Origin of the sequence: Streptomyces sp. ISL-100 (assembly GCF_018614615.1) — a bacterium.
Taxonomy (GTDB): Bacteria; Actinomycetota; Actinomycetes; order Streptomycetales; family Streptomycetaceae; genus Streptomyces.
Genome location: NZ_JAGGOK010000062.1, coordinates 1 through 51,054 on the forward strand (window position 1 = coordinate 1; position 51,054 = coordinate 51,054).

Here is a 51,054-nt window from a genome sequence, read left to right on the forward strand (position 1 = left end):
GCCGGCGTGCTCTTGGGCGTGTGGAAACCCGCCCCCGCATTCCCGGACCACGGACACGATCCGTGCCGCCCGGACGCGGAGCGAACGCGGGAGACCAGAACGCCCAAAACCGTTCGGGGCGTTCGGCTGAGCACGAGGCCTGGCAACAGGACTCACTCCCGCTCAGTCCTTAGGAACGGTTAGCGTCCGGCACTGGCTGCGCTCGGTTTCCCTGCGGGGCTTTTCCCCTACCCGCCCCTTCCCGCTGTGACATTTTGCGGCTCCGCCGCGTGAGGGGCTCCGCCCCAGAGGAGTACGACCGACTGCTCGGCGCGTACACCCCCTGACATCAACCTCCGTCCTCGCCACCGAAGTTCTTGCGCCAGAAGCATTGACGAAACATGGGCACGGACTTAGCTTCATCGCGTCGTACTTCATACGTCATATATGAGACGCCATACGCGAGATATGTGAGTCCCCATGGCTTTCGCTCCTCCGAGTCCGATCCCCTCCCGCACGCAGTACGTGCTGGAGGGGATCAAACACGCCATCCTCACCGGCGGCCTCAGCCCGGGCCAGGCCCTGGTCGAGACCGAACTTGCCGCCCAGTTCGGCGTGTCGAAGACTCCGGTGCGCGAGGCGCTCAAGACCCTGGCGGGGACCGGCCTCGTCGTGATGAACCAGTACAAGGGCGTCACGGTACGGACGGTCGACGCCGCCATGGCCCGTGAGGTGTACGACGTACGGCTGCTCCTCGAACCGGAGGCTCTGCGCCGCACCATCACCTCCCGGGCCTCCCTGGAAGCCGCCCGTGAGGCGCTCGTCCGGGCCGAGGAAGCGACCGACCAGGCCGAACGCTCGCTGGCCAACCGGGAGTTCCACCGCGCGCTCTATATGCCCTGCGGCAATCCGCTGCTCGCCAGGATGCTGGACGAGGTACGCGACCAGGCGGCCCTCGTCTCGACCGTCGCCTGGGCCGCCGTCCCGTCCTGGAAGCACGAAGCGGGTGAGCACCTGGAGATTCTGCGGCTCGCGCTCGACGGTGACGCGGAGGGCGCCGCGCGCGCCCTGCACACGCACATCGCCGACTTCGTACAGCGCGCCTTCCCGGAGGGGGACCCCGTATGACCAGCACCGGCGCCGACTTCTCCGCTCTGCGCAGCGCGCTCGCCGATGTCGTGGCGATCCCGGTGACTCCGTTCACCGCCGACGGCTCCATCGACATCGCCGCCCACCGGTCCCTGCTGGGCCGGCTGCTGGACGGCGGCGTGGGAACGCTGACGCCGAACGGGAACACCGGCGAGTTCTACGCCCTCACCCCCGAGGAGCGCCGTGACGTCACCGAGCTGACCATCGAAGAGGCTGACGGCCGCGCCACCGTCGTCGTCGGCGTCGGGCACGACGTGCCGACCGCCGTCGCCGCCGCCGAGCACGCCCGGGACGCCGGCGCGCAGATGCTGATGGTGCATCAGCCCGTTCATCCGTACGTGTCGCAGGACGGCTGGGCCGATTACCACCGTGCCATCGCCGAGGCGGTACCGGAGCTCGGAGTCGTCCCGTACATCCGCAACCCGCTGCTGAGTGCGGAGAGTCTCGCCGCGCTGGGCGACGCCTGCCCCAATGTCATCGGTGTGAAGTACGCCGTGCCGGACGCGGCGCGCTTCGCCGCCTTCGCGCGGGACGCGGGCCTGGACCGCTTCGTCTGGGTCGCCGGGCTGGCCGAGCTGTACGCCCCCTCCTACTTCGCGGTCGGCGCCACCGGGTTCACCTCGGGTCTCGTCAACGCCGCCCCGTCGGTGTCACTGGGGATGCTCGACGCGTTGCGCGCCGGGGACTACCCCGCCGCCATGAAGACCTGGGAGCAGATCCGTACGTTCGAGGAGCTGCGGGCGGCCCGCCAGTCCGCCGACAACGTCACGGTCGTGAAGGAGGCCCTGGCGTCTCTCGGACTGTGCCGTCGCGATGTCCGCGCACCGAGCCGGGTGCTCCCGGAGGACCGGCGTGCCGAGATCGCGGAGCTGATAGCCGGGTGGTCCGTATGACTGACCGCATGAGGGATCCGGAGAGTCTGCGCAGCCATCAGTGGTACGGGACCGAAGGCCTCCGGTCGTTCAGTCACCGCGCCCGCACCCGCCAGCTGGGCTACCTCCCCGAGGAGCACCTGGGCAAGCCGGTGATCGCGGTCCTCAACACCTGGTCGGACATCAACCCCTGCCATGTCCACCTGCGGGACCGGGCGCAGGCGGTGAAGCGCGGGGTGTGGCAGGCCGGGGGTTTCCCGCTCGAATTCCCGGTCTCCACCCTCTCCGAGACCTTCCAGAAGCCGACGCCGATGCTCTACCGGAACATGCTGGCCATGGAGACGGAGGAGCTGCTGCGTTCCTACCCCGTCGACGGCGCCGTGCTGCTGGGCGGCTGCGACAAGTCGACGCCCGCGCTGCTGATGGGCGCCGCATCCGTCGATCTGCCGGCCGTCTTCGTCCCGGCCGGACCGATGCTGCCGGGTCACTGGCGCAACGAGGTGCTCGGCTCCGGTACGGACATGTGGAAGTACTGGGACGACAGGCGGGCCGGGCTGATCGGTGACGCCGAACTGGCCGAGCTGGAGAACGGTCTGGCCCGCTCCCCCGGCACCTGCATGACCATGGGGACGGCTTCGACCCTGACCGCCGCCGCCGAGGCCCTGGGTGTCACCATGCCGGGTGCCTCTTCCATCCCGGCCGTGGATTCCGGGCACGACCGGATGGCCGCGGCCTCGGGCCGCCGGATCGTCGAACTCGTACACCGTGACCTGAGGCTTTCGCAGATCCTGACCCGGCCCGCGTACGAGGACGCGGTCGCGACCGTGATGGCGCTGGGCGGTTCCACGAACGCCGTGATTCATCTGATCGCGATGGCGGGACGCTCTCAAGTGCCGCTCGCTCTCGACGACTTCGACCGGATCGCGCGGACGGTCCCGGTGCTGGCGAATCTGCGGCCGGGCGGCCAGTACCTGATGGAGGACTTCCACTTCGCGGGCGGGCTGCCGGCGTTCCTGGCGCGGCTGACGGACGTACTGCATCTGGACCGGGCCACCGTGGCGCACGACTCGCTGCGCGAGCAGCTCGCCGGCGCGGTAGTGCACAACCCCGAGGTGATCAGGCCGCGTTCGAAGCCGCTCGCGGATGAGGGCGGGGTCGCGGTACTGCGGGGCAATCTCTGTCCGGACGGTGCGGTGATCAAGCACATCGCCACCGAGCCCCGCCTGCTCAGGCACACCGGCCCGGCGGTCGTCTTCGACGACTACAGGACCATGCAGCGCACCATCAACGATCCGTCGCTCGGCATCACCGCCGACACCGTGCTTGTTCTGCGCAACGCCGGCCCCAAGGGCGGTCCCGGAATGCCGGAGTACGGGATGCTGCCGATCCCCGACCACCTGCTCAAGGAAGGGGTGCGGGACATGGTCCGGATCTCCGACGCCCGTATGAGCGGCACCAGTTACGGCACGTGCGTGCTGCACATCGCACCCGAGTCGTACGTCGGCGGACCGCTCGCCCTCGTACGGACGGGAGATGCGATCACCCTCGATGTCGCGGCCAGGTCGCTCCAGCTTGAGCTGTCGGACGAGGAGTTGGAGCGTCGCCGCGCCGAGTGGGTGGAGCCGCCCGCGCAGTACGAGCGTGGCTACGGCGCGCTGTACAGCGAGCAGATCACCCAGGCCGACACCGGCTGCGACTTCGCGTTCCTGTCCCGGCCGGGCGAAGTGCCCGACCCCTACGCGGGCTGACCCGCCTCCACACCCCTCTCTATTTGTTCGAGATCTCGAACAGCATCCGGCAAGCGCTTCACACCCGCACCGAGAACGGAGAAGCAGTCATGGCCTCAGCCGCCTCAGCCGTGGCCAGAAAGCCCAGGGCGCCAGGGCGCCGCGTGGGGGCACCGCCCCGCCGGCTCCCGTATCTGCTCATCGCGCCCGCCGGGCTGCTGATGCTGGGCTTCATCGCCTATCCGGTCATCAGCGTCTTCTACTACAGCCTTCAGCACTACAACGTCACCAAGCCATGGCGCAACGGCTTCGCGGGCTTCGACAACTTCACCCGCATCTTCACCGACGACCCGCAGTTCTGGACGACTCTGGGCTTCAGCGCCCGCTGGGTCGTCGTCGAGGTAGGGCTGCAACTCGCCCTCGGACTCGTCCTCGCGCTCATCGTCAACCAGACCTTCATCGGACGCGGCATCGCCCGCGCCATGGTCTTCTCGCCCTGGGCCGTGTCCGGAGTGCTGACCACCACGATCTGGATGCTGCTCTACAACCCCTCCACCGGCGTCAGTCGCTATCTGGCGGACGCGGGCATCGGCTCGTACGGCACCTCGGTCCTCTCCGACACCGGCACCGTCTTCTGGGCGGCGGTCCTCGCCGAACTCTGGCGCGGTGTCCCCTTCTTCGCGATCCTCATCCTCGCCGATCTGCAGTCCGTCCCGAAGGAGCTGTACGAGGCGGCCTCCGTCGACGGGGCGAACCGGCCCCGGCAGTTCTTCCACATCACCCTGCCCCACCTCAGGGACGCGATCGTCCTGGCCACACTGCTGCGCGGCGTCTGGGAGTTCAACAACGTCGACCTGCTCTACACCCTCACCGGCGGCGGACCGGCCGGCGTCACCACCACGCTGCCGCTTTACGTCGCGAACACCGGCATCGAGGGCCACGACTTCGGCTACGCGTCGGCGCTCACCACGGTCGCCTTCGTGATCCTCCTCTTCTGCTCGATCCTCTACCTGCGCCTGAGCAAGTTCGGAGGCGACACCAAGTGACCGCAGCACTGGCGGAGAAGGGCGCACGCGAGGCCCTGCCCGCTCCCGACCCGACCACCGCCCTGCCGGGCCGCGGTATACGCCGCAGGCCCCGGCGCGAGCGCGCCTTCGACGACGTACCGCGCTGGCAGATCTACCTGCCACTCGGCCTCTACCTGCTCTTCACCCTCGTCCCCTTCTACTGGATGGTCCTCTTCGCTCTGCGGCCCGCCGGATCCACTTCGCTGGTGCCCTGGCCGCTGACCTTCGCGCACTTCGAGAAGGTCTGGAACGAGCGCAGCTTCGGGATGTTCTTCGAGAACAGCATGATCGTCGGGGTGGCGACCACCTCTCCGGCATCGTCGCGCAGAACGCGCTGGAGCCGGTCGGATCCCGGATCAAGGACTCGGGACTGAACGACAAGCTCGTGGACTCGATGGTGGAGGGCGTCAGGACGGCCGGCGGGCGCGGGGACGAGATGTTCTCCGTACCGACGTCCGCGAACAACGGCACGCTCTGGTACCGGACCGATCTGTTCAAGGCGGCGGGGCTGGAGGCGCCGAAGACCTGGGACGCGTTCTACACGGCTGCCGAGAAGCTGACCGACGCGGACAAGAACGCCTTCGGGTACACGATTCGAGGAGGCGCGGGGTCGGTCGCCCAGGCGCTGGACGCGATCTACGGGCAGTCGGGCATCACCACGTTCTGGAACGGTGACAAGACCACGGTCAATGACCCGAAGAATGTCGCGGCGCTGGAGAAGTACGTCGGGCTGTACAAGAAGACGACGCCCGAGGCCGACGTCAACAACGACTTCGCCAAGATGGTCGCCCAGTGGGACTCCGGCACGATCGGCATGCTCAGCCACAATCTCGGCTCCTACCAGGACCACGTGAAGGCGCTGGGTGAGGAGAAGTTCGCCGGCATACCGAACCCGACCGGCCCCGGCGGCACCCGGGTCCAGGTGTCCAACCCGGTGGACGGTCTCGGCCTGTTCAAGGCGAGCGAGAACAAGGCCGCGGCGTGGAAGTTCATCGAGTTCGCGGCGTCGCACGAGTCGAACAGCAAGTGGAACGAGGCGGCCGGTGCCATCCCGGCGAACACCGAGGCGGCGAAGGACAGCTGGATCAACGAGTCGGAGCCGACGAAGCTCGGCGCGCAGTCCCTCACCGACGGCAGCACCAAGATCGTGCAGCTGCCGTACTACCTGCCGGACTGGAATTCGATCACGAAGGCCGACAACGAGCCCGAGTTCCAGAAGGTCCTGCTCGGGAAGTCCACGCCCAAGGCGTTCCTGGACAAGATCGCCGGTGAGCTGAACGAGGCGCAGGCCGAGTGGAAGCAGCAGAACAAGTGACCAGCCGCCGACGCGCGCTGGCGACGCTCGCCGCCGCCCTGCCACTCGCCGTGGCCGGCGCCCCGTCGGCCGCGGCGGCGGGCACGCGCGAACCCCGAGGAACTCACCGTATGCGAAACGTCTTCATCGCCGGAGACTCCACCGCCGCCGACAAGTACGCCTCGGCGGCGCCCGAGACCGGCTGGGGCATGGCGCTCCCCTTCTTCCTGTCGCACAAGCTCAGGGTCGTCAACCACGCGATGAACGGCCGCAGTTCGAAGAGTTTCATCGACGAGGGCCGGCTGGCGCCGATCCTGGAGGCGATCCGCCCGGGCGACTTCCTCCTCGTCCAGTTCGGCCACAACGACGAAAAGCGCGAAGACCCCACCCGGTACACCGAACCGTGGACGAGCTATCAGGAGCACCTGCTCCAGTACGTCGACGGGGGGCGCGCCCGCGGCGGACGCCCGGTGCTGCTGACGTCCGTGGAGCGCAGGCGGTTCGACGCGGCGGGTACGGCGCTCGCGACGCACGGCGAGTACCCGGAGGCGATGCGGGCGCTGGCGGCGGCGCACGACGTACCGCTGCTGGACATCGCGGCACTCTCGCGCGCCCTGTGACAGAAGCTCGGCCCGGAGGCGAGCAAGGAGTACTTCCACTGGCTGGCGCCCGGCGAATCGCCCAACTACCCGGACGGCGTTTCGGACAACACCCATTTCCATCCGCCCGGCGCCATTGAGGTGGCCCGGATGACAGCACGCGCACTGGCGGACGAGAAGGTGCTGAGCGCGCACGAACTGCGCCGGCTGACTGCGGAGATCCCCGAATCCTGGCTGACCTGGCACGAGGAGCTGTAATGCGTATTCGCCTCATATCCATGGCCACTGCGGCGCTGCCACTCGCCCTGCTCCCCGCCGCGACGGCTCACGCCGCACCGGAGGGCGTACGGACCGCCCACGTCCTTCCCGCGAACGACGGCTGGGCGTCGGCCGACGGCGGCACCACGGGAGGCGCCGGAGCCGACGCGGCACACACGTACACCGTCGCCACCTGGGACGAGTTCAAGCAGGCGCTGAAGGACGGCGGTGACGCGCCGAAGGTCATCCGGGTGCGCGGCACGCTCGACGGCCTCGGCGGCAAGAGCTGCGAGGACTTCGCCACCGACGGCTACACCCTGGACGCCTACCTGGCGGCGTACGACCCGAAAACCTGGGGCACCGCCCAGCCGTCGGGCCCCCATGAGGAGGCCCGTGCCGCCTCGGCCGACGCGCAGGGCGAGCAGATCAAGGCGTACGTCCCGGCGAACACGACGATTGTCGGTCTGGGGCGTGGCGCGCGGGTGCTCGGCGGATCCCTCCAGATCAAGGACACCGACAACGTCGTGGTCCGGACCCTGACCTTCGAGGACGCCTTCGACTGCTTCCCGCAGTGGGACCCCACGGACGGGGACGGGGGCGCCTGGAACTCGGAGTACGACAACCTCGTCGTGTACGGCTCGACGCATGTCTGGATCGACCACAACACGTTCACCGACGGCCGCCGCCCGGACAGCCAACAGCCCTTCTACTACGGTCAGTTGTTCCAGCAGCACGACGGGGAGCTGGATGTCGTCAGGGGCGCCGACCTGGTAACCGTCTCCTGGAACGCGTTCACAGACCACGACAAGACCCTCATGATCGGCAACAGCGACAGCGCGGGCGCGACCGACCGCGGCAAGCTGCGGGTCACCCTCCACCACAATCTCTTCCGCGACATCGTCGAGCGGGCGCCGCGCGTGCGGTTCGGCCAGGTCGACGCGTACAACAACCACTTCGTGGTGGCGGCGCAGGGGTACGCGTACAGCTTCGGCATCGGTCTCGAATCCCGACTGGTGGCGGAGAAGAACACCTTCGCGCTGCCCGGCGGTGTGAGCGCGGCGCAGATCCTGAAGAAGTGGAAGGACGCGCCGGTCACCACGAGGGACAACTACGTCAACGGCGCACGGATGGACCTACTGGCCGCCCACAACACGGCAAACCCCGGCAACCCGCTGCGCGAGGAGGCGGGCTGGACCCCGACCCTGCGCACCCGGGTCGACCACCCGCGAGTAGTCCCGGCGCTGGTGACGGGGAGGGCGGGCGCGCCTCGCTAGCGCCGACAGCCTCCCCGGCCCGCCTCTGCCCCTTCCCGAGCGCGAAACCAGCCCGTCCGGCGTTTGAGGACACGCCCGAAGGGCGTCCGGGCGTCTGGGGGCTTGCCCCCAGCTTCGGCGGGAACAGCCGCCGCAGGCCGAGCGGCCGCAACTGACGGCCGAAGAGGCCCGCGCACACACGCGCGGGACCTGTCTCGGCAACTGGGCGCCTGAGCACACCAGTTGACGTTTGACCCCACTGCCGCATCGTCAGGGCTTGAGGATGAGCTTCCCCCGCGCGTGCCCCGCCTCGCTCAGCTCCTGCACCTTCGCCGCGTCCGCCAGCGGGAAGACGTCGGCGATCCGGACGTCCAGCCGCCCCTCGGCGGCGAGACGGGCATGCTCGGCCAGCCCGGCCCGGACGGCCTCCGGGTCCGTACCGCCGCCCGAGAAGACGACGCCGTGGTCGGCCGCGTTCGGGTCGGCGATGGTGACGACACGGTCGGCCGAGCCGCCGAGCAGCTCGATCGAGTACGGCAGTACGCCCTGGCCGGCGGCGTCGAATACCGCGTCCACGCCCTGGGGTGCGGCAGCCCGTACGCGCTCGGCCAGACCGTCCCCGTAAAGGACGGGAATCGCACCGAGCGACCGCAGGTACGCGTGGTTGGCCTCGGACGCCGTGCCGACGACCGTGATGCCCGCGGCCACCGCGAGTTGTACCGCGACCGAGCCGACCACTCCCGCCGCGCCGTGCAGCAGCAGCACCTCGCCGTCCTTCACCCGCAGCAGGTCGAGGACGCGCTGGGCCGTCTCGCCCGCCACCGGCAGGGACGCCGCGCGCTCCCAGGACAGGCCGGCGGGCTTGGCTGCGATGTGACCGGCCAGCGCGTACTCGGCGTACGCGCCCGTCGTCGTCCACCCGAGGACCTCGTCACCGACGACGGCGTGCGTGACGCCGTCGCCGACTGCGTCGACGATCCCGGCGAACTCCAGGCCGGGGACGGCCGGGAACGTCGTCGGGTAGAACTCCTCGACCAGTCCGTACCGTCTCTTGTAGTCGACCGGGTTCACTCCGGCCGTCACCACTCTGACCCGGACTTCGCCCGCGCCGGGCTCCGGCTTCTCCGCCTGTCCGTGGCGCAGTACTTCCGGGCCGCCGAACGTCTCGTACACGATCGCTTCCATGACTGACTCCCCGCTGACGCTGATCGGTTGATGGCTCAAGCCTCTGCCTGCGGGGGGTCGGATCCGGCCGGCCTTTTGGACAGTCCGACCTGTCCGAAAGACCAGCCGTCGGCAGGACAACGCTGGTTACGCTGGCCGGATGGAGCTGACACTCACCGGGTCTGTGGCCTTCCTCCCCACGGCGGCCACCGCTGCCCCTGCCCCTGCCCGTGCCCTCGCGCCCGGCGACACCACCCTGGCCGCCCTGACCGCCGGATACGACGTCATCCGCCAGCCGTTGGGCGAGATCCTGCCCCGTCTGTCCGCCACCCTGGCGGAGCTGGTCCCGCACCTGGCCGCCGCCGAACTGTCCACCCACTGCGCGCATTCGCCCTTCAAGACGGCCGGTGACGCGGACTTCTCCGCGCGGATCAGCGCGGCGGATCTGGAACCGCTGTTCGTCGCCGGCGTGCCCGGGCGGCCGTGGCAGGGCACGGCCAGGATCGCCGGAGCCGAGCGGTCCGTGGTCGCCGTGATGACCGACGCGACTCCGCGGGGCGCGCTCCTCGTTCTCGTACGCGGTGACGAAGCCACGCCGGTCGACGCGAGCGCCCTCGCCGTCACGCAGGCCCTCTGGTCCCTGGTAGCCGCCCACTTCGACCGGTTCGCGTCGGAGGCGACCCCCGGCGCCCTGGCCCGCTCACGCGCTGCCGCCGACACCCGGGCCCGCGTCATGGCCGAGCTGGGCGAGACACACTCGGCCGCGCTGACCGGGCTCCTGGGGGTGCTGCGCAGCCGTAACCTCGACGACGCCGCCGCGCGCGCGACCGCGACCGAGCTGGCCGTGACCGCGCTGATCGAACTGCGGGCCGAAACCGACCGCGACAAGGCGGTGGCCGAGGAACGGGCCGACGAGGCGTTCGCCCGGCTCGCGGACGCGCTTCGGCCGCTGCTGCGCCACAGTCCCGTCCGGCTGGAACTGGGCGCTCCCGACTCGGCCCGCAGGGTGGCCGCCGACGTGGCGCACGCGGCGCGGGCGATCGTACGCGCGGTGCTGCTGACCGTACTGGAGCAGGAGACCATGACCCGGGTGCATGTCGGCTGGCAGGTCACCGAGCAGGAACTGCGCGCGACCGTACGGGACGACGGGCCCGGCGCGCTGTCCATGTGCTCCCTGGGTCCGGCGCGGATCTCCGACCGGCTGGACGTCCTGGGCGGACGGCTCGACGTGGACGCGGTGCCCGGCTGGGGAACGACGGTCACCGCGGTCATCCCGCTGACGACGCCCGACGCACCCGCCACGGCAGCCGGCACCGATCCGCTGACTTCCCTGGGGGCGCGTGAACTGGAGGTACTGACACGGCTCGCGCGCGGCCACCGCAACCGCCAGATCGCGCAGGAACTCCACATCAGCGAGTCGACGGTGAAGTTCCATGTCGCGAAGATCCTGACCAAGCTGGGGGTCGGATCACGGGGCGAGGCGGCGGCGCTGTTCCACGCGGCGGCGTAGAACAGCGCCTTGTGCCTTGCTCCTTCCGGCAATCGGCGGCTACAGCGCCGGGTGGGCGTTCTTCAGGAGCTCCTGGAACTGGGCCGAGAACCAGTGACCGGAGAGCGGGGCGTTCGGCAGTGCGCCTGACATGTTGTTGTTGTTCCGGGGATTGCCGGTGTACGTCGGGTCGCACATCCGGTCGAAGCCCTTGCCCTCGTCGTTCGGGATCGCCCTGCTCGACCCGTCGGACTCGCCCGGCGGCTTGATCCAGACGTACGCGTCGATGCCCGCGGCCGGGGCCGTCCGGGGCCGCTCACCGAGGCCCGCGCCCGACTGGTTGCACCAGTTGCCGAGGTGGATGCGCCGGTCGTAACGGCCGCCGTCGACATAGGTGTCGACGCTGGTCCGCGCCCCCGGGGCGGTGGGCCGGGCCGTGCCGCCCCAGCCGTTGCGGGAGGTGTCGATCAGCATGCCGAGGCCGGAGTCGAAGCCGAGCGAGACCAGCTTGGCGCGCATGGCCTGGGCGTACGACAGCTCGTCGGTGTACCGGTTCCAGTCCACCCACTTGGACTGGCGTACGGACACCCCGTTCACGCTGTCGTCGATGGTGAAGTGGTCCTCCTTCAGCGCGCTGTAGTTGGCGGTGTTGACGATGAAGCCGTGCACCTTGCCGATCGTCGAACCCTCGGCGGTCGCGGCCCGCTTGAAGAGTTCGGCGGAGGCACCGAAGTTGTCGTCCCAGCCGAGCCAGCCGTGGTGGCCGGCGTCCACGTAGTTGTAGACGCTGGGGACCGCCCCCAGCTTGTTCAGCGCGTACCCGACGCCCTTGATGTAGTTGCCGTTGGCTTTCATGGTGTCGCAGTTGGGGGTGGCGGTCGGTCGTGGTGTGGTGTTGGTGACGAGGTTCGGCAGCGAGTCGATCTCGACCGTGTTCACGATCCGCAGTCCGGCGTACTTGGGGTCGGCGAGTATCGCGGCGATCGGGTCGATGTACTGCGTCTTGTACTTGTCGATCTCGGCCGGGCCCAGTTCGCCGTTGGAGGCGAGCGCCGCGCAGTCGCGGCCCGGCAGGTTGTAGATGACCAACTGCACGACCAGTTCGCCGGTGCCCTTCTGTCTCAGGGCCTCGTCGAGGTGGGCGCGCAGCCCCATGGAGCCGTTCGCGCCCGCGATGGCGGCCGTCCGGTCCAGCCACACGCCGGTCGGCTGGCCGGCGATCTTGCTGCCGCCCGGCTCGGCCGCGGCCTTGGCTGACCACTCGGGGTTCACATAGACCTTGGCGCCGGCGTACGGGTTGTCGACGCGGCCCGCGGGCGGGTCGGTCGGGTCCGGTGGGTCGGTGGGGCCACCCGGACCGGCGTTGCAGGTCACGCCGTTGAGCTTGAACGTGGCCGGCACGGCGTTGCTGCCGCTGTACGAGGCGTTGAAGCCGAAGGAGGCGGACGCTCCGGTGGCCAGAGCGCCGTTGTACGAGACGTTCTTGGCGGTGACGGCGGCCCCGGTCTGGGCGATGTCGGCGTTCCAGCCCTGGGTGACCTTCTGATCGTCGGCGTACGACCACTCCAGCTTCCAACTGCTCACGGTGTCACCGGTGTTGGTGACGGTGACAGCGGCGCCGAAGCCGGTGCTCCACTGGTTGGTGATCTTGTAGTCGACGGTGCAGCCGGGAGCGGCGGCGCCGGCCGGGGTGGTCATGGCGGCGGCGGTACCTCCGGCCGCCGCGATCACGGCGCAGGCCGCGATCAGGGCGGTGTGCCGCCGGGAAGGCGTGTTGGTGCGGCCCATGACGGTGTGTGCCTCTCAGTCGAGGGCGCGCAGGCGTCGGGCAACCCGATGCTGTGGTTCCAGGTGTCCCGCCGTACGCGGTATCGCTCCCACTGGTGGGCTGGAAGCTAGCACCGAGTCGCCACGGAGAACAGAAGAGGTTGCCAGGTCTTTCGAGAATTCGTTGTCGAATTAATTCGACAACTCAATTCACACGCCAGCCCTTGACACTTTCCCGTCGGCAAGGAACCGTGGGAGCGCTCCCACGGGTGCACACTCAGCCGTACTCCACCCCAGGAGGCGTATCCGCGAGAAACCCAGAGACAAATTCGATCAGGAATTCAGCAGGGCAGCCCAATACGCGTCCGGACCGCTACCGGCCGTGGTCACGAGTGCGGTTCGGACTTCCTGCGCTCCCCGCCCTCCCCTTCAGGCACGTACGCGGAACAGTCGGGATTCCGGCACGGACCCGGGCGCCAGACGGGCACGAAGACTCCAAGCGATTTGTGCCGTTTGATTTCCGACGTGACGGGGTGCTTGCAGACCGGACAGACGTGTCGGGCCTGCCTTTCGGTCTCACGCTCGTTGCTGCCCATGCCTCTACGTTATGCCCACCCCGCGAAATACGACAGACCGTAGCGATCAGGCCGGCGCCTTGTCCCGCCAGCGGACGAACAGGCTCTCCGCGTCGCCGCTGTACGACCACGGGATCCGGGTGGCCCGGTTGTCCAGGAGGCCGAAAATGGCGGCGGCCTCCCCTTCCATCCCCGCGTGGACCAGGCCGTGGGCCAGGTAATTGAGGTCGGCGACATCCTGCGCCTGCGGGACGGTCCGGTGGTTGATCCACTTCTCCAGGGCGGCCCGCAGGTCCCAGCGCGCCCGCTCCCCGTTCCAGTGGAAGGCAAGGCCGATCGCCGTCCTGCCCTCCGCCTCCGTCTGGTAGCGGTACTGCTCCGCCCTCGCCACCTGCGGCAGGATCGCGAGCGGCGAGCCGGGCGGGGCGTACGACGCGGCTTCCCAGGCGAAGTTGTTCGCCTCGCCGTGCGAGCCGTGCCAGCGGGCGGAGAGGTAGCGCAGCGCCTGGTGGTGCCCTTCCCGGTGGTACAGGTCCCGGTCCCTGAGCTCCTTCCACCACTGGCCCATGTACGGGTCGCCGCCTTCGTACAGCCTGCCGAGCGCGACCAGCGAGACGTACGGATGCGGGTCCTCGGGGGCCAGGTCGGATGCCTGGAGGCACATCCGGGCCGCTCGGTCCAGGCTCTCCTTGCCGGGCAGCGTCCCGGTGCGCGCACCGGCGAACATCCGCATCACCTCGGTCTCCGCGCGCAGCACGGCCGCGTCCGGGTTCGCGGGGTCGGAGGCCTGCCAGACGTCCACGGTGCGCCGGTTCGCCGCCGCGTCGGCGAGCAGGCGCAGGCGGTGCGCGCGCCGGTCCCAGTCGTCGCGGGGGCGCTCGGCGAGCAGGTCGCGGGCGCCCTCCCAGCGGCCCATCACCATGTCCTGGCAGCCCTCCGCGAGGGCTCGGTCACCGAACGCCTGGTCGTAGAGCGGTGCTCCGGAACGGCGGCGCAGCCAGGCTGCCATGAGCGGGTTCCCTCCCTGAGAGGACGCGGGTACCGACGGGGTACGGACCGGGTACGGAATCAGAAGCGTTCGTCAGAAGTCGGTGAGGATCTCGTCCCGGCGCTCGGCGGCCGCCGGCGCCGGCTCCGTCCCCGGTCCTCCGTAGAACTCGTCCGCCGCGTCGGCCTGCTCGGGGTCCAGCGGCCTCGGCCGGTAGTACGAGCTGCCCTGGAACCAGGACAGGAGCATCGGCACCACGCCGAGGGCCAGGGCGCCGAGACCGATGGCGAGGGCGCTGCCGCTGAGCTCCGGGACCGACGTGGCGAAGATCCAGATCATGAAGAGCGCTCCGCCGAGCGGCCACAGTCCGATGAAGACCAGGTTGCCCACGGACTTGAGCAGCACCCGCCGGTACGCGACGACGGCCGAGAGTCCGGCGAGGGCGTAGTAGAACGCGATGTGCAGACCGATGCCGCTCACCGCGTCCTTGACGAACTGGGCGCCGGAGCCCGCCGTGGCCGAGATCAGGATGAGCAGCAGCGCGACGAGCGCCACGGCCGCCGTGGCCACCCAAGGCGTCTGCCACTCCCGGTGGGTGCGCGAGAACACAGCGGGGACGGTACGGTCGCGCCCCATCGCGAAGAGCGTCCGCGTCGCCTGCAGAAGGGTGGTCTCCAGTGTGGCGATCATGGAGAGCATCACGGCCAGGACGAGCAGCCGCCCGCCCCAGCCCGGCCAGATGGCCTCGCCGAGGACGGAGAGGAAGCCCGCGGGATTGTCACGCACCGCGTCGGAGCCGATGAGGACGTTGGCCGCGATGGTGAAGACCACGAAGACGACCAGGGACACCAGTACGCCGACGATGCCGCCCAGGCCGAAGGTGCGGCGGCTGTTGCGGGTCTCCTCGCTGAGGTTGCTGGTCACGTCCCAGCCCCAGTAGCTGACCCCGGCGATGAGGGCGCCCGCCACGAAGGTGTGCGACTCGTCGAAGTGGCTGAAGCCGAACCAGGAGAGCGAGAATTCCGCGGCGTTCCCGTCCTTGGCCAGGGCGACGACGGCGAAGAGCAGGAGCAGTCCGAGCTGGGTGCCGGTGAGGACGGTCCGGGCGTACGGGCTGATCCGTGCGCCGAGGGCGACCACGGCCGCCATGAGCAGGAACCAGCCGACGCCCACGGCGGTGGCGAGTGCGGTGCGTCCGGCCAGCTCGGGGTCGATGAGCGCGAGCGTGGCCGTGCCGGCGGGCAGCGTGGCGGAGACGAGGAAGACCGTGGTGGCCACGACCAGCGCCCAGCCGCTCAGGAATCCGAGGAAGGGGTGGAGCGCGCGGGCCACCCAGGTGTAGGTGGCGCCGGCGTTGACTTCGAGCCGTCCCAGGTGCCGGAAGGCCAGCGCGATGCCGATCATCGGGATCGCGCAGTACAGGAGCACCGCCGGACTGGCGACGCCGACGGCGAGCACGAGCGCGGGGATCGTCGCGGCGACGGTGTAGGCCGGGCCGCAGCCCGCGACCGCCATGACGGCGGAGTCGAAAGTTCCCAGGGCTCCCGCCCGCAGGCCGCCCCCTTCGGATCCCGGCCGCTTGCTCAAGGTTGTGCCTTTCCGGTGACGTACGTGAAATGCCTGCCTGGGCAGGAGACAGATCTTGCACATGGTCACCGGGTCAACACAAGGGGTAGAGTGCGGATTCTTTCGAAAAGTCGTGATCGTCACGCTGGGATCCTCTATTTGAGAGGACTAGACCTACGGATTTCGTTGCACAGCCTCCTTCCCCAGCATTTCGGTCACCCAGTCATGAAACGCCCCGATGTGGTGCTCGGCCGGGACGAGGACACCGCCTTTGCGGTACGCCCGCGAGGTCATGGCCGGCTGGGTCCGTTCGCAGGCGTCGAAATCCTGGGTGTTCACGCGGTGGAACAGTTCCACCGACTTGTCGAGGTCGGCTCCCGAGGCGACGACACCGGGCGCGTACAGCCAGTCGCACTCCACCACCGTGCGATCGGCGGCCAGCGGGAACATCCGGTGGACGATGACGTGGTCCGGCACCAGGTTCACAAAGACCTGCGGCCTGATGGTGACCGCGAAGTAGCGGCGGTCCTGCGCGTCTGTGATGCCCGGCAGCCGGCCGAAGCCCGCGCTGCCGTCGACGGTGAAACCCTGCGCCTCCTCACTGAACTCCGCCCCGTGCCCGACGTAGTACTGAGCCGCCAGGCCGTCCGCGAATTCCGGGAGTACGTCGGTCAGCTCGGGGTGGATCGTCGCGCAGTGGTAGCACTCCATGAAGTTCTCGACGATCAGTTTCCAGTTGGCCGCGACGTCGTAGCTGATGCGGCGCCCCAGGGTCAGGCCCTCGGTCTCGTACCGCTCGATCGTCACGGTGTCACCGAGGCGCTCCACGACGTCGCCGATGACGGTGTCCTCGAAGGACGGCGGCTCGTCGGCGAGGCAGATCCAGGCGTAGCCGAGCCATTCCCGCAGCGCGACCTTCACCAGGCCGTATTCCGTGCGGTCGATGTCCGGCATCTTCTGGAGGTTGGGGGCGGCGACGAGTGTGCCGTCCAGTCCGTAGGTCCAGGCGTGGTACGGGCACTGGAGGTTACGCCGCACCTCTCCCGCACTCTCGGTGCACAGCCGCGCGCCGCGATGGCGGCAGACGTTGAGAAAGGCGCGCAGTTCGCCGGTCCGGGTCCGCGTGATCAGTACGCTCTCCCGGCCCGCCTGGACCGTACGGAAGGCGCCGGGACGGTCGAGATCGGCGCTGCGCACCGCGCAGTACCAGAGCGATTCGAAGATCCGCTCCTGCTCGCGGCGGAAGACCTCGGGGTCGGTGTAGAAGTGGCCGGGCAGGGTCGCGATCAGGCTCGTGGCGGTAGTCATGGAGGTGGGCTGCCTCTCGGCTCAGGCGACGGGCGCGGACGCGGACGCGGCGGCGAGCCTGCGGGGGTCGAACAGCTCGATGGGGTGCTTGGTCTCGCCGCTCAGCGCCAGGTCGGCCACGATCTCGCCGACGACCGGCACGAACTTGAAGCCGTGCCCGGAGAATCCGCACGCGACGGTGACGCGATCGGTGTGCGCCGGGTGCCGCGCGATCACGAAGTGCTCGTCGGGGGTGTTGGAGTACATGCAGGTGGCGGCCTTGAGGAAGGCTCCGGGCAGATCGGGGATGTGGCGGGACATCCGGGTCGCCATCGCGGCCACCTCGTCGTCGTACACCGTCCGCTCGATCGTCTCCGGCGTGCAGACGGTGCCCTTGCGGAAGAACGCCACCTTGGCACCGAGTTCCGGACCGTCGATCGCCGGAAACCCGTAGACCTGCACCCCCTCCGCGTCCTCCCAGATGTAGATCGGGTGGTTCTCGGGGAGGAAGGGCTGGACGCCGCCGGTGGGCTGGAACCAGTACATGACCTGCCGCTCGATGGTGAACGGCACCCCGATGTCGGTAAGCAGCCGCGGCGCCCAAGCACCGGGGCAGATGACGAGGTGCCCGGCCGTGTACGTGTTCTCCGCGGTGTGCACGCGAACCCCCCGGCCGCCTTCGAGCGCCTCCCAGCGGGTCATCGGCTCCTCGAAGTGCAGGTCGGCGCCGATCTGGGTGGCGAGCTGGACGTGGGCGGCGACGGTGTTCTCGGGGCGGACGAGACCGGCCCGTCCCTCGTAGAGCGCGACCTCGTCGTCGCGGGGGGTGAGGGTCGGGAAGCGCCGGCGGATATCGGCCGCGTCGAGCATCTCGTGGGGCAGGTCCCACTGCTGGGCGGAGAGCAGCGAGCCGGCCACGGTGCGGGACTCGGGGCGGCCGACCATGACGCCGCCGCAGAGTGTGGCGACGTTGCGGCCGGTGTCACGCCCCAGCTGCTCGTAGAGCTCGTACGAGCGCAGAAGGAGCGGTACGTACGCCGGGTCCTCGAAGTAGGACTGCCGGGTGATGCGCGAACCGCCGTGGCTGGAACCCTTGTTGTGGACCGGCCCGAACTTCTCCAGGCCCAGCACGCGCGCGCCGCGCGCGGCGAGGTGGTGGGCGGCGGCGCTGCCCATGCCGCCGAGGCCGACGACGATCACGTCAAAGGTGGGTGGCATCTCGCGAGACCTCGCTCACTTGAGGATGTGGGTCATCTGCGGGTCGAAGAGGGGCTCTTCGGCTACGGTCGCGGCTGTCTTCACGCCGAAGTACGCGATGTGGACGGGGGTGCCGGGGGCCAGCGGCGGCAGCCAGGCGTAGGCGATGCAGCGGCCGAGCGTGTAGCCGTAGCCGGCGCTGGTGACATAGCCGGCGGGGGCACCCTTGACGTACACCGGCTCCTTGCCGAGGACGACGGCGGTGGGGTCGTCGAGGGTGAGGGCGGTGAGTTTACGGGCCGGCTCGCCGCGCGCCGCTTGTGCTTCGAGGGCGGCGCGTCCGGTGAAGTCGCCCTTGTTCATGCGGACGGCGAAGCCGAGTCCCGCTTCGTAGGGGTTGTGCTCGGCGGTCATGTCATGGCCCCAGGCCCGGTAACCCTTCTCCAGGCGGAGGCTGTTGAAGGCGGAGCGGCCGGCCGCGATCACGCCGTGCCGCCGCCCGGCCTCCCAGAGGGTGTCCCAGAGCCTGAGCCCCAGGTCGGCGGTGGTGTAGAGCTCCCATCCGAGCTCGCCGACGTAACTCAGGCGCATGGCGGTGACCGGGACGTGGCCGATGTGGGTCCGGCGGGCCTTGAAGTAGCCGAGGCCCTGATGGGAGAGGTCGTCGCGGGTGAGCGGCTGGACGAGGTCGCGGGCGAGCGGACCCCAGACTCCGATGCAGCAGGTGCCCGCGGTGATGTCGCGGATCTGTACGTCGTCGGGGGCGCGGCGGAGCAGCAGGTCCAGATCGGCGGGCGAATTCGCGCCGATCTGGAAGTGGTGCTCGGCGAGGCGGGCGACGGTGAGGTCGGAGAGGATGCCCGCAGCCTCGTCGAGGAGCAGGGTGTACGTGACCGAACCAAGCTTCTTGGCAAGGTTGTTGGTGGTGGTCCGCTGGAGGAAGCCGAGGGCGCCGGGTCCGGTGACTTCGAGGCGCCGCAGCGGCGTCATGTCGTACAGGGCGACCTTCTCGCGCGTCGCCTTCGCCTCGGCGGCGGCGATCGGGGACCAGTGCGTGGCGGACCAGTCGTCGCGGGTGGGGAGTGTGATCGTCTCGGTGAGAGGCGCGTTGGCCTGGTACCAGTGCGGGCGTTCCCAGCCGCCGCCCTCCAGGAAGTGGGCGCCGAGCTGGAGCTGCCGGGCGTAGAAGGGGCTGACGCGCAGGGGGCGGGGCTGCTCGGGTGGCTGGAGCGGATGAATGATGTCGTACACCTCGATGAACTGCCTCGCGGCTCGCTCCTCGACGTACGCCGCCGAGCGCTGCGCGGTCTCGAAGCGCGTCAGGTCGCATTCGTGCAGGTCGATGGAGGGGCGGCCCTCGGTCATCCACTCGGCGAGGGCCTTGGCGACACCGGCGGAGTGAGTGACCCAGACGGCCTCGGCGAGCCAGAACCCGCGCAGTTCGCGGGTCTCGCCGAGGACGGGCATGCCGTCGGGGGTGAAGGAGAAGACGCCGTTGAAGCCTTCGTGGACGCGGGTGGCGGCGAGGGCGGGCAGCAGGGCCTTGGCGTCTTCCCAGCTCGGGGCGAAGTCCTCCTCGGTGAAGGGGTAGGACGAGGGCATGACGGGGGCGTCGTCGTAGCGCGGCACGGTGAACGGGTCGACGGGCAGCGGCCGGTGGGCGTACGAGCCGATGCCTATGCGGTCGGCGTGCTCGCGGAAGTACAGGTCGCGGTCCTGGTGGCGGAGGATGGGCCGGGTGGCGTCCTTTACCGCGCCCGCGAGTTCGTCGAGCGGGGTGGTGCGAGCGTACTGGTGGGCCAGCGGCAGAAGGGGGATGTCGACGCCCGCCATGCGTCCGACGACCGGACCCCAGAAACCGGCCGCCGACACCACGTGGTCGGCGGTGACGGTGCCCCGGTCGGTGACGACGCCGGTGACGCGGCCGCCGCGCTGCTCGATGCCGGTGACGGTCGTACGGTCGAGGAAGCGGGCGCCGCGCGCGGTGGCCCGCTCCAGCTGCGCGCGGGAGGCGGGCAGGGCGCGGGCGAGGCCGTCGCCGGGGGTGTGGAATCCGCCGAGCACGAGGTCCGGTTCGAGGAAGGGCCAGAGCTTGAGACACTCGTCGGGGCCGACGACTTCCCCTTCGACGCCCCAGGAGGCGGCGAGGCCGGCCCTGCGGTGGAGGTCGGCAAGGCGGGCGGGGGTGGTCGCGACTTCGAGACCGCCGACCGGGTCGAAGCATGCCTGCCCGTCCGGCCCGCGCAGAGCGCTGAACTTTTCGACCGTGTAACTGGCCATCCCAGTCAGGCACTTGGACGGATTGGTACGGAAGACGAGCCCCGGCGCGTGCGAGGTGGAGCCGCCGGGGGCGGGCATGGGTCCCTGTTCGAGGACGGTTACGTCGGTCCAGCCGCGGGCGGTGAGTTCGTCGGCGAGCGAGCAGCCGACGATGCCCGCGCCAATGATGACCACGCGCGGAACGGCTCGTACCGTCTTGGCCATCAGAGCACCACCACCGAGCGGAGCACTTCGCCGCGCCGCATCTTGGCGAAGGCCTCCTCGACGTCGTCCAGGCCGATGGTCTCGCTGACGAACGCGCCGAGATCGAGCTTGCGGCTGAGGTACTGGTCGATGAGGATCGGGAAGTCCCGGCTGGGCAGGCAGTCGCCGTACCAGGACGACTTGAGCGCGCCGCCGCGCGAGAAGAGATCGATCAACGGGATGTCGAGCCGCATGTCCGGCTCGGGGACGCCTACTTGGACCAGCACCCCGGCGTGGTCGCGCATGTAGAACGCCTGACGGTACGTCTCGGGGCGCCCCACCGCGTCGATCGCGACGTCGACACCGAAGCCGCCGGTGAGTTCACGAACGGCCTCGACGGCGTCCGTGCCGCGGGAGTTGACGGTGTGGGTGGCGCCGAAGCGGGTGGCGCCGTCGAGTTTGGCGTCGTCGATGTCGACGGCGATGACCCGGCGGGCTCCGGCGAGCGCGGCTCCGGCGATGGCGGCGTTGCCGACGCCGCCGCAGCCGATGACGGCGACGGTGTCGCCGCGGCCGACGCCGCCGGTGTTGACGGCCGCGCCGTACCCGGCCATGACGCCGCAGCCGATGAGGCCGGCGGCCTCGGGGCGGGCGGCGGGGCTGACCTTCACGGCCTGGCCGGCCGCGACGAGGGTCTTCTCGGCGAAGGCGCCGATGCCGAGGGCGGGGGTGAGTGGAGTGCCGTCGAGCAGGGTCATGGGCTGGGTGGCGTTGCGGCTGTCGAAGCAGTACCAGGGCCGGCCGCGGCGGCAGGAACGGCAGTCGCCGCAGGGGGCGCGCCAGGCGATGACGACGTAGTCGCCGGGGGCCGGTTCGGCGACGCCCTCCCCCACGGCCTCGACGATGCCGGCGGCCTCGTGGCCGAGCAGAAAGGGGAAGTCGTCGTTGATGGCGCCCTCCCGGTAGTGCAGATCGGTGTGGCAGACCCCGCAGGCCTGGACACCGACCAAGACCTCTCCCGGGCCGGGATCGGGGACGGTGATCGTCTGTATTTCGACGGGGGCGCCCCTCTTGGTGGCGACTACCGCACGGACCTCATGAGTCACGATCCGACCCCTCTCTTGTTGCGCATTGCACGACTGGTTGCGCGATGAGAGACATAGTGGGAACGCGATCGAGGGCCCGTCAAGGGGGCGAAGCCGGGCCGGACGGTTGCCGTACCCGGAACTCCAGCCCAGCCCCATTCAGCCCCTCCGGCGATGGAGGAGCGGGGTCAGGGGCAGCGCCCCCACGCGGCGGAGCCGCAAAGTGTCACTGCGGGAAGGGGCGGGTCGGGGAAAGGCCCCCGCCAGGGGTGACGGCCGGGTGAAGGGCCGCCAGAGGGTGACATCACGTCAGGCCCGGTACCCCATCCGGTAAGACAGCTCACCCGCCGCGTCGACCGCCAGCTTCGCCAGCTCCTCCAGCCGCGCCTCGTCCATCCGGTACACCGGCCCCGACACGCTGACCGCCCCGATCACCTGCCCGTCATGCGCCCGCACCGGCGCCGCGACCGCGCTCAGCCCGACCTCCATCTCCTCGGCCACAACGGCGTACCCCTCCGACGAGATCTCCGCCAGCTGCGCCCTCAACTCAGCGGCCGAGGTGACCGTATGCTCGGTGAATCTCGGCAGCCGGCGAGCCAGGAAAATCTCCTGCATCGCCGTCGGCAACCCCGCCAGCAGCACCTTCCCGCTGGACGTGGCATGCAGCGGCGTACGGCGCCCGAGCCAGTTCTGCGCGGTGACGGACGCCGCGCCGCGCGCCTGCATGACGTTGACCGCCGCATCGTCGTCCAGCACAGCGATGTTGACGGTCTCCCCCGCCTCGTCGGCCAGTTCACGCACCACAGGCGCGCTCTCCTGCGAGATGTCCAGCCGCCCCGCCGCCGCGCCCGCGAGTCTGAGCACCCCGGCGCCCAGGTAATACTTCCCCCGGTCCTTCGCCTGTCCGACCAGGCCCCGGTTCTCCAGCACACCGAGCAGCCGGAACGCGGTCGACTTGTGTACGTCCAACTCCTCGGCGATCTCCGTAACCCCAGCCTCACCGAGGCTCGCCAGGATCTCCAGCACGCTCACGGCGCGGTCCACCGACTGAACGGAACTCGCGCCTCCCTTGGCCCTCTTCGCGTCGTCCGGCTCCTCCGTAGTGACCTTGATGTCCTTGGTGCCCTTGCTCGCCATGTGTCCGCTCTCACCACCTGGCGGCCGATTCACGGCCGACTTCCATGGGGGCCCTTGACGCAGCGGCTCCCGATCCGGATTGTGTTCCGCATCTGTTGCGCATCACGCGCCTTGATGCGCCATCTGGAACATCATGTTACCGAAGAGCGAACTCAGGGGGCTCCGGTGATTCCTGTCTGCCACCTCGACGACCTGCCCGAGGGCGAGTCCGTCCGTCTCTCGACCGAGCCGCCGATCGCGGTGTTCCGCACCGGGGGCGCGCTCTACGCGATCGACGACACCTGCTCCCACCAGGACGCCTCGCTCTCCGAGGGCTGGCTGGAGGGCTGCTTCGTCGAATGCCCGCTGCACGCCGCCACCTTCGACCTGCGCACCGGGCAGCCCGGCTGCCTGCCCGCGCGCCGCCCGGTCCGCACCCACCGGGTGTCGGTCGACGACAGCGGCTTCGTCCATGTCCAGGTGGCGGCCGATGCGGAGCCGGCCAGGGAAGGAAGCGCCGCGTGAAGACGGTCGCCGTCGTGGGAGCCTCGCTCGCCGGCCTGTACGCGGCACGGGCGCTGCGTGCCGAGGGGTACGACGGCAGGCTGTTGATCATCGGCGCTGAGATCCACCGCCCGTACGACCGGCCTCCGCTCTCCAAGGAGTTCCTGACGGGCGCCATGGACGAGGACCAACTCGCCCTGTCCGACGCCGAGGAGGAGGCGGAGCTCGACGCCGAGTGGCTGCTGGGCGTACGCGCCCAAGGCCTCGACGCCAGAGGCCGCACCCTCCACCTGGACAGCGGCCGTACGGTCGCCGCCGACGGCGTGGTCCTGGCCACCGGCGCCGCCGCGCGCCGGCTCCCCGGCGCCCCGCTGGGCGGCGTACACACGCTGCGCACCCTCGACGACGCGCGCACACTGCGCGCCGCACTGACCGGGCGGGAGACCGTACGTGTCGTGGTCGTCGGCGGAGGGTTCATCGGCTCCGAGGTCGCCTCCTCCTGCGTCGCGCTGGGCCATCACGTGACCGTCGTGGAGGCCGCGCCACTGCCACTCCTGCCCCAACTCGGCCAAGCCATGGCCACAATCTGCGCCTCGCTCCACGCCGACCGGGGAGTCCGGCTCATCACCGGCGCCGGAGTCGCCACCCTGCGCGGCACCGGCGCGGTGACGGGCGTACACCTCGACGACGGCCGGCACCTGCCCGCCGATGTGGTCGTCGTCGGCATCGGCGCCGTACCCAACACCCGCTGGCTCGAAGGCTCCGCGCTCGCCGTCGACGACGGAGTGCTGTGCGACGACGGCGGTGTCACCAGGCTGCCGCAGGTCGTGGCGGTGGGCGATGTGGCGCGGGTGGGAGGCACCCGCGCCGAACACTGGACCAGCGCCACGGAGCAGCCGGCCGTCGCCGTACGCAATCTGCTCGCGGGGCGCACGGTCGAGACGGCCCGCCCACTGCCCTACTTCTGGTCCGACCAGTACGGAGTACGCATCCAATTCGCCGGCCGGCGGCCGCCGGACTGCACCGTGCGGATCACTGACGGGTCGCCCGGGGAACGCAGCTTCCTCGCCGTCTACGAGCGGCCCGACGGCACCATAACCGGCGCGCTCGCCCTCAACCGCCCGCGTCCCTTCATGCGGTTGCGCAGGGAACTCGGCTCAGGCGTACCGGCAGGACACGGAAGCCGTACGCGATGAAGGACTCCGGCTCACTCTCCGCCCGCGTCGAGTGAGCCGAGGCGGGCCAGGTCGTCCGCGGAGAGCCGCAGCGCGCCCGCGGCCACGTTCTCGTCGAGGTGGTCCGGATTGCCGGTGCCGGGGATGGCCAGCACATGCGGGCCCTGCCGCAGCGTCCAGGCCAGCCGGACCTGCGCCGTGCTCACCCCGTGGGCGCGCGCGATGTCACGCACCGCGTCGCTGTCGGCGCCACTCGCGCCCGCCTCGCGGCCGGCGCCGGCGATCGCGTAGAACGGCACGAACGCGACGCCCTGCTCACCGCAGGTACGCAGGAACTCGTCCTGCTCGGAGCCCGCGCCGATGCCGTACGGGTTCTGCACGCAGACCACGGGCGCGATGGCCCGGGCCTCGGCGAGGTGTTCCGGGCGGACGTTGGAGATGCCGAGGTGGCGGATGAGCCCGGCGTCGCGCAGTTCGGCCAGCGCGCCGAAACGCTCGGCGATCGAATCGGTTCCGACGATGCGCAGGTTCACCACGTCCAGGTGGTCACGGCCGAGCTGGCGCAGGTTCTCCTCGACCTGGCCGCGCAGTTGCTGGGGGGTGGCGTGGGGCAGCCATTTCCCCGACGGGTCCCGGCCCGGCCCGACTTTGGTGACGATGACGAGATCGTCCGGGTAGGGGGCCAGTGCCTGGTTGATCAGCTCGTTGGCGGAACGCAGCGGCGAGAAATAGAACGCGGCGGTGTCTATGTGGTTCACGCCGAGCGCGACCGCTCGGCGCAGCACGCGTATGGCCCGGCCACGGTCGCTCGGGGTGGCGTCGGCCCCGAACGCCTCTCCGTTCTGCGTCAGGCGCATCGCGCCGAATCCGATCCGGTTGACTGTCAGGTCGCCGAGTTCCCAAGTGCCCGCGGCCGCCGCGGCGATCGTCTCTGAGTTCATGATCCGAGTCTGCCGGACGGCCGTCGGAGCGCCACGAGAGTGGCAACAACCTGCCAGAAGCGGAGTCGGACCGCACAACCACCGGGAGTCGCACCGTCCGAAGCCGCTTCCGCCACATCACCTCGGCATGATCGCCGGCTTCGCGAGCCGTACCAGCTCAAGCGCCTGCTCGGGGAACCAGACGCCCGCCTTCGGGTCGACCGTGCCGCGCTCGGGGTCCTTGGGGCCCTTCGTGCCGCGCAGGCACTCGCCGTCCGACTCCCCCGGTGTCTTGATCCACAGGTTGGCGTCGTTGAGCGGGTCGCCTGTGCGGGTGGTGGGGCGGGCGCCCAGGCCGCGTCCCGGCGGGTTGCACCAGTCCTGCGCGTCCTTGTACTTGCCGGCGGGCGGGGTCCACAGGCCCTGGCCGTTGCGGCTGGTGTCGGTGATGAAGTGCTTCATACGGTCCGGGGCGAGGGGCACATGACGGTCGAGCCAGCGCTGGGCGTCGGCGCGCTTCCACTTCTGGGTGGGGCAGGCGGATGCCTTCCCGCCCTTGTCGACGTGGGCGAGGCAGGAGGAAATGAGCTTGCCGTACCAGGCGTTGGCGTCGGCGGTGCTGTAGTTGGAGACGTTCACGGAGAAGCCCGTGGCGTGCTGGACACCGCCCTTGATCAGCCGGGGCACGATGCTGTCCACGGTGTGCCAGGCCGGATGCCCGGCGTCGACGTACACCTTCGCGTGGGGCAGCGTGCCGAGGGTGGTGACGGCGTTGGCGACCTGGGCGTAACGTGCGGCGGTCAGGGCGGCCTTGGCAGCCTCGGCGTCCTTCACCTTCTTGGCGTCTTTCGCGTCCTTTCCACTGCCGCTGGGGCAGTCGGCCGGCACCAGCGCCAGGGCGTCCGGTTCGACGAGGATGATCGCCCGGCTGTCGCCGATGCCCTCCGCCACGGCGCCGACCCAGGCCCGGTACTCGGTGGTGTCGCGCAGGCCGCCCGCCGAATAGAGCGAGCAGTCGCGGCCGGGGACGTTGTAGAGCACCAGCGTGGGCGTCGCCTTGCGCCGGGCGGCGTCGCGGACGACGCCGCGCGTCTCGTTCCTGACCTCGTCCGGGGTCCGGCCGGCGAGCCAGACGGCGTGCGGGGTCCGGGCCATGGCCCGAAGTCCGGCGGCCTCGCGACGCTGCTCGGCGCGCTCCAGCTCGTCGGCCTGGTGGTACGCGGCCGGGTTGGCGGCGGGGGCGTAGAGGCTGGTGGCGACGGCGTCGACCGGGTCTTCGTTGGCGGTGGCGGGCGGCGAGCCCAGCAGCAACGCCGAGGCCAGGCCGGTGGTCAGAGTCAGAGGGAGGGCGGTACGGCGGATCGGTCTCGTGTTGCGCACAGGTTCGCTCCTGGGTCGCGGGCGGCGACGGGTGCGGGAGCGCTCCCACAACCCGGCACGGCCTCGTCGGGTTCAGTGGTCGAAGGCGTGTCCGGCGGCAAGCGCGGTCACTACGCGTGGCGCTGGCCGCCCGGCCGGGGCACCACGGTGCATATGAGCAGGAAGAGGCCCGCCCCGACGGCGTACCAGAGCAGGTCGGGCGCGTTGAACGTCGACCCGAGCACGAGCCGCGCGAGGACGCTGCGTTCGGCCAGCTCGGCGGGTACGCCGGTGAGCTGGGCGCACTCGACGGCCCAGCTGAGAGCGAGCCCGACGGCGGCCGCCCACGGCGGACGGGTCCTGGGCGCGAGCAGCACGACGAGCGTGCAGAGGAGGACGGTGTACAGCGCGTCCCCCGTGTACTTGGCGACGTCCCCGTCCGCCACGCCCCGGACGCCGAGCCCCGCGCACAGCGTCAGGCCCGCGGCCACTGCCGCCAGGAGGCGCGTCCGGCGCGGATCACTCACGCCGGACACTGTACGTCCGTACCCCCGTCAGGCGACGGAACCTATCCGCCCGGCCGGCTGCTGAGGACCCTCATGGTGGATCGGGGTGTGCGCGCCGGTCAGCGACACGCCGCTGCCGCCGCGCCGGGCGGCGACGATCTCCGCGGCGATCGACAGTGCGGTCTCCTCGGGCGTACGGGCGCCGAGGTCGAGGCCGATGGGGCTGCGCAGGCGGGCCAGTTCGAGGTCTGTGACGCCGACATCCCGCAGCCGCTTGTTGCGGTCCTCGTGGGTGCGGCGGGAGCCCATCGCGCCGACGTACGCGACCGGCAGGCGCAGCGCCTGCTCCAGCAGGGGGACGTCGAACTTGGCGTCGTGGGTGAGGACGCAGAGCACCGTACGGCCGTCGGTCTCGGTCGACTCCAGGTAGCGGTGCGGCCACTCGACGACGATCTCGTCGGCCTCGGGGAAGCGTGCGGCGGTGGCGAAGACGGGCCGGGCGTCGCACACGGTCACGTGGTAGTTCAGGAATTTGCCGACGCGCACCAGCGCGGAGGCGAAGTCGATGGCGCCGAAGACGATCATGCGCGGGGCCGGGACGCTCGACTCGACGAGGAGCGTCAGCGGGCGGCCGCAGCGTGAGCCGTCCTCGCCGATGAGGACGGTGCCGGTCCGTCCGGCGTCGAGCATGGCGCGGGCCTCGCCCGCCGCCGTACGGTCCAGTTCGGGGTGCCCGCCGAGCACCCCGTCGTACGAACCGTCGGGGCGGACGAGCAGAGCACGGCCCATGACTTCGGCCGGCCCGTCGGTGATCCGCGCGACCGCCGCCGCATCCCCACGTGCGGCGGTGGCCAGCGCTGCCGCGAACACCTCCCCGCCGGGAGAGTTCGCGCGGACCGGAGTGACGAGGATGTCGATCACGCCGCCGCAGGTCAGACCTACGGCGAACGCGTCCTCGTCGCTGTACCCGAAGCTCTCCAGAACGGTCCCGCCGTCCTCCAGGGCCTGCTGACACAGTTCGTAGACCGCGCCCTCCACACACCCGCCGGAGACAGAGCCGATCGCCGTGCCTTCGGAGTCGACCGCGAGGGCCGCTCCCGGCTGCCGGGGCGAGCTTCCGTGTGTCGCCACGACTGTGGCGACGGCGAAGTCGCGTCCCTGCTCGACCCACCGGTTGAGTTCTTCGGCGATGTCCAGCATGACTGTCTCCTTACGGGGTGGGGAGGGCGGGCTCGGGGGGCTATCCGACGCCCAGCCAGGACTCGATGGGATGGATCGCGAAGTACACGACGAAGATCGCGGTCAGGCCCCACATGAAGGCGCTCACTTCGCGGGCCTTGCCCTGCGCCACCTTGATGACGACCCAGGAGATGACACCGGCGGCCACACCCGTGGTGATGGTGTAGGTGAAGGGCATCAGGACCACGGTCAGGAACACCGGGATCGCGGTGGCGCGGTCGCTCCAGTCGACGTGCCTGGCGTTCTGCATCATCATCGCGCCGATGACGACCAGGGCCGCGGAGGCGACCTCCGCCGGCACGATCGCGGTGAGCGGGGTGAAGAAGAGGCAGGCCGCGAAGAACGCGCCGGTGACCGCGGAGGAGAGACCCGTACGGGCACCCTCACCGACACCGGTCGCCGATTCGACGAAGACTGTCTGCCCGGAGGCGCCGCCGACACCGCCGATGACACCGCCGGCGCCGTCGATGAACAGCGCCTTGGACAGGCCGGGCATGCGGCCCTTGTCGTCGGCGAGCTTGGCCTCGCTACCGACACCGATGATGGTGGCCATGGCGTCGAAGAAGCCTGCCAGAACCAGGGTGAAGACGATCATGGTGACCGTGATGTAGCCGACTTCTCCGAAGCCGCTGAAGGACACTTCTCCGAAGAGTGAGAAGTCCGGGTTCGAGACCGCGCTGCCCTTCAGCTCAGGGGCGCCGGAGGACCATGCCTTGCTCGGGATGCCGACGACCGCGTTGAGGACCACCGCTACGACGGTGCCCACCACGATGCCGATGAGGATGGCGCCTGGAATGTTGCGGGCCTGCAGGGCGAAGATCAGCAGCAGGGTGACCGCGAAGATCAGTACGGGCCAGCCGGCCAGTTCGCCTTCCGGGCCGAGGGTCACGGGACCGCCGCCGAAAGCGGGGTTCTCGTGCACGAAGCCGGCCTTGACCAGGCCGATCAGCGCGATGAAGAGGCCGATGCCCATGGTGATGCCGTGCTTGAGGGCGAGCGGGATCGCGTTCATGATCAGCTCGCGGAGGCCGGTGACCACCAGGATGCAGATCACGGCACCGTAGGCCACACACATGGCCATGGCCTGCGGCCAGGTCATCACCTGGATGACTTGCGAGGCGAGCACACCGGAGACGCTGAGACCGGCCGCGAGGGCGAGCGGGACCTTGCCCCAGAAGCCCATGAGCAGGGTGGTCACAGCGGCGGCAATAGCAGTCGCGGTGATGAGGGCGGGCTGGCTGAGGCTGTTGCCGGCCACGTCCTTGCCGTTGAGGATCAGCGGGTTGAGCAGGAGGATGTACGCCATCGCCATGAAGGTGGTGATGCCGCCGCGAACCTCGGTCGCGACCGTGGATCCTCTGTCGGTTATGTGGAAGTACCGGTCGAGCCAGGACCGGCCGGCGGGCTGGCGCGTACCTGCGCCGGCGTCCTCCGCCGTGGTCGTCGGCTCTGTGGACTGCTGGGTCATGGTGCCTGTCTCCCAAGGTTCAAAGGGGCACCCGCATGGAGATTGGAGACGCGGGATTTGGGATGCTGCGAGGGCTGCACGACCCGGGGGAACGGCCCGAGACGAACTGGGTTTTCGGGGTTTTGCTGGGTATCTCTGTGAGCGGTTACTGCTGGTGCTGCTAGAACCGCGAGCGGTGCGGTACTTGCTGACCCCGGGCGGTGTCAGGCGGTGGAAGTGTGACGTTCCTTGGAGGCACGGCACCGCCCGGGGAGCTTTCGGTGGAACTCGGGTGATCAGGTGCCGGTGAGGTGCTCGGGCCGCACCGGCGTCCTGTTGAGTTCCAGACCCGTCGCGTTCCGGATCGCCGCGAGGACGGCCGGAGTCGACGAGAGAGTGGGGGCCTCGCCGATGCCACGCAGACCGTAGGGCGCGTTCTCGTCGGCGAGTTCGAGTACGTCGACGGGGATCGTCGGCGTGTCGAGGATGGTGGGGATCAGGTAGTCCGTGAAGGAGGGGTTGCGCACCTTCGCGGTCTTCGGGTCGACGATGATCTCCTCCATGACCGCGACGCCCAGGCCCTGGGTGGTTCCACCCTGGATCTGGCCGACGACGGACAGCGGGTTGAGCGCCTTGCCGACGTCCTGCGCGCAGGCCAGCTCGATGACCTTGACCAGGCCGAGCTCGGTGTCCACCTCCACCACCGCGCGGTGCGCGGCGAACGAGTACTGGACGTGGCCGTTGCCCTGGCCGGTGACCAGGTCGAACGCCTCCGTCGGACGGTGGCGCCACTCCAGCTCCAGGTCGACCGACTCGCCTTCGAGTACGTCGACCAGGTCGGCCAGCACCTCGCCGCCGTCGGTGACGACCTTGCCGCCTTCGAGCAGCAGCTCGGCGGTGGCCCAGGCGGGGTGGTACGAGCCGAACTTCGCGCGGCCGATCTCAAGGACCTTCTCGCGGACGTTCTCGCAGGTGTTCTTGACCGCGCCACCCGTGACGTACGTCTGGCGGGACGCGGACGTGGAGCCCGCCGAGCCGACCTGGGTGTCCGCCGGGTGGATCGTCACCTGCGTGACGCCCAGCTCGGTGCGGGCGATCTGCGCGTGGACGGTGACACCGCCCTGGCCGACCTCCGCCATCGCGGTGTGCACGGTCGCGACCGGCTCACCGTTGATGACCTCCATGCGCACCCGCGCGGTGGAGTAGTCGTCGAAGCCCTCGGAGAAGCCGACGTTCTTGATGCCGACCGCGTAGCCGACACCCCGTACGACACCTTCGCCGTGCGTGGTGTTCGACAGACCACCGGGCAGCGCGCGTACGTCGGCCTGCTCGCCGGCCGCCAGCCACTGCTGCTCGGGCGGCATGGGCATGGCCTTGATGCGGCGCAGCAGCTCGGCGACGGGCGCCGGGGAGTCGCACGGCTGGCCGGTCGGCAGGAGCGTGCCCTGCTCCATCGCGTTCATCCGGCGGAACTCCACCGGGTCGATGTCCAGCTTCGCCGCGAGCTTGTCCATCTGCGCCTCGTAGGCGAAGCACGCCTGGACCGCGCCGAAGCCGCGCATGGCGCCGCAAGGCGGGTTGTTCGTGTAGAGCGCGATCGCCTCGATGTCGACGTCTTCGATGACGTACGGGCCGACGCTCAGCGACGAGGCGTTACCGACGACCGCCGGGGAGGCCGACGCGTAGGCGCCGCCGTCCAGCACGATCTTGCACTTCATGTGCGTGAGCTTGCCGTCCTTGGTGGCGCCGTGCTCGTAGTAGAGCTTCGCCGGGTGGCGGTGCACGTGGCCGAAGAAGGACTCGAAGCGGTTGTAGACGATCTTGACCGGCTTGCCCGTGCGGAGCGCGAGCAGGCAGGCGTGGATCTGCATCGAGATGTCCTCGCGGCCGCCGAAGGCACCGCCGACGCCGGAGAGCGTCATGCGGACCTTCTCCTCGGGCAGGCCGAGGACAGGGGCGATCTGCTTGAGGTCCGAGTGCAGCCACTGGGTGGCGACGTACAGGTCGACACCGCCGTCCTCGCCGGGTACGGCCAGGCCGGACTCCGGGCCGAGGAACGCCTGGTCCTGCATGCCGAAGGTGTACTCGCCCTTGACAATGACGTCGGCGCGCTTGGCGGCCTCGTCCGCGTTGCCGCGGACGATCGGCTGGCGGTGCACGATGTTCGGGTGCGGGACGTGACCGATGTGGTGGTCGTCGCGGCCCTCGTGGATCAGCAGCGCGTCGGGCGCGGTCGCCGAGGCCTCGTCGGTGACGACGGGGAGCTCGACGTAGTCGATCTTGATCTTGGCGGCGGCGCGGCGGGCCGTCTCCGGGTGGTCGGCGGCGACGATGGCCACCGGCTCACCGTGATGGCGGACCTTGCCGTTGGCGAGAACCGGGGTGTCCTGGATCTCCAGGCCGTAGTTCTTCACCTCGGTGGGCAGGTCGTCGTACGTCAGCACCGAGTAGACGCCGGGCATGGCGAGCGCCTCGGACGTGTCGATCGACCGGATCTCGGCGTGCGCGGTGGTGGAGCGCAGCGTGTGGCCCCAGAGCATGTCCTCGTGCCACATGTCCGAGGAGTACGCGAACTCGCCGGTGACCTTCAGGGTGCCGTCGGGGCGGAGCGTGGACTCGCCGATGCCGCCCTTGGTCTTCGTGCCCTGGTTAATGTTGGTGGGGGTACCAGTAACACCCATGATCAGACCGCGCCTTCCTGGAGTCCTTGACGCTCCTGGCGGGCGGCCGCGAGGCGCACCGCGTCCAGGATCTTCTCGTAACCCGTGCAGCGGCACAGGTTGCCCGAGAGCGCCTCGCGGATGTCCCCGTCGGACGGCTCGGCGTTGCGCTCAAGGAGCTCGTCGGCTGCGACCAGCAGACCCGGGGTGCAGAAACCGCACTGCACGGCGCCGGCGTCGATGAACGCCTGCTGGATGGGGGCGAGCTCCGCGCCTTCACCCGTCTGGGAGTCGGTTCCCTTGGCCTGCCACTGCTGGGCGGCCTGGAGCGACGTACCGCCACTGCCGCAGGCACCGGTCGCGCAGCCCTCTTCGCGCTGCTTGGCGAAGTCGGCGAGGCCTTCGACCGTAACGACCTCGCGGCCTTCCACCTGACCGGCGGCGACGAGACACGCACAGACGGGGACACCGTCGAGGCGGACCGTACAGGAGCCGCACTCGCCCTGCTCGCACGCGTTCTTGGAGCCCGGCAGGCCCATGCGCTCGCGCAGGACGTAGAGCAGGCTCTCGCCCTCCCAGACGTCGTCCGCTTCCTGCTTACGGCCGTTGACCGTGAAATTCACGCGCATTGCTATGCAGCTCCTTCAAGCGTGCGGCCGGTGCCGCGGTACTGCTCCCAGGTCCAGCCCAGCGTGCGGCGGGCCATGATGCCGACCGCGTGACGGCGGTACTTCGCGGTACCGCGCACGTCGTCGATCGGGTTGCAGGCGCCGGACGCGAGGTCCGCGAACTGCTTGGCGATCGACGGGGTGATGATCTTGCCGCTCTCCCAGAACCCGCCCTCTTCGAGCGCGGCGTTCAGGAAGTCCTCGGCGGCGCGGGCCCGCAGCGGGGTCGGGGCGGCCGAGCCGATGCCCGTCTTGACCGTGCGGGTCTCGGGGTGCAGCGCGATACCGAACGCGCAGACCGCGATCACCATGGCGTTACGGGTACCCACCTTGGAGAACTGCTGCGGCCCGTCGGCCTTCTTGATGTGGACACGCTTGATCAGCTCGTCCGGCTCCAGCGCGTTGCGCTTCACCCCGGTGTAGAACTCCTCCACCGGGATGAGGCGCGTGCCCCGTACCGACTCGGCCTCGACCTCGGCGCCCGCGGACAGCAGGGCGGGGTGCGAGTCACCGGCCGGGGAAGCGGCACCGAGGTTACCGCCGACCGAGCCACGGTTGCGGATCTGGGGCGATCCGACGGTGTGGGCGGCGAGCGCGAGGCCCGGCAGTTTCGCCCGCAGGTGGTCCATGATCTGGGTGTACGGGACGGAAGCACCGAGCTGTACGGTCTCCTCGCCCACCTCCCACTCGCGGAGTTCGCCGATGCGGTTCAGGTCCAGGAGGTACTCGGGGCGGCGGTGGTCGAAGTTGATCTCGACCATGACATCTGTGCCGCCCGCGATGGGCACAGCCGTGGGGTGCTCGGCCTTGGCGGCGAGCGCCTCCTCCCAGCTGGCGGGGCGAAGGAAGTCCATGAGGCTCTCTTCTTCTCAATCGGGGTTGTTCGCGTATCGCTGGGGCTGGAGACGGCCAACCGCCTGCTGTCGGCCTGGTGCTTCTAAGCCGGTCTGGGTCGCTCTGGGGCGTTCATCTGCTGTTCACGTGGCTTGGCCCAAGTACACCGCCGGGGCTCCGCCTGGTGCAGTCACCGAAACCATGAAGGAGTTGGCTGGTGACTGCTCACGTCTTGTAGATTCGAACGAAAGGCAAGCCTCGGCAACCTCACGGCTTTCTTCGGGAAACCACAAACACACTCCATCCACACCAAGAGACAGAAGATCGGCGGCGAACACCCATGCGGCTGCGCGCACTGCTTGAGACCGACGCGCTGGGCCTGCGGCTGCTCGGCGGCGAGGAAGAGCTCGACCGCACCGTGCGCGGTGTGATGACCACGGACCTGCGGGATCCCAGCCGCTATCTGTCCGGCGGCGAGCTGGTGCTCACCGGGCTGGCGTGGCGGCGCGACGCCGACGACTCCGAGCCCTTCGTACGCATCCTGGCGAGCGCTGGCGTCGTCGGGCTCGCGGCAGGCGAGGCGGAGCTGGGCGCGATCCCGAGCGACCTGGTCGAGGCGTGCGTACGCCACCGGCTGCCGCTCTTCGCGGTCAGCGAGGCCGTCGCCTTCGCCACCATCACCGAGCACGTGGTGCGCCAGGTGTCCGGCGAACGGGCCGGTGATCTCGCCGCGGTCGTCGACCGGCACCGCAGGCTGATGACGTCGGGCCCGGCGGGTGGCGGCCCCGAGGTGGTGCTGGACCTGCTGACCTCGGACCTGGATCTGCGCGCCTGGGTGCTGTCGCCGACCGGCCGCCAGATCGCGGGCGCCGGCGACCCGCTGCCGCCGGCCGTCGGTCCCGTTCTCGCGGGCGAGCACCTGGCCGCGAGCCGCACGGGGCGCCGGGCGCCGCACCGGGCCACCGTGCGCGGCACGACGTACTCGCTGTTCCCGATCAGGAGCGCCGGGCGGGGCGCCGCCGCTGCCGCCGCCGCTTCCCGCGACGTACGCGAGAGCGTGCTGTCGGACTGGCTGCTGGCGGTGGAGGCGGACGCGGGCGACTGGCCCGCCGCCCGTCTGGACCTGCTCCAGGGGGTGACGCAGCTGATCGCCGTCGAGCGCGACCGGCGCGACGCGGCTCGTACGGTACGCCGCCGCCTCGCTCAGGAGGTCCTGGAGCTGGTGCAGGCGGGCGCGGCGCCCGCCGAGATCGCGGCCCGCCTGCGGGTCGCCGCACCGGTGCTGCTGCCGGGTCTGGGCTCGGCGCCGCACTGGCAGGTGGTCGTGGCGCGGGTCGACTGGCTCGAAGGCGGGCCGGGGGTCTCCGGAGGACCCGGCGGCTCGGCCGCGGCGATCCGGTCCGGGCCGGTCGCGCAGACGCTGCTGGAGGAAATACTGGTCGACCCGGCGGTGGCAGGTTCCGACTCCTCGGACCGGATCGCGGTGGCGCACGCGGGCGACGAGGCGATCGCGCTCGTACCGCTGCCGGCGGTGGCGGTGGAGGACGCCGGCGACGGCGAGGAGGGGGCCGAGGCCGCGTCCGTCTCCCGGATCGGGCTGCATGCCGACGTACTCCTGGAGGCGGTGCGCGAGCCGCTCTCCGGGGGCCTCGCCGACGATGGGCGGCTGACACTGGGTGTCAGCGCGGCCGTGCACTCGGCGGAGGGGCTGCGCGGGGCGCTGGAGGAGGCCCGGCACGCGCGCCGGGTGGCGGCGGCGCGGCCCGGGCGGGTCTGCGCGGCGGGCCACCACGAGCTGGCGTCGCACGTGCTGCTGCTGCCGTTCGTACCGGACGACGTGCGCCGGGCGTTCACGGCGCGGCTGCTGGATCCGCTGCGGGACTACGACCGGCGGCATCGCGCGGAACTCATCCCCACGCTGGAAGCGTTCCTCGACTGCGACGGTTCCTGGACGCGCTGCGCGGCGCGGCTGCATCTGCACGTGAACACCCTGCGCTACCGGGTGGGCCGGATCGAGCAACTGACGGGCCGTGACCTGTCGCGTCTCGAGGACAAGCTGGACTTCTTCCTCGCGCTGAGGATGAGCTAGCGGCCGCTCCGGGCCCTGCGTAGCTTTCCCCATCGCCGGAGGCGCTCCACAGGAGCCCGTCCGGCGATTGAGGACACGCCCGAAGGGCCCGCCCGGAGGTCTGGGGGCTTGCCCCGGCTTCGGGTCGGGTCGGGGAAAGGCCGGCGCAGCGGAGTCGGCCGGCCCGCGGCGTCAACCCGGGCGCCTCCCACTCTCAGCCAAGTGGCCGCCCTGACCGGCCGTTTGTGAATTCATTCACCTGAGCTCTTGGCCCGGAGTGCCATTCCATGCTGAGATTCGCCCACAACCGCACGACCGATACTCACAGCTCAATGACGTGCTGCTCGGGGAGGGCAATGTGGCGCATACCGCCATGTCTGGTTCCGGAACGACCGCAGGGGACGGAAGCCCACTCCAGACCGCGGTATGGCGGCTGCGCTCGCGTGGCTGCTGGACCGACGCCGCGGCCTTGCTCGAACCACATGGGGGCGCCGCCGCGACCCCTGCCGCCGCGCTCCAGCGGGCATCGCTGCTCGTAGAGCGCTGCCTGTTCACGGAACGGGGCTGGGCGGAGGCCGAGGACGCCCTGCGTACGGCGGAGGCGGTTGCCCAGAGCGACGACGAGCGGGGCGCGGCGGCGTGCGAGCGCGGCCAGCTGGCGTACGCATCGACGGTGCTCGGCGCCCGCGACCGCGCCGACGAGGCACGCTCCGCGCTCGGCAGGGCGGCGGCGCTGCTCGCCCCGACGGCGCCGGGCCGCCCGCTCCTCGACTTCCGGCGCGGCCTGGTCGCCGAGCACATCTCCGACTCGCCGCAGTCGGCCCGCGCCGCCTACCGTCGCGCCCACGCGGGCGCGACGACGCACGGCGAGACGCTGCTGCTCTCGTTCACGTGGCGCCATCTGGCCGGACTGTCCCTCCGCGAGGGCGAGTTGGCGGACGCGCGGCACGGCTTCGCGGAGTCTTTGCGGATACGGGAGGAACTGGGCTACCTGGTCGGCACGGCCCCGGCCCTGGCAGCCCTGGCCGACGCGGAACCGGAGCCGGAGGCCACCCGCCTGCGGGCGGAGGCGGCCCGCCTGTTCCGGCTCCTGGACGGCGTACCGACGTGGCTGGCGGCGCAGCTGTCACCGTCCGCGGCGGTGTGAGGCCAACGTCTGATTCAGCGGTCCGCGCCCGCGAAGTGTTCGCCTACCAGTGACTGAACGACCGTCAGGTCCTGCGCCGCCAGCGCGTCCAGCAGGGCCAGGTGTTCGGCGGCGTCCGCGAGGAGGTCCGCCCGGCGGCCCAGGGGATCTCCTGTGAGCAGGGGCCACTGGGAGCGGCGGTGGAGGTCGTCGGCGACCGTGACCAGTTGGCGGTTGCCGGAGAGGGAGAGGATCGCGCGATGGAACGCACGGTCCGATTCGGCGTACGCCGCCCGGTTGCCCGTCGCCGCCGCCGCCGTGGTGGCCTCCGCCAGCGGGCGCAGCTCGCACCACCGGGCGGCCGGGATCGTACGCGCCAGGCGGAGCATGACCGGGACTTCGATCAGCGACCGCACTTCCGCGAGTTCGGCGAGTTCCAGCGAGGTGCGGACCGTGACGCGGAAGCCGCGGTTCGGTACGACCTCCACCGCGCCCTCCTGCGCCAGCTGCTGCATGGCTTCGCGGACCGGAGTCGCCGAGACGCCGAAGCGGGCGCCGAGGGCGGGGCCGGAGTAGACCTCGCCGGGGACCAGCTCGCCGCTGACGAGGGCGGCGCGCAGGGCGTCGAGTATCTGGCCGCGCACCGAGTGGCGCTGGACGAGGCGAGGGGCCGGGGGCTCGCTGTGGGTGTGCTCGCCGCGTGCCTGCTCCGGTACGCGCACGGACGGCACCTGCGTGGCGGCCGGCACGTGTCCGTACGCCGCCTCGCGCGGTCTGCCCTGCTGCTGCTCCATGCGGGTCCCTCCGGTGCTGTGTCCCATATGCACGATAGGCGGCCCTGGTAACAGTTCAAACATCGAATTGATCGGGTAAGGTAAGGCTTACCTGCAAACGATCGCGATTCGGTGGTCCCCTGCATGACCGTCCCCGCTCTTTTCCCCGGCGTCGCCGCCTCCCCCGTCGCGGCCTCCTACGCCCGCCTCACGGAGGTCTTCTCCGGTCTTCGCGTACACGAGCTGGCGGACGGGGAACAGGCGCCCCGGGGCGGCGGCTGGGTCGGGGCCGCCGAGCTCGCCGCCGGTGGCGCCACGCTCGACGCCTTTCTGGCCTGGGACAACGCGCAGGTTCTGCGCGACTACGGCCAGCAGGCCCGCCCCGACGTCGTCGCCAGCTTCGGCCTCCACCGCTACGCCTGGCCCGCCTGCCTGCTGATCACCGTGCCGTGGTTTCTGCACCGCCGGGTACCCCGCGTGCCCGTCGAGGACGTCGCGTTCCAGCGGACGCTGGGCCGCATGACCGTACGTGTTCGGGAATTCGCCTGCCTGCCGGGCGACCCGGCCGCCGCACTGCCCGGCGCCCGCGTCGTACCGGACGAGGAGGCCCTGCGCGGTGAGGTACGGGACGCCGTCGCCCAGCACCTCGGTCCGGTTCTCGACGGCTTCGGGCCGCGGATGCGGCGCGGAAAGCGCGCGCTGTGGGGCATGGCGACGGACGAGATCGCGGAAGGGATCTGGTACATCGCGCACCTGCTCGGCGAGGAGCGGCGCGCGATGCGGGAGCTGGAGGAGCTGCTGCCGGGTACGACCAAGCCGTACGCCGGGACGGCCGGCTTCCGTGAGCTGACCGGACCGAACGGTGAGTCGCTGCCGACCCGCGACCGGGCGAGCTGCTGCCTCTTCTACACGCTGCGCCCGGACGACACCTGCGTGACGTGTCCGCGTACGTGCGACGCCGAGCGCGTACGGAAGCTGAGCGAGGAAGCCGCGGCGGCAGCGGCGCCTGCGGTCGCGGCAGCCGCAGCAGTCTGACGGCAGGCCACCTCCACGCCACGGGCACGCCACGGGCACGCCGCTGGCACGCCACCCGATCAGGTGGCATAAATCGAACTCAACCGGCCGACTACGTACGGCGGTTCGACCAGATCGCACCTATTCGCGTGCCCTGGCGCTCCCTTGGCGTCCTCTTGCACCGAAAGCCTCTTTGGGGAACCTCGATTCCGCCAGTATGGCGCCCGATACGCCCTACCGCGATGCAAGGGACACCGCACATGAGACTGACCGACATATCGCTGGACTGGCTGCTTCCGGGTGGCGTGATGCTCGCGGGGGTACTGGCGGCGGTTGCGGTGCTCGCGCGCGGCAAGCGCGCCGGTAGCAAGACCGCAGCCGACGACTCCTGGGAACGTACGGAGGAGCGGCGCAGGCGGAAGGAAGCGATCTACGGGATCGCTTCGTACCTGCTGCTCTTCTGCTGCGCCGCGGTCGCCGCCGCGCTTTCCTTCCACGGCCTGGTCGGCTTCGGCCGGCAAAACCTCAACCTCACCGGCGGCTGGGAGTACCTTGTCCCGTTCGGCCTCGACGGCGCCGCCATGTTCTGCTCGGTGCTCGCGGTGCGCGAGGCCAGCCACGGCGACGCGGCCCTCGGATCCCGTCTCCTGGTCTGGCTGTTCGCCGGCGCCGCCGCCTGGTTCAACTGGGTGCACGCGCCCCGGGGCCTCGGCCACGACGGCGCTCCCCAGTTCTTCGCCGGGATGTCGCTCTCGGCCGCGGTGCTGTTCGACCGGGCGCTGAAGCAGACCCGCAGGGCCGCGCTGCGCGAGCAGGGCCTGGTGCCGCGCCCGCTGCCGCAGATCCGGGTCGTACGGTGGCTGAGGGCCCCCAAGGAGACCTTCGGCGCGTGGTCGCTGATGCTCCTGGAGGGCGTACGCACGCTGGACGAGGCGGTCGAGGAGGTGCGGGAAGACGTACGCGAGAAGGAACAGAACCGCATGCGCCGGCGCGACCACCAGAAGCTGGAGCGCGCCCAGTTGAAGGCCATCAACCGGCAGCACCGGGCCTGGGGGCGCGGTCGTGTCGGCGGCGGACGGCAGGTCGTCGAGGTCGCGGCGCTCACGTCCGGTTCGGGCTCCGCACCGCCTCAGGCGGTCGCGGAGCCCGCCATATCAGAACCCGGACAACTGCCGCTTCGACAAAGGCCCTCCCTTCAGGCCGTGAAAGGCGCTGAAAGGGTGACGACCGTCGACCTCACCGCCGAGGACGACACGCAGGCTCTGCCACGGCTCGACTCGCTGGAACGCAAGCTCAAGGACCTTGAGCAGCAGTTCGGCTGAGGCGCCGCGCCGGCGCGGCGGCGGGCTCGGCGATTACGCCGGCCCGCCGCCGCCCATGTCGAGTTCGAACCAGACCACTTTTCCTACGCCTTGCGCCCGTACGCCCCACGCGTCCGCGAGCGCCTGGACCAGGATGAGGCCCCTGCCGTGCGTACCGTCGTCGGCCGGCGGGGTGTGCGGCTGCGGGTGGCGGGCGACGAAGTCCCGTACCTCTACCCGGAGCCTGGAGGCGGCGACGGTGGCCGTGACCTCGGCGTCGTGTTCCGTGTGGACCAGGGCGTTGGTCACCAGCTCGGTGGTCAGGAGCTCGGCGACATCCGTGGAGCTCTGATTCTTCCGGTTCCGCAGCAGCAGCTCACGCAAAGCGTGCCGCACCTCCGGAACCGCTGTGAGCTCCGCATGCCCCAGTCTGCGTCGCAGCTGAATGAGTGCCCCCTCCCCGTCAGATTTGGCCTCCGCCTCCGCTTCCGCCTCCCCCGACGACGGTCCTCGCGCGGTGGCACCACGTCCGCTTGCCTGCTGCCCTGTCATAGCCCCCACCCGCACGCCGGATCGCCCCCTTCTCGAACTGGTTCACGGAATGCATGCCCCGTACGCGCAATGGCACTCATGTCCATTAGTCAAATAAGCGGCGTGCGGGGAATATCCGGACCTGAAGGAGAGCCCGCCGACCGCCGGCGGTTCACTGGGACACTGGTTCACATCGATATTCCGGGGGGAGGACGAACATGAACCAGCGGCTCTTCGGCCTGACATGCGTGCTGATCCTGACTGTGGCAGCCGGTACAACCGGATGTTTCGGCCGATACTCGCCCTGCCCGGGCGAGGAACCACACCCTGAGGGCCTTACGCCCCACGACCTGGTCGGCACCTACCGCACAACCGCGAACAGATCCCTGACCCTCAACCAGGACGGATCGTTCACCACGACGGGATGGCCCTCAGATCTCGAAGGTGCCACGGGTGAGCCCGAGAGGAGAACCGCCTCCGGCACTTGGGAGCTGACGGCCGGTGACGACCGCCTCGACTGGCCCGTCTCTTTCACATTCGACGAGATCAGCGATATGGACGCGGGCGGCGGGTACGGCGCCGGCATCAACGTCGGCGGAAGCCGCGAAAACCCTCATCTCTTCGAGTTCATCGGCGACCCCGACGGCTGTGACCTCGATACTTTCAAACGCGAGCCGCGGGCGTACTAGCGGTCGGGTTGGGCTGGAGGCCGAGTTCCGTGTCCAGGCCCAGTGCGAACGCCAGGTCGATGTCGAGGTCCGCGTCGGCCTCGAACGTCGCTCCGATACCGGCCGCCCCCGCGCCCGTACCCGCGGCGCCGAACACCTCCGCCCGCAGGCCCTCATTGATCCGCGCCCCCGCCGCCGGGTCCAGCACCAGCCGCCCGCCCAGTGCGATATTCGCGTCCCCGGGGGCTGTCTGCGGGAGGAGCCTCGTCCTGGTCTCGTCCAGTACGCCGAGCCGCTCGTCGGGCTTGCCCTCCCCCACCGTGGCAGTGACGACGTGGGTCCTGAGGTCGACCGCGAGGTTCTTGACGAAGACGACCGCCCTGTCGCCCCTCGACAGCCGGACGCCGCCGTCGAGCATGACCCTGCCGCCCAGCAGCTTCTTGTCCCCGTGGGCGATCCTGCTGCCCGCGCGGGCCTTCAGGCCGAACCCGCCCGCGTCCAGCCGGACCGCGCCGTCGACCGGGGCCGCCGCCGTGCCCTGCCCCGCCGGGCCGAGGGCCGCGCTCAGATCCAGTCTGAGCAGCCCGGCCCTGATCGGGGTGCCGGACGCGGGCGCTCCCGCATCCGCCGCAGGGGGCTCCATCGGGGCCTGCGGCCCGGCGGCGGAACCCAGGACCGAGGTGACCGCGTCAGGCACTACGGCGATCGCGGCGGGCATGGCGATGACGACGGCGGCCGCAGCCGCGGCGGAGGTACGGCCGCGGCTGAAGCGCCGGGGGAAAGACATGCGCGTCACTGGCGTCACAGGCCCTTTCGCTGACTCTGGTGGCTAGCAGTCGGTCGCTGTGAACCTTCCGTGACACGCCGCGTCTGCCCCGCCCCTGCCCGCGATTCCACTCGTACGGACCTATGGCCATCAACCCCTGCGGTACGCCGTTACGCCTCCCAGACGGCCACCGCCGTACGGTCGTCGGCGTACCCCTTCACCCGCAGGCCGGTGTCCGCGAGGTACTCGGCGAGGCCGGGCGGTTCGGCGGGGGCCCAGCGTTCGGCCAGTTCCTTGGCGAGGGCGGGCTCGCCGCGCAGGGGGTCGGCGAGGCCGCCGCTGCACAGCAGCAGGGTGTCACCCGGGCGGGCCACCGAGGCGCGGAAGCGGAAGGGTTCGGTGGGCGGGGGGACGCTTTCGACGTACGGGGAAGGGGGCGTCGTAATGCCGAGGTCCATGGTGAGGCGGTCGCCCTCCGCGGTCTCGGACGGGACCGAGCCGAAGCCGACGACGGGCGCGCCGGTGACGGCGGCGGGCTCGGGGACGGGGGGCTCGATGTCCTGCCAGGCGCCGCCGCGCAGCCGGAACAGGCCGCCGCCGCCGATGCCGAAGAAGACCCTGGTGCGGCACGCGGGGTCGGCGGGCAGGAGGAGGCAGCGCAGGCTCGCTGTGTACTCCTCCGGCTCCAGGCCCAGCTCGGACGCGCGGGCGCGCAGCTTGCCGTAGCTGCGGTCGGTGAGGCGGTGCAGGCCGGACTTGAGGTCGCCCCGGCGGCCCGCCCTTATGTCGTCGGCGAGGCGTGCGTGGCTGCGGCCGACGGCTTCGCCGATCCAGCGGCAGGCGTCGGCGGCGGCCAGATGCGCGTTCTCGGCGGCGCGGGCCCCGCCGGCCACCGCGACCAGGACGAGCGCGTCCTCGGCGCGGCCGAAGCGGGCGGTGAGCAGGGCGTCGCGGCGGGGTTCGCCGCGGTAGCGGGCGGAGTCGCCGCGGATGGAGGCGGCGCGCAGGGTGTACGTGCCGTACCGGGCGCCGTCGAGCACGGTGTCGGCCACGAGAGCGCCGAGCTCACGCGGGTCGGCGGCGGGGAGAGCACTGGGCTCGGCGTCGTAGGTGGGCGGCCGATCCCCGACGAAGCCGGCGCGGGGCGAACGTGCCTGGCCTTCCAATGGCCCGCCGCCGCTACCGGCCCCGGGAGTCCGGTCCGAACCCTCGGCGTACGGGGAGGTCGAGGGCGTCCGGCCGGGCGGGGGCGCGGGTCGCGGATCGAGCTGTGGCGCGGCTTGCGGGCGCGCGGGCTCCGGCTCCGGTTGCGGCAGCTCGGGGCGTGTCGGCCGCTGCCAGGGCTCGGGAGGCGCTGTGGCGTCCCTGGGTGTGCGGGCCTCCGGCATGCGGTGGGACGGGGCGGGCGGACCCGGCCGCCGGTCCTCCGGGGGCGCGTCCCCCCGGGACGGCGGCGGGACCGACTCCCGGCGGGCGGGCGGCACTTGCGGTACGGCGGGCGGCTCCCAGGGGGCACGCTGCGGGGCGATGACGGGTGGCGCGGGCGGTCGCGCGGGAGCGGGCGGCGTCGGCGAACGCGGCGCGGGCTCCGGCGAAGCCTGTGACGGTGGTTCAACCCGGTCCGAAGGCCCTGCCTCGGCCCTGCCCGGCTGCCGTGGCTCGGGAGAGGCCGGGCGACCAGGTCCCGGCTCCGACGGAAGCCGCGACTCGGGGAGCTGTGGCTCGGCCGGATCGGGCTGCCCTGACTCGGGCGCACCAGGGGGCGATCCCCGCTCCGACGCAAGTGGCGAATCCTGGTGTCGTGGCTCGGGGGGCTCCGGGGGCCGCGCCTCGGGCGAAGTCCGAGGCGGTCCAGAGGGCGGCGGCAGTGGTGGTTCCGGTGACGGAGGGACGGGCGGCCCCAGAGGTGGTGCTGATGGAAGTGGTGGTTCAGATGCTGCGGTCGGGGGGCGTTTCTTCGCCGGTGCGGGGGCCTGGCCCGCTGCCCACCATGGCGGCGGGTCCGGAGCCGACGCCGGCCGCGCCGGCAACGGGGGGTGTTCGCCCGCTGCCGGCTCCTGGCGCTGCTCCTCCACGACTCCCAATGAGGGTGGTGGCGGTGGGGACAGTGTGTTCGCTGCGGAGTCGAAACGCGTGTCCAGCGTGTCGTCCGGCTGCGCGGGACCCGTGTCCGGGGTGGGTTCGTCGTCGTATAGCCGGCTCCACCACGCGTCCTCGTCCTTGGTGCGCCTCTCCCCCTGCTGGCTCATGCCCCTATTGTCCACCTCAACGGCCGTACGAAAACGGGGCATCGGGAAAAATATGTCCGCCGGGCGACCCCACCCCCCACGGGAGGGACGCCCGGCGGACGGCTATTCGGCTAGCGCACGTCGTACGCGCGCGTCGCGACCTGCGTGACCAAGTTGCCCTTCGCGTCCGTCAGTTCGCTTTTCAGCATCACCGGCCCGCCCGCCGCGCCCGCGTGGTCCAGCGTCGCGGTCCAAGTGCCGGACTGCTACGCCACTTTGACGCCGGTCCAGGTCTCGCCGCCGTCGTACGAGTACGACAGCTTCACGGCGGTGAGTGCGCCCGGTGTGTAGCCCGAGTGCCCCGAGACGCTGAGGCCAATCTTCTGGCCGTCGGCGGGCGGCAGCGGTCTGCGGCGTGGTCGAGCGCTTCCAGGCCGCAGCCGGCTCGCCGACCTTCATGGTGGCGATGACGGCGGCGGTCACCGCCCCCAGTGCCGTGCGCGATATCGGGCGCATCGCTCTCCCTTGATGAAATCCGGCACACAGCACAAAAGCGCTGCTGCCGGAGGCTGTTGGTGCTGCGGTGGCGCCACATTGGCAGAGTGACGGGTGGTGCAAGGATGATGCGTACGGCGGGTTTACGCCGTGGCCGCTTCCCGCCACCAGCCGGTGGGCAAGATCGGGGCGACGGTGCAGAAACGTGCGGAATCGAAGCGTCCGGGGAGGGTGTGGAGGGGTGCTGGGAGCCATTGGTCTCGACGAGGCCCAGGAGTCGACGTACCGCGCGCTGGTCGCGCTCGGCGCCGCGGAGGTCCCCGACCTCGCGCATCGGCTGACGCTGCCGGAGGCCGATACGGAACGTGCGCTGCGCCGCCTGGAGCGGCAGGGGCTCGCGGCCCAGTCGTCGGCCCGTACGGGACGCTGGGTGGCCGCGCCGCCCGGGGTCGCGCTGGGCGCGCTGCTCACCCAGCAGCGGCACGAGCTGGAGCAGGCGGAGCTGGCGGCGGCGCTGCTGGCGCAGGAGTACCGGGCGGAGGCGGCCGAGCCCGCGGTGCACGATCTGGTCGAGGTGGTGACTGGCACGAGCGCGGTGGCGCACCGCTTCGTACAGCTTCAGCTCGGCGCCACCGAGGAGGTGTGCGCGCTGGTCACGGGGCATCCGATCGCGATCAGCGGCATGGACAACGAGGCGGAGGAGCGGGCGGCGACGCGTGGCGTGACGTACCGGGTGGTGCTCGAACGGGAGGTTCTCACGCTGCCCACCGGGATCGTCGAGCTGTCGGCGGCACTGGGGCGCGACGAGCAGGTACGGGTGGTGGAGAAGGTGCCGACGAAGCTGGTCATCGCGGACCGGACCATCGCGATGGTGCCGCTGACGGGGCGCGGCGCGGAGCCCGCGGCTCTCGTCGTACACGCGAGCGGGCTGCTGGAGTCGCTGGCCGGGCTCTTCGAGGCGGTGTGGCGGGAGGCGCTGCCGCTGCGGCTGGGGGCGGACGGGACGGCGTCGGAGGAGGGTGTGCCGGGCCCCGACGCCACGGATCTCCAAGTGCTGTCGCTGCTGCTCGCCGGGATGACGGACGCCAGCGTCGCCAAGCAGCTGGAGCTGGGCCTGCGGACGGTGCAGCGGCGGGTGAAGGGGCTGATGGAGCTGGCGGGCGTGACGACGCGGCTTCAGCTCGGCTGGCATGCGTACGAACGCGGCTGGGTGGCCAGGGGCTGACCGCGCCACCGGAACGGGTGGAGGGTCCCCGCCCCACCTCAAGCGCCGGACGGGCTGGCGCAAGGCCCCCGCGCGGACCGTCTTGACCTGCGGGAACGGGCCGCGTCCCGCACCCTGGACAGATGGGCGTGTGGCAGCTCCTCCTGGTCGGCCTCGTCATGCTGCTCGGCCTGCTCGGCGTACTCGTGCCGGGCGTGCCGGGGCAGGCGATCGTCTGGGCGGCCGTGTTGTGGTGGGCGCTGGAGGACAAAACGGTGCTCGCCTGGGGCGTACTGATCGGCGCGACCGCACTGATGCTGCTCAACCAGGCGCTCAAGCCCCTGCTGCCGGCCCGCCGCCCCCAGGAGTCGGGCGCGCCGCCGCGGACGCTCATGGTGGGCGGGATCGCCGGGATCGCCGGGTTCTTCCTGCTGCCGGTGGTGGGCGGGATCGCGGGGTTCATCGGGGGCATCTACGGGGTGGAGCGGGCGCGGCTCGGCAGCCACGGCGGCGGCTGGGCCTCCACCCGTACGGTCATGCGCGCCGTCGGATACCAGGTGCTCGTGGAGCTGTTCGCTTGTCTGCTGGTGGTCGGCACGTGGGCGGGCGTGCTGATCTGGGGCTGAGAATTCCCGCGGATCCGGCGGAAGTCCTAGGCCGTCGTGCCGATGTGCGGGGCGGGTCGCGCGTGTGAGGCTGGCGCCATGACCGCATTCAGCGATGTCGAACGCGCGTACCTCAAAACGCAACGCCTGGGACGGATGGCGACCGTCGACCCGAAGGGCCGGCCGCAGGCCAACCCGGTCGGTTTCTTCCCGCAGGACGACGGGACGATCCTGGTCGGCGGCCACGCCCTCGGGACGACCAAGAAATGGCGCAACCTCCAGGCGAACCCGATGGTCGCGCTGGTGGTCGACGACATCGTGAGCCTGAAGCCGTGGGCAGTGCGCGGGGTGGATATCCGGGGCGAGGCGGAGCTGCTGACCGGGCCGCACGAGCTCGGGCCGCACTTCAGCGAGGAGCTGATCAGGATCCACCCGCAGAAGATCCACAGCTGGGGTCTGGACTGACCGGGCTTTGCGTTACGCCGCCGTCCAGAGGTGCCGCACGGCGTACGACCGCCAGGGCCGCCAGTCGCCGGCGCCCGCCTCCCCGTCCGGCGCCACGTCCGGATCGCCAAGTGCCCGCATCCGGATCAGGCCGGCGGTCCTCGCGGTGATACCGGGCAGCGCACGCAGCGCCCGCTCCGCCTCGTCGCGGTCCGCGCCGGGATCGAGGCGTACGGCGCCGTCCGCGAGCGCGGCCGCCAGCGACCGCAGCGCGGGGTCGTCCGCACCGGTGAGGACGCCCGGCTCGGGGAAGACGTGCGTCAGCGCGCCGCACGGCTGGTCCAGCACCTTCCCGTACGCCTCGATGAGCCCCACCGTCGCCTCCCGTCCCACCAGCGCCCGTACCGCGAACTCCTCCGGATCAGCGGCGCCCGGCGAACGCAGCCCGGGGCGGGCGGCGACCAGCGGCGCGAGCGCCGGGTCGGCGGCGAGCCGCTCGTCGACGGCGTACGGGTCGGCGTCCAGGTCGAAGAGCCTGCGCAGCCGCTGCACGGCGGTGGTGAGGTCGCGCAGGTCGGTGAGGTGGATGCGGGCGTCGAGCCAGCCGGCGTGCGGCGCCTCGTCCACGGCGGCGATGCCCGTTCCGTACGGCAGGCGCAGGGTGCGCCGGTAGGTGCGGGCGCCGGGCTCGCCGGTCATCTCCTCGACGCGCGGCACGGCCTCGCCGGCGAGCAGGTCGAAGACCTCCCGGGCGGCGTACGCCCCGCGATAGGCGAGTCGCAGCGGAATCCCGGCGGCGAGGGCGGGCCCCGCGTCGGCGCCCGCGCCAGCGGTCTTGGTTCCGGACTCCGTCCGCAGGAGGCTGGGGGTACGGGCGTAGATCTGGCGGATCGTGTCGTTGAACTGCCGCACGCTCGCGAAGCCTGAGGCGAACGCGATCTCCGTGACGGGCAGTCCGGTGGTCTGGAGCAGCACGCGCGCGGTGTGCGCGCGCTGCGCGCGGGCGAGTGCGACGGGGCCGGCACCGAGCTCGCCGGTCAGCTGCCGCTGCACCTGCCGGGTGCTGTATCCGAGCCGGCCCGCGAGCCCGGGCACGCCTTCGCGGTCGACGATGCCGTCGCCGATCATCCGCATCGCGCGGCCGACGACATCGGCGCGGGCGTTCCAGTCCGCGGATCCGGGTACGGCGTCGGGGCGGCAGCGGCGGCAGGCCCGGAAGCCGTTGCCTTGGGCGGCGGCAGCGGTGGGGTAGAAGCGCACGTTCTCGCGCTTGGGGGTGACGGCGGGGCAGCTCGGCCGGCAGTAGATGCCGGTGGTCGCGACGGCGAAGAAGAACTCGCCGTCGAAACGCGCGTCGCGGCTGGTCACCGCCTCGTACATGCTCGCTTCGTCCATCACGCGATCCAGTGTGCGGCAGCGGCGGGCGGCGGGCTGGCGGGATTCGGACATGGCCTCCGGGGTGGCCAGACCCCGGACGGGCTGGATGTTGCCGCTTGCGGCAATATTTCAGCCCATCCGGCGTTTGAGGAGCGGGGTGCGGGGCGGCGCCTCGCGTTGCGGCGGAGCCGCACACCCGCCGGGGTCCTGCCTAGAGCCGGCCCCCGGCGCGCTTGGCGGCGAAGTTGGCGCGGCCCTCCGCCGACTTCAGTCGCCACTCGCGCCCCATCTCCGCCCGCAGCCTCGCATCGGTCTTGGCGACGATGCGCCGGTTCTCCCGCAGCAGCTTGCGGTAGCTCTCCAGCCGGCGCTCCGGCAGCGAGCCCTCCTCCAGCGCGGCCAGCACGGCGCAGCCCGGCTCGCTTTCATGGGCGCAGTCGTGGAACCGGCACTGGGCCGCCAGTTCCTCGATCTCCGAGAAGACCTGCCCGACACCGGTCTCGGCGTCCCACAGCCCAACCCCTCGCAGTCCGGGCGTATCGATGAGCACTCCCCCGCCGGGCAGGACGAGGAGGTTGCGGGTGGTGGTCGTGTGCCGGCCCTTGCCGTCGACTTCGCGGGTCGCCTGCACATCCATGACGTCCTCGCCGAGCAGCGCGTTGGCCAGCGTCGACTTTCCCGCACCGGACACCCCGAGCAGCACGCTCGTACCGTCCGATACGACCGCGGTGAGTACGTCGATGCCGTCGCCCGTCGTGGAGCTGACGGCCAGCACCTGCACGCCGGGCGCGGTGGTCTCCACGTCCTCGACGAGGTACGAGAGCCCGGTGGCATCGGGCACGAGGTCGGACTTGGTCAGGACGACCAGCGGCTGCGCGCCCGACTCCCAGGCCAGCGCCAGGAACCGTTCGATCCGCCCGAGGTCCAGCTCCACGGCGAGCGAGACGGCGATGATCGCGTGGTCGACGTTGGCCGCGAGGATCTGCCCCTCGGACCGGGTGGAGGAGGTGGAGCGTACGAACGCGGTGCGGCGCGGCAGGTACGCCCGTACGAACTGCGGGTCGCCGACGGGGTCGACGGCCGCCCAGTCGCCGGTGCAGATGACCCGCAGTGGATCGTGCGGGGTCACGTACGTGGTGTCGCCGTGGACGACGCCGTCGGCGGTGAGGACGTCGCAGCGGCCGCGGTCGACCCGTACGACACGGCCGGGCAGCAGACCCTGCGCGGCGTACGGAGCGAACTCGGCAGCCCAGCCTTCGTCCCAGCCGTAGGGGGCGAGGGCGTGCTGAGTGTCATACGAGGAAGACGTGTTGAGGGAAGCGTTGAACAAGGGGAACCCTTCAAAGGGTGGCCCCGGCGGCGCGCTCGGCGCGCGGAAGAAGTGTGGGTGTCAGCCGGAGACCACAGGGGTGGCAACGATGATGAACTCCTGAATGCGGGCAGTGCCCGTCACCGTGACAGTCATCAATGTCCTCACCTCCTGCTTCCTCAACGAACCAACGAGCAGAACCATAACCCCGCCCCGGAAGACGGCACCAGCGATTATTTCCGGCTGGTGCCGTCCAACCGATCCCGGCGCTCTATACGGACGGACGCCATGCCGCGAGCAGCGCGGCCGCCGAGCGGACCAGTGGGCGGTCGCCGTGGCCGAGCCGTTCCGCGGCGAGTAATACCTCCGTCAGGAGCTCCGGATCGCGTGCCTGGACGCTGAGTGCCAGCAGGGGGTCGAGGTGGGCCGTCCACGCCGTGCGCGCGGGAGCGGAGGCGGTCCCGGACACGTTTCGCGCCCACCGCCGGATCTCGTCAGGGGCGGCGCCGGGAAGCGGGAAGCCGGTTGGTGCGGCCTGCTGCGGGCCGTCGGCGGCGCCCCGGTTGCGTGCGGCGGCGGCGAGCGCCGCTGCCAGGGTGGTGTGGTAGCAGGTGCCGAAGAGATAGGCGGCGGCCTTGTCGCCCGTAAGACCGGACAGTACCTCGGGGCGGTGTACGGGGCTGGGCACGGCGCCGTCCGGGCGCCCGGCGCCGGCCAGCGCGACCCAGCCCTCACGTACCAGCGGGCCCGGGCTGCCGCGCCCGTCGTCCAGAGCCGATGCGCACAGCAGCAGCTCCGCCAGCAGGTCGCAGCTGCCTCGGGCGAGGTGGACGCCGAGCAGGACGCGCACCGTTTCGCGCAGCCGGGCCACTTCCGCATCGTCGCCGAGGAGGTGGCGCCGGTGGCCGAAGTCCGTTACTTGAAGTGCTCTCCCGGCT

40 protein-coding genes and 5 pseudogenes are annotated in these 51,054 nt (G+C 70.9%); 21 read left to right on the forward strand and 24 right to left on the reverse strand.

All coding sequences use genetic code 11. From position 1 onward, the window contains the following. From J7E89_RS41120 to J7E89_RS26745, 9 genes and pseudogenes are all read left to right on the forward strand, one after another. Positions 1–173 (forward strand): annotated as a pseudogene (locus tag J7E89_RS41120) (transposase); the annotation flags it as partial. A gap of 286 nt (positions 174–459) precedes the next feature. Next, positions 460–1,107 carry a GntR family transcriptional regulator gene (locus tag J7E89_RS26710; protein ID WP_214976998.1) on the forward strand — a complete coding sequence of 216 codons (648 nt, stop codon included), beginning with the start codon at positions 460–462 and terminating at the stop codon, positions 1,105–1,107. Then, the gene (locus tag J7E89_RS26715) at positions 1,104–2,021 is read left to right on the forward strand and encodes a dihydrodipicolinate synthase family protein (protein ID WP_214976999.1); all 918 of its coding nucleotides are present in this window, start codon (positions 1,104–1,106) and stop codon (positions 2,019–2,021) included. The genes J7E89_RS26710 and J7E89_RS26715 overlap by 4 nt, the downstream gene beginning before the upstream one ends. Continuing rightward, positions 2,018–3,748, forward strand: coding sequence for an L-arabinonate dehydratase (gene araD, locus J7E89_RS26720; protein ID WP_214977000.1), 1,731 nt, complete (start codon positions 2,018–2,020; stop codon positions 3,746–3,748). The genes J7E89_RS26715 and araD overlap by 4 nt, the downstream gene beginning before the upstream one ends. Before the next feature lie 89 nt (positions 3,749–3,837). Then, entirely contained in the window at positions 3,838–4,773 is a 936-nt protein-coding gene (locus J7E89_RS26725) for a carbohydrate ABC transporter permease (RefSeq protein WP_214977001.1), read from the forward strand. Next, positions 4,770–5,099, forward strand: a pseudogene (locus J7E89_RS26730) (carbohydrate ABC transporter permease); the annotation flags it as partial. The gene J7E89_RS26725 and the pseudogene J7E89_RS26730, both read left to right, overlap by 4 nt. A 14-nt stretch (positions 5,100–5,113) precedes the next feature. Continuing rightward, positions 5,114–6,109, forward strand: a pseudogene (locus J7E89_RS26735) (extracellular solute-binding protein); the annotation flags it as partial. Further along, positions 6,106–6,945 (forward strand): annotated as a pseudogene (locus tag J7E89_RS26740) (rhamnogalacturonan acetylesterase). The pseudogenes J7E89_RS26735 and J7E89_RS26740, both read left to right, overlap by 4 nt. Further along, on the forward strand, positions 6,945–8,219 hold the full coding sequence (locus tag J7E89_RS26745; protein WP_214977002.1) for a polysaccharide lyase family 1 protein: 1,275 nt from the start codon (positions 6,945–6,947) through the stop codon (positions 8,217–8,219). Before J7E89_RS26740 ends, J7E89_RS26745 begins: the two are co-directional and overlap by 1 nt. Before the next feature lie 249 nt (positions 8,220–8,468). Here the strand turns inward: J7E89_RS26745 and J7E89_RS26750 are convergent, their stop codons facing one another. After that, positions 8,469–9,383, reverse strand: coding sequence for an NADP-dependent oxidoreductase (locus J7E89_RS26750; RefSeq protein WP_214977003.1), 915 nt, complete (start codon positions 9,381–9,383; stop codon positions 8,469–8,471). A gap of 139 nt (positions 9,384–9,522) precedes the next feature. Between J7E89_RS26750 and J7E89_RS41895 the strand changes: the two genes are divergently transcribed. Beyond that, the gene (locus J7E89_RS41895; RefSeq protein ID WP_214977004.1) at positions 9,523–10,872 is read left to right on the forward strand and encodes a LuxR C-terminal-related transcriptional regulator; all 1,350 of its coding nucleotides are present in this window, start codon (positions 9,523–9,525) and stop codon (positions 10,870–10,872) included. Between the two features lie 39 nt (positions 10,873–10,911). Here J7E89_RS41895 and J7E89_RS26760 read toward each other — a convergent pair whose 3' ends face one another. From J7E89_RS26760 to J7E89_RS26795, 8 genes are all read right to left on the reverse strand, one after another. Beyond that, positions 10,912–12,639, reverse strand: coding sequence for a glycoside hydrolase family 6 protein (locus J7E89_RS26760; RefSeq protein ID WP_214977005.1), 1,728 nt, complete (start codon positions 12,637–12,639; stop codon positions 10,912–10,914). 621 nt (positions 12,640–13,260) lie between these two features. Next, entirely contained in the window at positions 13,261–14,202 is a 942-nt protein-coding gene (locus J7E89_RS26765; RefSeq protein ID WP_214977006.1) for a hypothetical protein, read from the reverse strand. 72 nt (positions 14,203–14,274) lie between these two features. After that, a complete protein-coding gene (locus J7E89_RS26770; RefSeq protein WP_374196890.1) occupies positions 14,275–15,696 on the reverse strand; it encodes an APC family permease in 1,422 nt (473 codons plus the stop codon). 225 nt (positions 15,697–15,921) lie between these two features. Then, positions 15,922–17,055 (reverse strand): aromatic ring-hydroxylating dioxygenase subunit alpha, encoded by a 1,134-nt coding sequence (locus tag J7E89_RS26775; protein WP_214977008.1) that lies wholly within the window; start codon positions 17,053–17,055, stop codon positions 15,922–15,924. Between the two features lie 21 nt (positions 17,056–17,076). Then, positions 17,077–18,252, reverse strand: a complete 1,176-nt coding sequence (solA, locus tag J7E89_RS26780) for an N-methyl-L-tryptophan oxidase (RefSeq protein WP_214977009.1) — start codon at positions 18,250–18,252, stop codon at positions 17,077–17,079. Positions 18,253–18,267: 15 nt separating this feature from the next. After that, complete coding sequence (locus J7E89_RS26785) at positions 18,268–20,715, reverse strand: FAD-dependent oxidoreductase (RefSeq protein WP_214977010.1); 2,448 nt, start codon at positions 20,713–20,715, stop codon at positions 18,268–18,270. Continuing rightward, positions 20,715–21,800 (reverse strand): S-(hydroxymethyl)mycothiol dehydrogenase, encoded by a 1,086-nt coding sequence (locus tag J7E89_RS26790; RefSeq protein ID WP_214977011.1) that lies wholly within the window; start codon positions 21,798–21,800, stop codon positions 20,715–20,717. Before J7E89_RS26790 ends, J7E89_RS26785 begins: the two co-directional genes overlap by 1 nt. 288 nt (positions 21,801–22,088) lie before the next feature. After that, positions 22,089–22,916 carry an IclR family transcriptional regulator gene (locus tag J7E89_RS26795; protein ID WP_214977012.1) on the reverse strand — a complete coding sequence of 276 codons (828 nt, stop codon included), beginning with the start codon at positions 22,914–22,916 and terminating at the stop codon, positions 22,089–22,091. 165 nt (positions 22,917–23,081) lie between these two features. On the opposite strand from J7E89_RS26795, the gene J7E89_RS26800 reads away from it, so the two are divergent. Together J7E89_RS26800 and J7E89_RS26805 are read left to right on the forward strand one after the other, a co-directional pair. Further along, positions 23,082–23,420 carry a bifunctional 3-phenylpropionate/cinnamic acid dioxygenase ferredoxin subunit gene (locus J7E89_RS26800; RefSeq protein WP_214977013.1) on the forward strand — a complete coding sequence of 113 codons (339 nt, stop codon included), beginning with the start codon at positions 23,082–23,084 and terminating at the stop codon, positions 23,418–23,420. Further along, on the forward strand, positions 23,417–24,595 hold the full coding sequence (locus J7E89_RS26805) for an NAD(P)/FAD-dependent oxidoreductase (protein ID WP_214977014.1): 1,179 nt from the start codon (positions 23,417–23,419) through the stop codon (positions 24,593–24,595). The genes J7E89_RS26800 and J7E89_RS26805 overlap by 4 nt, the downstream gene beginning before the upstream one ends. Positions 24,596–24,606: 11 nt before the next feature. Here the strand turns inward: J7E89_RS26805 and J7E89_RS26810 are convergent, their stop codons facing one another. From J7E89_RS26810 to J7E89_RS26845, 8 genes are all read right to left on the reverse strand, one after another. After that, complete coding sequence (locus J7E89_RS26810) at positions 24,607–25,515, reverse strand: oxidoreductase (RefSeq protein WP_214977015.1); 909 nt, start codon at positions 25,513–25,515, stop codon at positions 24,607–24,609. Positions 25,516–25,632: 117 nt separating this feature from the next. Next, positions 25,633–26,874: a glycoside hydrolase family 6 protein gene (locus tag J7E89_RS26815; RefSeq protein ID WP_308315613.1), complete on the reverse strand. Its 1,242-nt coding sequence runs from the start codon at positions 26,872–26,874 to the stop codon at positions 25,633–25,635. Positions 26,875–26,984: 110 nt separating this feature from the next. Further along, positions 26,985–27,389 (reverse strand): DUF2809 domain-containing protein, encoded by a 405-nt coding sequence (locus J7E89_RS26820; RefSeq protein ID WP_214977016.1) that lies wholly within the window; start codon positions 27,387–27,389, stop codon positions 26,985–26,987. An 18-nt stretch (positions 27,390–27,407) separates the two neighbouring features. Further along, positions 27,408–28,559, reverse strand: coding sequence for an XdhC family protein (locus J7E89_RS26825; protein WP_214977017.1), 1,152 nt, complete (start codon positions 28,557–28,559; stop codon positions 27,408–27,410). Positions 28,560–28,599: 40 nt separating this feature from the next. Further along, complete coding sequence (locus tag J7E89_RS26830; RefSeq protein ID WP_214977018.1) at positions 28,600–30,066, reverse strand: NCS2 family permease; 1,467 nt, start codon at positions 30,064–30,066, stop codon at positions 28,600–28,602. Between the two features lie 275 nt (positions 30,067–30,341). Then, positions 30,342–32,726: a xanthine dehydrogenase family protein molybdopterin-binding subunit gene (locus J7E89_RS26835; protein ID WP_214977019.1), complete on the reverse strand. Its 2,385-nt coding sequence runs from the start codon at positions 32,724–32,726 to the stop codon at positions 30,342–30,344. A gap of 2 nt (positions 32,727–32,728) precedes the next feature. Then, entirely contained in the window at positions 32,729–33,334 is a 606-nt protein-coding gene (locus tag J7E89_RS26840; RefSeq protein WP_214977020.1) for a (2Fe-2S)-binding protein, read from the reverse strand. A gap of 2 nt (positions 33,335–33,336) precedes the next feature. Beyond that, positions 33,337–34,227, reverse strand: coding sequence for a xanthine dehydrogenase family protein subunit M (locus J7E89_RS26845; protein ID WP_214977021.1), 891 nt, complete (start codon positions 34,225–34,227; stop codon positions 33,337–33,339). 320 nt (positions 34,228–34,547) lie between these two features. On the opposite strand from J7E89_RS26845, the gene J7E89_RS26850 reads away from it, so the two are divergent. Continuing rightward, entirely contained in the window at positions 34,548–36,296 is a 1,749-nt protein-coding gene (locus tag J7E89_RS26850) for a PucR family transcriptional regulator ligand-binding domain-containing protein (RefSeq protein ID WP_214977022.1), read from the forward strand. A 352-nt stretch (positions 36,297–36,648) separates the two neighbouring features. Beyond that, positions 36,649–37,422, forward strand: a complete 774-nt coding sequence (locus J7E89_RS26855) for a hypothetical protein (RefSeq protein WP_251061137.1) — start codon at positions 36,649–36,651, stop codon at positions 37,420–37,422. 14 nt (positions 37,423–37,436) lie between these two features. Here the strand turns inward: J7E89_RS26855 and J7E89_RS26860 are convergent, their stop codons facing one another. After that, positions 37,437–38,195, reverse strand: a complete 759-nt coding sequence (locus tag J7E89_RS26860) for a GntR family transcriptional regulator (protein WP_214977024.1) — start codon at positions 38,193–38,195, stop codon at positions 37,437–37,439. 123 nt (positions 38,196–38,318) lie between these two features. Between J7E89_RS26860 and J7E89_RS26865 the strand changes: the two genes are divergently transcribed. Then, positions 38,319–39,209: a (2Fe-2S)-binding protein gene (locus J7E89_RS26865; RefSeq protein ID WP_214977025.1), complete on the forward strand. Its 891-nt coding sequence runs from the start codon at positions 38,319–38,321 to the stop codon at positions 39,207–39,209. 239 nt (positions 39,210–39,448) lie between these two features. After that, on the forward strand, positions 39,449–40,510 hold the full coding sequence (locus tag J7E89_RS26870; protein WP_214977026.1) for a DUF2637 domain-containing protein: 1,062 nt from the start codon (positions 39,449–39,451) through the stop codon (positions 40,508–40,510). A 33-nt stretch (positions 40,511–40,543) separates the two neighbouring features. Here the strand turns inward: J7E89_RS26870 and J7E89_RS26875 are convergent, their stop codons facing one another. Beyond that, positions 40,544–41,041 carry an ATP-binding protein gene (locus tag J7E89_RS26875; protein WP_214977027.1) on the reverse strand — a complete coding sequence of 166 codons (498 nt, stop codon included), beginning with the start codon at positions 41,039–41,041 and terminating at the stop codon, positions 40,544–40,546. A 197-nt stretch (positions 41,042–41,238) separates the two neighbouring features. Between J7E89_RS26875 and J7E89_RS26880 the strand changes: the two genes are divergently transcribed. Then, entirely contained in the window at positions 41,239–41,709 is a 471-nt protein-coding gene (locus J7E89_RS26880; RefSeq protein ID WP_214977028.1) for a hypothetical protein, read from the forward strand. Here J7E89_RS26880 and J7E89_RS26885 read toward each other — a convergent pair. Both J7E89_RS26885 and J7E89_RS26890 read right to left on the reverse strand, forming a co-directional pair. Next, positions 41,684–42,475 (reverse strand): hypothetical protein, encoded by a 792-nt coding sequence (locus tag J7E89_RS26885; RefSeq protein WP_214977029.1) that lies wholly within the window; start codon positions 42,473–42,475, stop codon positions 41,684–41,686. The genes J7E89_RS26880 and J7E89_RS26885 overlap by 26 nt on opposite strands. A gap of 149 nt (positions 42,476–42,624) precedes the next feature. After that, entirely contained in the window at positions 42,625–44,703 is a 2,079-nt protein-coding gene (locus J7E89_RS26890; protein WP_214977030.1) for a protein phosphatase 2C domain-containing protein, read from the reverse strand. Positions 44,704–44,847: 144 nt separating this feature from the next. On the opposite strand from J7E89_RS26890, the gene J7E89_RS42100 reads away from it, so the two are divergent. From J7E89_RS42100 to J7E89_RS26910, 4 genes are all read left to right on the forward strand, one after another. Next, positions 44,848–45,033, forward strand: coding sequence for a hypothetical protein (locus J7E89_RS42100; RefSeq protein WP_214977031.1), 186 nt, complete (start codon positions 44,848–44,850; stop codon positions 45,031–45,033). Positions 45,034–45,418: 385 nt separating this feature from the next. Continuing rightward, entirely contained in the window at positions 45,419–46,402 is a 984-nt protein-coding gene (locus tag J7E89_RS26900) for a helix-turn-helix domain-containing protein (RefSeq protein ID WP_214977032.1), read from the forward strand. A 122-nt stretch (positions 46,403–46,524) separates the two neighbouring features. Continuing rightward, the gene (locus J7E89_RS26905; RefSeq protein ID WP_214977033.1) at positions 46,525–47,007 is read left to right on the forward strand and encodes a DUF456 domain-containing protein; all 483 of its coding nucleotides are present in this window, start codon (positions 46,525–46,527) and stop codon (positions 47,005–47,007) included. Positions 47,008–47,085: 78 nt separating this feature from the next. After that, positions 47,086–47,451, forward strand: a complete 366-nt coding sequence (locus J7E89_RS26910) for a PPOX class F420-dependent oxidoreductase (protein WP_214977034.1) — start codon at positions 47,086–47,088, stop codon at positions 47,449–47,451. Positions 47,452–47,463: 12 nt separating this feature from the next. Here J7E89_RS26910 and J7E89_RS26915 read toward each other — a convergent pair whose 3' ends face one another. From J7E89_RS26915 to J7E89_RS26925, 3 genes and pseudogenes are all read right to left on the reverse strand, one after another. Continuing rightward, a complete protein-coding gene (locus J7E89_RS26915) occupies positions 47,464–48,825 on the reverse strand; it encodes a DNA-3-methyladenine glycosylase 2 family protein (RefSeq protein WP_214977037.1) in 1,362 nt (453 codons plus the stop codon). Between the two features lie 193 nt (positions 48,826–49,018). Continuing rightward, positions 49,019–50,137, reverse strand: coding sequence for a ribosome small subunit-dependent GTPase A (gene rsgA / locus J7E89_RS26920; RefSeq protein WP_214977035.1), 1,119 nt, complete (start codon positions 50,135–50,137; stop codon positions 49,019–49,021). A 250-nt stretch (positions 50,138–50,387) separates the two neighbouring features. Next, positions 50,388–51,054 (reverse strand): annotated as a pseudogene (locus tag J7E89_RS26925) (hypothetical protein); the annotation flags it as partial.

Coding starts and splice junctions, on each gene's coding strand:
- J7E89_RS26710 (WP_214976998.1), top strand. CDS start 460: ATGGCTTTCGCTCCTCCGAGTCCGATCCCCTCCCGCACGCAGTACGTG.
- J7E89_RS26715 (WP_214976999.1), top strand. CDS start 1,104: ATGACCAGCACCGGCGCCGACTTCTCCGCTCTGCGCAGCGCGCTCGCC.
- araD (WP_214977000.1), top strand. CDS start 2,018: ATGACTGACCGCATGAGGGATCCGGAGAGTCTGCGCAGCCATCAGTGG.
- J7E89_RS26725 (WP_214977001.1), top strand. CDS start 3,838: ATGGCCTCAGCCGCCTCAGCCGTGGCCAGAAAGCCCAGGGCGCCAGGG.
- J7E89_RS26745 (WP_214977002.1), top strand. CDS start 6,945: ATGCGTATTCGCCTCATATCCATGGCCACTGCGGCGCTGCCACTCGCC.
- J7E89_RS26750 (WP_214977003.1), bottom strand. CDS start 9,383: ATGGAAGCGATCGTGTACGAGACGTTCGGCGGCCCGGAAGTACTGCGC.
- J7E89_RS41895 (WP_214977004.1), top strand. CDS start 9,523: ATGGAGCTGACACTCACCGGGTCTGTGGCCTTCCTCCCCACGGCGGCC.
- J7E89_RS26760 (WP_214977005.1), bottom strand. CDS start 12,639: ATGGGCCGCACCAACACGCCTTCCCGGCGGCACACCGCCCTGATCGCG.
- J7E89_RS26765 (WP_214977006.1), bottom strand. CDS start 14,202: ATGGCAGCCTGGCTGCGCCGCCGTTCCGGAGCACCGCTCTACGACCAG.
- J7E89_RS26770 (WP_374196890.1), bottom strand. CDS start 15,696: ATGGCGGTCGCGGGCTGCGGCCCGGCCTACACCGTCGCCGCGACGATC.
- J7E89_RS26775 (WP_214977008.1), bottom strand. CDS start 17,055: ATGACTACCGCCACGAGCCTGATCGCGACCCTGCCCGGCCACTTCTAC.
- solA (WP_214977009.1), bottom strand. CDS start 18,252: ATGCCACCCACCTTTGACGTGATCGTCGTCGGCCTCGGCGGCATGGGC.
- J7E89_RS26785 (WP_214977010.1), bottom strand. CDS start 20,715: ATGGCCAAGACGGTACGAGCCGTTCCGCGCGTGGTCATCATTGGCGCG.
- J7E89_RS26795 (WP_214977012.1), bottom strand. CDS start 22,916: ATGGCGAGCAAGGGCACCAAGGACATCAAGGTCACTACGGAGGAGCCG.
- J7E89_RS26810 (WP_214977015.1), bottom strand. CDS start 25,515: ATGAACTCAGAGACGATCGCCGCGGCGGCCGCGGGCACTTGGGAACTC.
- J7E89_RS26825 (WP_214977017.1), bottom strand. CDS start 28,559: ATGCTGGACATCGCCGAAGAACTCAACCGGTGGGTCGAGCAGGGACGC.
- J7E89_RS26830 (WP_214977018.1), bottom strand. CDS start 30,066: ATGACCCAGCAGTCCACAGAGCCGACGACCACGGCGGAGGACGCCGGC.
- J7E89_RS26835 (WP_214977019.1), bottom strand. CDS start 32,726: ATGGGTGTTACTGGTACCCCCACCAACATTAACCAGGGCACGAAGACC.
- J7E89_RS26840 (WP_214977020.1), bottom strand. CDS start 33,334: ATGCGCGTGAATTTCACGGTCAACGGCCGTAAGCAGGAAGCGGACGAC.
- J7E89_RS26845 (WP_214977021.1), bottom strand. CDS start 34,227: ATGGACTTCCTTCGCCCCGCCAGCTGGGAGGAGGCGCTCGCCGCCAAG.
- J7E89_RS26850 (WP_214977022.1), top strand. CDS start 34,548: ATGCGGCTGCGCGCACTGCTTGAGACCGACGCGCTGGGCCTGCGGCTG.
- J7E89_RS26855 (WP_251061137.1), top strand. CDS start 36,649: ATGTCTGGTTCCGGAACGACCGCAGGGGACGGAAGCCCACTCCAGACC.
- J7E89_RS26860 (WP_214977024.1), bottom strand. CDS start 38,195: ATGGAGCAGCAGCAGGGCAGACCGCGCGAGGCGGCGTACGGACACGTG.
- J7E89_RS26865 (WP_214977025.1), top strand. CDS start 38,319: ATGACCGTCCCCGCTCTTTTCCCCGGCGTCGCCGCCTCCCCCGTCGCG.
- J7E89_RS26870 (WP_214977026.1), top strand. CDS start 39,449: ATGAGACTGACCGACATATCGCTGGACTGGCTGCTTCCGGGTGGCGTG.
- J7E89_RS26875 (WP_214977027.1), bottom strand. CDS start 41,041: ATGACAGGGCAGCAGGCAAGCGGACGTGGTGCCACCGCGCGAGGACCG.
- J7E89_RS26880 (WP_214977028.1), top strand. CDS start 41,239: ATGAACCAGCGGCTCTTCGGCCTGACATGCGTGCTGATCCTGACTGTG.
- J7E89_RS26885 (WP_214977029.1), bottom strand. CDS start 42,475: ATGTCTTTCCCCCGGCGCTTCAGCCGCGGCCGTACCTCCGCCGCGGCT.
- J7E89_RS26890 (WP_214977030.1), bottom strand. CDS start 44,703: ATGAGCCAGCAGGGGGAGAGGCGCACCAAGGACGAGGACGCGTGGTGG.
- J7E89_RS26905 (WP_214977033.1), top strand. CDS start 46,525: ATGGGCGTGTGGCAGCTCCTCCTGGTCGGCCTCGTCATGCTGCTCGGC.
- J7E89_RS26910 (WP_214977034.1), top strand. CDS start 47,086: ATGACCGCATTCAGCGATGTCGAACGCGCGTACCTCAAAACGCAACGC.
- J7E89_RS26915 (WP_214977037.1), bottom strand. CDS start 48,825: ATGGACGAAGCGAGCATGTACGAGGCGGTGACCAGCCGCGACGCGCGT.